44 protein-coding genes are annotated in these 47,683 nt (G+C 67.8%); 13 read left to right on the top strand and 31 right to left on the bottom strand.

All coding sequences use genetic code 11. From position 1 onward, the window contains the following. Positions 1–3,694 (bottom strand): hypothetical protein (locus MT490_RS06735; protein ID WP_297385438.1); only part of this gene is annotated, 3,694 nt, incomplete at its 3' end. Between the two features lie 212 nt (positions 3,695–3,906). On the opposite strand from MT490_RS06735, the gene fliQ reads away from it, so the two are divergent. The 5 genes from fliQ to MT490_RS06710 are packed head-to-tail and all read left to right on the top strand — an operon-like array spanning position 3,907 to position 9,196. Continuing rightward, positions 3,907–4,176 carry a flagellar biosynthesis protein FliQ gene (fliQ, locus tag MT490_RS06730; RefSeq protein ID WP_297385437.1) on the top strand — a complete coding sequence of 90 codons (270 nt, stop codon included), beginning with the start codon at positions 3,907–3,909 and terminating at the stop codon, positions 4,174–4,176. A gap of 7 nt (positions 4,177–4,183) precedes the next feature. Then, a complete protein-coding gene (locus MT490_RS06725; protein ID WP_297385436.1) occupies positions 4,184–4,936 on the top strand; it encodes a flagellar biosynthetic protein FliR in 753 nt (250 codons plus the stop codon). 3 nt (positions 4,937–4,939) lie between these two features. After that, the gene (locus MT490_RS06720) at positions 4,940–6,022 is read left to right on the top strand and encodes an EscU/YscU/HrcU family type III secretion system export apparatus switch protein (RefSeq protein ID WP_297385435.1); all 1,083 of its coding nucleotides are present in this window, start codon (positions 4,940–4,942) and stop codon (positions 6,020–6,022) included. A 4-nt stretch (positions 6,023–6,026) separates the two neighbouring features. Further along, a complete protein-coding gene (locus tag MT490_RS06715) occupies positions 6,027–8,051 on the top strand; it encodes a flagellar biosynthesis protein FlhA (protein WP_297385433.1) in 2,025 nt (674 codons plus the stop codon). Positions 8,052–8,059: 8 nt separating this feature from the next. Further along, on the top strand, positions 8,060–9,196 hold the full coding sequence (locus MT490_RS06710) for a tetratricopeptide repeat protein (RefSeq protein WP_297385432.1): 1,137 nt from the start codon (positions 8,060–8,062) through the stop codon (positions 9,194–9,196). A 16-nt stretch (positions 9,197–9,212) separates the two neighbouring features. Here the strand turns inward: MT490_RS06710 and MT490_RS06705 are convergent, their stop codons facing one another. The 24 genes from MT490_RS06705 to MT490_RS06590 all read right to left on the bottom strand — a co-directional run bounded on the left by MT490_RS06705 (position 9,213) and on the right by MT490_RS06590 (position 25,169). Next, positions 9,213–9,560 (bottom strand): hypothetical protein, encoded by a 348-nt coding sequence (locus tag MT490_RS06705; protein ID WP_297385430.1) that lies wholly within the window; start codon positions 9,558–9,560, stop codon positions 9,213–9,215. After that, complete coding sequence (locus tag MT490_RS06700) at positions 9,557–10,111, bottom strand: hypothetical protein (protein WP_297385428.1); 555 nt, start codon at positions 10,109–10,111, stop codon at positions 9,557–9,559. The genes MT490_RS06705 and MT490_RS06700 overlap by 4 nt, the downstream gene beginning before the upstream one ends. 12 nt (positions 10,112–10,123) lie before the next feature. Continuing rightward, complete coding sequence (locus MT490_RS06695) at positions 10,124–10,864, bottom strand: sigma-70 family RNA polymerase sigma factor (RefSeq protein WP_297385426.1); 741 nt, start codon at positions 10,862–10,864, stop codon at positions 10,124–10,126. Continuing rightward, positions 10,861–11,583: a flagellar type III secretion system pore protein FliP gene (fliP, locus tag MT490_RS06690; RefSeq protein WP_297385424.1), complete on the bottom strand. Its 723-nt coding sequence runs from the start codon at positions 11,581–11,583 to the stop codon at positions 10,861–10,863. Before fliP ends, MT490_RS06695 begins: the two co-directional genes overlap by 4 nt. Continuing rightward, complete coding sequence (locus MT490_RS06685; RefSeq protein ID WP_297385422.1) at positions 11,580–11,903, bottom strand: flagellar biosynthetic protein FliO; 324 nt, start codon at positions 11,901–11,903, stop codon at positions 11,580–11,582. The genes fliP and MT490_RS06685 overlap by 4 nt, the downstream gene beginning before the upstream one ends. Positions 11,904–11,998: 95 nt before the next feature. Beyond that, positions 11,999–12,310 (bottom strand): FliM/FliN family flagellar motor switch protein, encoded by a 312-nt coding sequence (locus MT490_RS06680; protein ID WP_297385420.1) that lies wholly within the window; start codon positions 12,308–12,310, stop codon positions 11,999–12,001. Next, a complete protein-coding gene (locus MT490_RS06675; protein ID WP_297385418.1) occupies positions 12,307–13,089 on the bottom strand; it encodes a FliM/FliN family flagellar motor C-terminal domain-containing protein in 783 nt (260 codons plus the stop codon). Before MT490_RS06675 ends, MT490_RS06680 begins: the two co-directional genes overlap by 4 nt. Then, positions 13,086–14,270, bottom strand: a complete 1,185-nt coding sequence (locus MT490_RS06670; RefSeq protein WP_297385416.1) for a flagellar hook-basal body complex protein — start codon at positions 14,268–14,270, stop codon at positions 13,086–13,088. Before MT490_RS06670 ends, MT490_RS06675 begins: the two co-directional genes overlap by 4 nt. Positions 14,271–14,281: 11 nt before the next feature. After that, positions 14,282–14,716 (bottom strand): flagellar hook capping FlgD N-terminal domain-containing protein, encoded by a 435-nt coding sequence (locus MT490_RS06665; RefSeq protein WP_297385414.1) that lies wholly within the window; start codon positions 14,714–14,716, stop codon positions 14,282–14,284. Positions 14,717–14,726: 10 nt separating this feature from the next. After that, positions 14,727–15,509 carry a hypothetical protein gene (locus MT490_RS06660; protein WP_297385412.1) on the bottom strand — a complete coding sequence of 261 codons (783 nt, stop codon included), beginning with the start codon at positions 15,507–15,509 and terminating at the stop codon, positions 14,727–14,729. After that, entirely contained in the window at positions 15,506–15,955 is a 450-nt protein-coding gene (locus MT490_RS06655; RefSeq protein WP_297385411.1) for a hypothetical protein, read from the bottom strand. The genes MT490_RS06660 and MT490_RS06655 overlap by 4 nt, the downstream gene beginning before the upstream one ends. Beyond that, positions 15,952–17,274 (bottom strand): FliI/YscN family ATPase, encoded by a 1,323-nt coding sequence (locus MT490_RS06650; RefSeq protein WP_297385410.1) that lies wholly within the window; start codon positions 17,272–17,274, stop codon positions 15,952–15,954. The genes MT490_RS06655 and MT490_RS06650 overlap by 4 nt, the downstream gene beginning before the upstream one ends. Next, a complete protein-coding gene (locus MT490_RS06645; protein ID WP_297385408.1) occupies positions 17,271–17,945 on the bottom strand; it encodes a hypothetical protein in 675 nt (224 codons plus the stop codon). Before MT490_RS06645 ends, MT490_RS06650 begins: the two co-directional genes overlap by 4 nt. Before the next feature lie 2 nt (positions 17,946–17,947). Beyond that, complete coding sequence (locus MT490_RS06640) at positions 17,948–18,298, bottom strand: hypothetical protein (RefSeq protein WP_297385407.1); 351 nt, start codon at positions 18,296–18,298, stop codon at positions 17,948–17,950. Beyond that, the gene (gene fliF, locus MT490_RS06635) at positions 18,285–19,553 is read right to left on the bottom strand and encodes a flagellar basal-body MS-ring/collar protein FliF (RefSeq protein WP_297385405.1); all 1,269 of its coding nucleotides are present in this window, start codon (positions 19,551–19,553) and stop codon (positions 18,285–18,287) included. The genes MT490_RS06640 and fliF overlap by 14 nt, the downstream gene beginning before the upstream one ends. Further along, on the bottom strand, positions 19,550–19,867 hold the full coding sequence (locus MT490_RS06630; protein WP_297385403.1) for a flagellar hook-basal body complex protein FliE: 318 nt from the start codon (positions 19,865–19,867) through the stop codon (positions 19,550–19,552). The genes fliF and MT490_RS06630 overlap by 4 nt, the downstream gene beginning before the upstream one ends. Continuing rightward, the gene (gene flgC / locus MT490_RS06625) at positions 19,864–20,289 is read right to left on the bottom strand and encodes a flagellar basal body rod protein FlgC (protein ID WP_297385401.1); all 426 of its coding nucleotides are present in this window, start codon (positions 20,287–20,289) and stop codon (positions 19,864–19,866) included. Before flgC ends, MT490_RS06630 begins: the two co-directional genes overlap by 4 nt. A 1-nt stretch (position 20,290) precedes the next feature. Further along, positions 20,291–20,632 (bottom strand): hypothetical protein, encoded by a 342-nt coding sequence (locus MT490_RS06620; RefSeq protein ID WP_297385399.1) that lies wholly within the window; start codon positions 20,630–20,632, stop codon positions 20,291–20,293. Positions 20,633–20,640: 8 nt separating this feature from the next. Then, on the bottom strand, positions 20,641–21,762 hold the full coding sequence (locus MT490_RS06615; RefSeq protein ID WP_297385397.1) for a flagellar basal body P-ring protein FlgI: 1,122 nt from the start codon (positions 21,760–21,762) through the stop codon (positions 20,641–20,643). After that, a complete protein-coding gene (locus tag MT490_RS06610) occupies positions 21,762–22,298 on the bottom strand; it encodes a flagellar basal body L-ring protein FlgH (protein WP_297385395.1) in 537 nt (178 codons plus the stop codon). Before MT490_RS06610 ends, MT490_RS06615 begins: the two co-directional genes overlap by 1 nt. Before the next feature lie 32 nt (positions 22,299–22,330). Further along, positions 22,331–22,735: a flagella basal body P-ring formation protein FlgA gene (locus MT490_RS06605; RefSeq protein WP_297385393.1), complete on the bottom strand. Its 405-nt coding sequence runs from the start codon at positions 22,733–22,735 to the stop codon at positions 22,331–22,333. A 2-nt stretch (positions 22,736–22,737) separates the two neighbouring features. Beyond that, positions 22,738–23,508, bottom strand: a complete 771-nt coding sequence (locus tag MT490_RS06600) for a flagellar hook-basal body protein (protein WP_297385391.1) — start codon at positions 23,506–23,508, stop codon at positions 22,738–22,740. Next, entirely contained in the window at positions 23,505–24,206 is a 702-nt protein-coding gene (locus MT490_RS06595) for a flagellar hook basal-body protein (RefSeq protein ID WP_297385389.1), read from the bottom strand. The genes MT490_RS06600 and MT490_RS06595 overlap by 4 nt, the downstream gene beginning before the upstream one ends. 351 nt (positions 24,207–24,557) lie before the next feature. Further along, complete coding sequence (locus tag MT490_RS06590) at positions 24,558–25,169, bottom strand: TetR/AcrR family transcriptional regulator (protein WP_297385387.1); 612 nt, start codon at positions 25,167–25,169, stop codon at positions 24,558–24,560. Between the two features lie 152 nt (positions 25,170–25,321). On the opposite strand from MT490_RS06590, the gene MT490_RS06585 reads away from it, so the two are divergent. The 6 genes from MT490_RS06585 (at position 25,322) to MT490_RS06560 (ending at position 32,570) form a co-directional block, all read left to right on the top strand. After that, positions 25,322–25,942: a CerR family C-terminal domain-containing protein gene (locus MT490_RS06585; protein ID WP_297385386.1), complete on the top strand. Its 621-nt coding sequence runs from the start codon at positions 25,322–25,324 to the stop codon at positions 25,940–25,942. Further along, positions 25,939–26,946, top strand: a complete 1,008-nt coding sequence (gene hlyD, locus MT490_RS06580) for a secretion protein HlyD (protein ID WP_297385384.1) — start codon at positions 25,939–25,941, stop codon at positions 26,944–26,946. The genes MT490_RS06585 and hlyD overlap by 4 nt, the downstream gene beginning before the upstream one ends. Before the next feature lie 123 nt (positions 26,947–27,069). After that, positions 27,070–28,815 (top strand): ATP-binding cassette domain-containing protein, encoded by a 1,746-nt coding sequence (locus tag MT490_RS06575; RefSeq protein WP_363321731.1) that lies wholly within the window; start codon positions 27,070–27,072, stop codon positions 28,813–28,815. A gap of 121 nt (positions 28,816–28,936) precedes the next feature. Further along, the gene (locus MT490_RS06570) at positions 28,937–30,064 is read left to right on the top strand and encodes an ABC transporter permease (RefSeq protein WP_297385380.1); all 1,128 of its coding nucleotides are present in this window, start codon (positions 28,937–28,939) and stop codon (positions 30,062–30,064) included. Further along, positions 30,064–31,167, top strand: coding sequence for an ABC transporter permease (locus MT490_RS06565; RefSeq protein ID WP_297385379.1), 1,104 nt, complete (start codon positions 30,064–30,066; stop codon positions 31,165–31,167). Before MT490_RS06570 ends, MT490_RS06565 begins: the two co-directional genes overlap by 1 nt. 5 nt (positions 31,168–31,172) lie before the next feature. Next, positions 31,173–32,570 (top strand): efflux transporter outer membrane subunit, encoded by a 1,398-nt coding sequence (locus MT490_RS06560; protein ID WP_297385377.1) that lies wholly within the window; start codon positions 31,173–31,175, stop codon positions 32,568–32,570. A gap of 88 nt (positions 32,571–32,658) precedes the next feature. Here MT490_RS06560 and MT490_RS06555 read toward each other — a convergent pair whose 3' ends face one another. Further along, positions 32,659–33,357 (bottom strand): FadR/GntR family transcriptional regulator, encoded by a 699-nt coding sequence (locus MT490_RS06555; RefSeq protein ID WP_297385375.1) that lies wholly within the window; start codon positions 33,355–33,357, stop codon positions 32,659–32,661. Between the two features lie 211 nt (positions 33,358–33,568). Between MT490_RS06555 and MT490_RS06550 the strand changes: the two genes are divergently transcribed. Next, positions 33,569–33,826, top strand: a complete 258-nt coding sequence (locus MT490_RS06550; RefSeq protein WP_297385374.1) for a hypothetical protein — start codon at positions 33,569–33,571, stop codon at positions 33,824–33,826. On the opposite strand, the gene nagE is transcribed toward MT490_RS06550, so the two are convergent. From nagE to MT490_RS06535, 3 genes are all read right to left on the bottom strand, one after another. Continuing rightward, on the bottom strand, positions 33,819–35,525 hold the full coding sequence (gene nagE, locus MT490_RS06545) for an N-acetylglucosamine-specific PTS transporter subunit IIBC (protein ID WP_297385372.1): 1,707 nt from the start codon (positions 35,523–35,525) through the stop codon (positions 33,819–33,821). The two genes, MT490_RS06550 and nagE, sit on opposite strands and share 8 nt — an antisense overlap. Next, positions 35,522–37,996: a phosphoenolpyruvate--protein phosphotransferase gene (ptsP, locus tag MT490_RS06540; RefSeq protein WP_297385371.1), complete on the bottom strand. Its 2,475-nt coding sequence runs from the start codon at positions 37,994–37,996 to the stop codon at positions 35,522–35,524. The genes nagE and ptsP overlap by 4 nt, the downstream gene beginning before the upstream one ends. Positions 37,997–38,171: 175 nt before the next feature. Then, a complete protein-coding gene (locus tag MT490_RS06535; RefSeq protein WP_297385369.1) occupies positions 38,172–40,856 on the bottom strand; it encodes a TonB-dependent receptor in 2,685 nt (894 codons plus the stop codon). 301 nt (positions 40,857–41,157) lie between these two features. On the opposite strand from MT490_RS06535, the gene nagA reads away from it, so the two are divergent. Beyond that, a complete protein-coding gene (gene nagA / locus MT490_RS06530; RefSeq protein ID WP_297385367.1) occupies positions 41,158–42,339 on the top strand; it encodes an N-acetylglucosamine-6-phosphate deacetylase in 1,182 nt (393 codons plus the stop codon). Here the strand turns inward: nagA and MT490_RS06525 are convergent. Both MT490_RS06525 and MT490_RS06520 read right to left on the bottom strand, forming a co-directional pair. Then, positions 42,322–44,331, bottom strand: coding sequence for a response regulator (locus MT490_RS06525; protein ID WP_297385365.1), 2,010 nt, complete (start codon positions 44,329–44,331; stop codon positions 42,322–42,324). The two genes, nagA and MT490_RS06525, sit on opposite strands and share 18 nt — an antisense overlap. A 61-nt stretch (positions 44,332–44,392) precedes the next feature. Continuing rightward, positions 44,393–47,683: response regulator (locus tag MT490_RS06520; RefSeq protein ID WP_297385363.1), on the bottom strand; the 3,291-nt coding region annotated here is incomplete at its 5' end.

Below are 47,683 nucleotides of genomic sequence, written 5' to 3'. Positions count from 1 at the left end.
CCGGCAGCGTGCTCGCGCTCGCGGCATTGATCGCCTTGTTCGCGCGCCGCGTGACCGAGGCCAGCTCGCCGAAGGCGGTGTAGCCGCTCTCGGTGACGTAATCCTCCGCGTCGCGGGTCGCCACGACGCGGCCCAGCTTGTCGTAATAGCTCCAGCTCGAGTTGCCCCGCGCGTCGATGGTGCGGACCACCTCGTCGAACGCATCATACTCGTAGGTCGTGACCCCGCCGGCCGAATTGGTCTCGCTGAGCTTGCGGCCGAGCTTGTCGTAGGTCCAACTGGTGAGGTGGCTGTTCGCGTCGATCGTGCTGACGAGATTGCCCAGCCCGTCGTAGATATATTGCGTAATCGCCTGATCGGACGTGGTATAGGCGTCGTAACGCGCGGCGAGACGCCCCGCCTGGTCATAGGTGAACATCGTCCGGCTCTGGTCCGGCTGCCCTTCCGCGATGAAGTCGTGGGCAAGCTTGCCGTTGCCGTAATAATGATAATGGCGCACGGTGCCTTCGGGATCGGTGATCGTGGCGAGCCTGCCGGCGTCGTCATAGGTCCAGGAAGTCGCCGCATAGATCCCCGTCACCGAGGCGGAGACGCTGGAAAGGGTCGAGCTGTCGGTTGCCGTGACGGGCAGGTTCCAGCGCGCCGAATAGGCCACCCGCCCTTCGGCGTCATAGTCGGTGCTCGTGACATAGCCTTCGGCGTCGACGGTGAAGCGCAGCTCGCCGCGGGCGTTGTAATAATAGCGCGTCACGCGATCGGATGCCGTCGGCGTGCCCGCCCAGCTGTCCATCACTGCCTTGGTCGGCAGGCTCGAGGTCGCCCGAAGCGACGCATATTCGACCTTCCGGGTCACCTGGCCGCTATTGTCGTAGCTGTAGCCGACCACCGCCCCGGTTGCGTCGATCGAATAGGCCTGTCGGCCCGCGACGTCGTACACCGCCCAGCTCGTGCGATTGGCGGGATCGCTCGCCAGCGCCGCCACCGCGCCCTTCACGCTCGCATAGGTATAGCTCGAGAGCGCGCCGAGGGCCCCGGCATATTGGATCGTCTGGCGGACGAGGCCGAACGCGCCGGTGGTGCCGCCATAGCCGAACTCGGTGACGCGGTTCAGCCCATCGATCGTGAAGCGCAGCAAGCCCTGGCCGTCATAGACGTAGCGCGTCGAGCGGTCCGCCGCGCTGGTCCCCGCGCTGTCGATCAGGTTCTGGAGAGTGCCCGAAGCGCGATAGGCGGGGTTGGTGGCGGTCGCATAGGCGATCTCCTGCACCTTGCGCCCGGCCTTGTCGTAGATCGTGCGGGTCAGATAGCCTTCGCCATCGAGCGCGCCGATCGCGTAGCCGTCCTTGTCATAGAAGACGCGCGCGATGCCGTCCTTGGCATGCGCGGCCGGCAACACCATGCTGGCCGGCGCCGTGGTCTTGAACGTCGCGATTTGCGCCGCCGTCAGCCTGTTGACGAAGCCCTTCGTCTCGACCAGCCGCCCTGCGGCGTCATAGGCGTAGGTGGTAACGGAGCCGTCGCCCTCGATCGCCTCTACGACCCTGCCTTCCTTGTCGTAGACGTTCCAGGTCCAGAGGTCATAGGGGTGCGTGACGGGCCGCAGCGCGTCGATCGTCGCAGTGGAATTGGGATCCTGCAGCAGCGGCACCTGCGCGCCGGAATTGCCGAGCCCGTAGCGGACGGTCGCGACCACCCGATTGTTCGCATCGTAGCGATATTCGGTGAAGGTCCCGCTGCCATGGGCCTCCGCGACCTTCCGTCCCGCCTTGTCGTAGACATAATAGGTCTTCAGCCCGCTCGCGTCGGTCATCACCCGCAGCCGGCCGAGACTGTCATATTGATAGGTGGCCGTGCCGCCGGTCACGCCGGACCCGGATTCGGTGAAGCTGACCAATTCCCCGGCCTTGTTGTAGGTCGAGGTCTGGACGAAACCACTGGCCAGCGTGACGACGGTCTGCAGCGCCGCGTCGCTGAAGACGAAGCTCGTCGTCCCGCCGTTCAGGTCGGTGCTGGCGGTTACCCGGCCCAGCCCGTCATAGACGAAGCTCTCGGTGTTCTGGCCCACGACATACCGGCTGAGCAACTGACCGGCGGAGTCATAGATAAAGCGCTCATCGGTATGGCCGCCAGCGAGATTGAGCCACGCATAGCCATCATTCTGGCTGCCGCGCAGCTGCCGCGTCACATTGCCGCAGAGATCGTAGGTGATTTCGGTGACCTGCGAGCTCGCAGACTCGGGCAGGCTCGTGCACCAGGCATTGAGCTGCGCCTGGGTGGGGCTTTGATCATCGGCCAGGCCGCTCAGGTCGTAAAGATAGTCCGGGAAATCCGAGACAAAATAGAGCTGACCGAAGGAGTTGTACCAGTTACGCGTCACCCGCCCCTCGGGCGTGACGACATAGACCAACCGGTCTAGGCTGTCGTAGACATAGCGGGTGGTGCCCGCTCCCGGGCGCGTCTCGGTGAGCACCTTGTGCGCGGCGTTGAACGTCCGCTCCGTGTAATTTTCAAGCCGATCGGTCTGGGCGACCACCCTGCCCCAGCTGTCGCGACTATAGTTCGTGGTCTGTCCCAGCGCATCGGTGACGCTGCTGAAATCGCCTTCCTCATTGTAGCCGAACGTCACGATCTGCTGCGCCGCGCCGACATAGGCCGGCGGGGCGGTTATCTGGGTGAGGGCGCCGGTCCAGTCATAGTGGAGCGTCGTCACCTGTCCGGCCGGATCGGTGATGCTGGTATAGCCTTCGCCATAGACGAGGCTGGTCGTGCGGGTGACGCCCGACGACACGGTCTGGGTCAGGCTGGTGACGCGATTGTCGCCGTCATAGGCGATCGAGACATAGGCGATCGTGTCAGAAGAGCCGGCGGTCTCGCTGATCGTCGCGACCAGCTTCGAGGTGCCGTGATAGGTGTAGCTGGTGACGTAGGTCTTGCCATCGGCGACGCTGTTGTCGCCCGGACTGAGGTCGACAGTGACCGACGCCAGCCGATTGTAGCCGTCATAGGCGTAGCGCGTCCGCGTGAGCGTCTTGGCAGTGCTCGTGACGAGGTCGGTATAGCCGGTAACGACGGCGGTGATGTTGTTGCCCGACCATTGATACTGGATCGTGCTGCCGTCGGCGGTCGCGATCTGGGTCAGCTTGTCGCCGGTATAGTTATAGGTGACCGTGTTGCCGCTGGTGTCGGCGACGGTCTTCAGCCGCCGCCATTCGGTCACGCCATCATTCTCATAGGTCTCGACGATGCCGGTGTCGCCGTCGGTCCAGCGGAGCACGGATCCGTCGACGACGATCTTGTCGTGGACGCCCGCCCCGCCGCTGATGACATAAGCCGAGCCGCCCCAGTAATAATTCACCTCGGTGCCGTCACCCATCCGATGGGTGACCGAGCTGCCCCAGCTGTTCGCCGTACCGTTGAGCCTGAGCGCGCGCTGCGTGCTCTGGCGCCAATTGTCGCCATTGTCGTCGGTGCCGCTGCCCAGGCTGTTGTAGGTGCGCGCAACGCCGGCGTCGGGTCCGCGTCCGACCAGGAACTCGTCCTGGCGATTGATCACCAGATTGCCGTTCGCCGCGTTCAGGAAGACCTGGGAGCCGCTTCGCCCGAAACCCGCGGAGCCCAGCAGCCCCGAGCCGCCCAGCACATTGCCAGAGCCGCGCTCCAGCCCCGTCCCCGAACCCGTGAAGATCGCAACCATCGTCCCACCCATCCGAAACGAAGGGGCGGCGGCCCCTTTTCGCAGGTCTGATCGGGGGAAATCGGGATTTGTTTAGGCCTTGATCGATTTCGCTAAGAAATTCTCGCGGAACCGTTTTTCACATTGCTGGTGCCGGCCCTGCGTTTATGTTCGTACGGGCCGGACCGGGGGATTCGGGGCGCCGGCCATATTGCTACCAGGGGGCTGTTCGGGTGGAAGCAGATCGCGCACTCGGCTTGATGAACGACATGCTGTGGAACTGCATCATCGTCGCGGGCCCCGTGCTCGCGACGACGTTGATCGTCGGGCTGCTCATCAGCGTTCTCCAGGTCGCGACGCAGCTCCAGGAAATGACCCTGAGCTACGTCCCCAAGCTGCTGATCGCGGCAGCGGTGCTGATCATCCTGGGTCCCTGGATGATCGCGCGCATCACCGATTTCGCCCGCGGGCTCTTCCTCGCCATCCCGAGCCTGGCCGCCTGAGACCCGGATGGACGAATTCAGCCGGCAGATGGTGGCGACATTGCTCCTCAGCCTGAGGATTGCGCCGCTGCTTGCCTTCTCCCAGCCTTTCACGCTGATGCGCGTGCCCGCAATGGTGCGCCTGATCCTCAGCATCAGCCTGGCGGGATGGCTCGTCGCAGCCAATCCGCAGGCCACCTGGCATCATGTTGCGGATGCAAGCCTGCCGATCCTCGCGGCCAGCGAATTGATGCTGGGCATCGCGCTGGCGCTCCCGCTCCAGCTCGCCTTCGCCGCATTGCTCACCGCCGGCCGCGCGATCGACATCCAGGCGGGTTACGGGCTTGCCGTCCTCGTCGACCCCACCACCCGGACCCAGATGCCGCTTGTCGGCACGCTCTTCGCCTATGTCGGCGCGGCACTTTTCTTCGCGATCGGCGGCGGAGGCGACCTGCTGGGTGCCTGGGCCGCATCGGTCGAGCAGACGCCGCTCGGCGGCGCGGCGATCGGGCGCGATCCGGGCGTGCTGATCGATTTCATGGGGGCCGCCTTCCTGCTGGCGATCGGGCTCGCCGGAATCGTGCTGCTCGTCCTCTTCCTGCTCGATCTCGCCGTCGCTTTCCTGTCGCGCACGCTCCCGCAGATGAACGTGCTGCTGCTCGGCTTCCAGGTGAAGGCGCTGGCGACGCTGATGCTGCTGCCCGTCGCCTTCGCGGTATCGGGCGCGATCTTCGTGCGGCTGTTGCGAACCGCGCTCGAAACCATGGCCCGGCTGGGCTGAGACATGGCGGAACAGCAGGAACAGAACCGGAGCGAGGCCGCGACGCCGTTCAAGCTCAGGCGCGCGCGCGAGAAGGGCATGGTCGCGCGCAGTATCGAGCTCGGCTTCCTGGGTGGTCTGCTCGGGCTCGCGGCCTTTCTCGGGATCGCGGGAGAGAGCTTCGCGCACAAGCTCGGCGAACTGACGCGCGAGACGCTCGTGGCCGGGATCGACGCCGCCGGCGAGCCGGAGCAAGCCGCGGGGCTTCCCGGCCGCATCTACTGGGCGGTGCTCGAGCCGCTGATGCTGCTCGGCGGGACCATATTGGCGATCGTGGTGCTGCTCGAGATCCTGCAGCTTCGCGGCTTCATCTTCACCGCCCACCCGCTCAAGCCCGATTTCGGGCGCTTGAACCCCGCCAAGGGCCTGAAACGGCTCTTCTCCGCGCGCCTGCTCAAGGAAACGCTGAAGACGGTGTTCAAGACCGCCGTGTACGCAGTCGCGACCTGGCTGCTGATCCGCGACGCGCTGTCGCGCTACGCCGTGACCGCGGGCGAGGCCGAGCGGCTGCCCGCGCTGATCGGCGAGGCGGTGATGCGCTTGATCTTCGTCTACATCCTCATCGCCTTCGCCTTCGTCGTGCTCGACCAGATCCTCGTGCGCGGCGAGTTCGCGAAGCAGATGCGGATGAGCCGCCGCGAGATCACCCGCGAGTCGAAGGATCGCGAGGGCGATCCCCGCATCCGTTCGAAACGCAAGAAGCTTCACCAGGAATTCGTGACGGCGAGCCAGAGCGTGGGCCAGCTCGCCGGTTCCGACATGCTGGTAGTCAACCCGCAGCATTTCGCCGTCGCCCTGCGCTACGATCCGACCCGGATGGACGCCCCAACGGTGACCACGAAGGGACGCAACCGCTTCGCCCTCGCGCTCAAGGAAGAGGCGTACCGGCGCGGCATTCCCGTGCTCGCCAAGCCCGCGCTCGCGCGTGCGCTCTATCGCGCCTGCGGTACCGGCAGCGAGATCCCGGCGGCGAACTTCGAAGCGGTCGCCGACCTCTATATCCAGCTGCGCCGCCGCGCGGCCACCCTCCAGCCCGGCCAGGCCTGAACCGATGCTCCAGAACCTCTATCGCAACAACAAGGACCTGGTGCTGGTAAGCGCGACGATCGCCATCCTGGTGATCCTGTTCGTGCCGATCCCGCCGGCGCTGCTCGATCTCGCGATCATCCTCAATTTCGGCTTCGGCCTGGCGATCATGTTGCTGACCTTCTATGTCGGCAAGCCCGTCGAATTCTCGACCTTTCCGTCGCTGCTGCTGGTCGCGACGCTCTATCGCCTTTCGCTGAACGTGGCCGCCACGCGCCTGATCCTGACCGGCGGCGACGCCGGCGAGGTGATCGGGTCGATCGGCGCGTTCGCGGTGCAGGGCAATTTCATCGTCGGCCTGGTCATCTTCGCGATCCTGATCGTGGTCCAATATGTCGTCGTCACCAGCGGCGCGCAGCGCGTTTCCGAAGTGGCCGCGCGCTTCACGCTGGATTCGATGCCAGGCCAGCAGATGAGCATCGACGCCGACCTGAACATGGGCCTGATCGACCAAAAGGAGGCGATCCGCCGGCGCGAGGAGCTCGAGAAGGAAGCCAGCTTCTACGGCGCGATGGACGGCGCGTCGAAGTTCGTGAAGGGCGACGCAATCGCGGGGATCATCATCCTGCTGATCAACATCATCGCCGGCTGGATCGTCGGCGTGACCCAGATGGGAATGGAATGGGGCGAGGCGCTCCACCGCTTCACGTTGCTCACCATCGGCGACGGCATCGCGACCCAGCTGCCTGCGCTGATCATCTCGATCGCCACCGGGATCATCGTCACCCGCTCGGCCGCCGACCGGCAGCTCAGCACCGAGGTGTTTCGCCAGCTCGCCTCCGAACCGCGCATCCCGCTGATCGTGGCCGCGGTGCTCTTCGCGCTGCTGCTGATGCCAGGCATGCCCAAATGGCCGATCGCGCTGATCGGGATATTCGCGCTCGGCGCATGGTGGCGCATTCGCCGCATCCGTGCCTCCACCGGCCGCGAACTCGCCGACGATGCCGCCGATGTGGCAGCGGGCACCGCTCCGGTTCCCGCGCTGGAGATCCGCCTCGGTGCCGCACTGGGGCAAAGCTGGCGCAGCGAGGAGGCGATCATCCTCGAGCGGATCGCCGGCCTGCGGCGAGCGCACGAGCAGGAATTCGGCATCGCCTTCCCGGCGGTCAAGCTGGTCGACGGCGACCATCTGGGCAGCGACGAATATGAGATCCGCCTCTTCGGCGCACGTTACGGCGCGGCGCGGATCGATGCCGCGGGAGTCCTCGCCATCGCCTCGCAGGGAGAGAAGACCCCGCTGGGAGGCGTTCAGACCAGCGACCCGGCATTCGGGTTGCCGGCATATTGGATCGACCCGGAGCAGAGCGCCACGGCGCGGGAACGCGGCTATACCATCATCGATCCCGTGACGGTGATGATCACGCATTTCGGCGAGATCGTCCGCGGCGAGGCCAGCACCCTGCTCACTCGCGCCTCGGTCGCCGCTTTGCTCGACGACGTACGATCACGCCAGCCCGGCCTGATCGAGGAGCTGGTCCCGAACACGCTCACCCTGTCGGACGTGCAGCGGGTGCTCCAGAACCTGCTCGGCGAAGGCGTGTCGATCGCCAATCTCGATCTCATCGTCGAGCATCTCGTCGATCTGGCGCGCAACCAAAAGGATCCGGCGGAGCTGACCGAGCTGGTCCGGCAGCGGATCAGCTACACGATCTGCCAGCAGCTGCGCGGGCGCCACGACGATCTCGCCGTGCTCAGCCTCGACCCCCGCGTCGAGAACCAGATCGTGGCGAGCATCAGCACCAACGCCGGCAGCGGCCCGATGGTGGTCGAGCCGCGCCTTGCCGAGCAGGTCATCCGCAGGCTCTCGCCGCTCGCCGACGAAATGTTCAAGCAGGGTCGCGCTCCGGTGCTGTTGTGCGGTGGGGAAATCCGCCGCCACCTCCGCATCCTGACCCGGCGGAGCATCCCGAGACTCTCGATCCTGTCGGTCAGCGAGATCCCGATGCGGATCAGCCTGAAATCGTTCGACGTGGTACGCCTGGAAGGATAGCCCCAAGCATGTCCCAAGCCCCTGCCCCATCGGAAACGGCCGGCCGCTATGCGCGCCTCGCAGCCCTGCTCGAACAGGATCCCGACAATGTGCGGCTGATCGCCGACGCCGCCGAGGCGGCTTTCGCGGAAGACCGGTTCAAGGATGCCGAGGCATTGCTCGATCGGCATGCGCGGATCGCTGCCCTGCCCCCGCAGGCACTCCACCTGGCGGGCCTCTCCGCCATGCGGCGGCAGGACTGGCAGGTCGCCGCGGACCGCCTGGCGCAGTTGATGGCGCAAGGCGAGGACGCGCCGGCTATCCGCTTCAACCGCGCCTGGTCGCTGGCGATGGCGAAGCAGTTCGACGCCGCGCTGGCGCTGCTGGACGATGCGACCGTGGAAACGCTCCCGCAGGCTGCGCAACTGCTCGTCCAGTTGCTGCATGACAAAGGCGACTTCGACGCGGCGGCGGCGCAGGCACGCCGGCTGTTCGCGCTCCATCCCGACCATCGCGGACTAGGCGCGGCCGTGTCGACGCTCGCGATCGACGTCGAGGACATCGATCTCGCGCGCCGTGCGGCCGAAGCGGCCGGCGACCATCCCGATGCACTGGCGACTCTCGGCACGCTCGCGCTCGGCGACGACGACCCGGTCGAGGCCGAGCGGTTCTTCGACGCGGCCCTCGCCCGCGCCCCGGCATCGCCGCGCGCCTGGATCGGGCACGGCCTGGTCACGCTGCTGGGCGACGACAAGCGCCGCGCCGCATCCGAGATCGACAAGGGCGCCGAATTGTTCGGCACGCATCTCGGCTCATGGATCGCCGCAGGCTGGGCGCATGTCCTCGCGGGTGATCCGGCCACCGGCAAGCAGCGCTTCGAGACCTGCCTGGCACTCGACGACAGCTTCGCCGAGGCCCACGGTTCGCTCGCCGTGACGGATATGCTCGAAGGAAAGCTCGACCAGGCCCGCCAGCGGTGCGAAGTCGCGCTTCGCCTCGATCGTCAATGCTTCTCGGGGGCTCTGGCCGCGACGCTCCTGTCCGCCGGCGCAGGGGATGCCGATACGGCCAAGCGGATATTCGAAAAGGCGCTTCACACCCCCGTCGATGCGAGCGGCCGCACGGTGGCGCAGGCCTTGGCGCGCATGGGAACCCGGCTCGGCTGAATCGCGTGCGGAGGGATCACCCTTCGCGGAGCTGCGCGACCGCGCGGTCGAGCAGCTCGGGACCGCCGGGCATGTCTCCGATGATGCGGAACACGTCGTCGATCACTGCCTGAAACGCCGGATCGCTGCCAACCCCTTCGCCGAACTCATCGACGAGCAGTCCGCGAACCACTGCGCGACGCACTTCGGCCTCGGACAAGCCATCGAGCGCTGCCAGCGCGCGGGTGCGTTCGAGGGGCTTCGCCACGTCCGCGGTCGCCTGCGCCGTCCCGTCGCGGCGCTCGGCCCCTCGGCGGCGGCCCGTGCGCTCCAACTGCTCGCGCAGGAGCAGCAAGACCTGGTCGACATTGCCGATGCGCGTCAATGCGTCGTTCCCCGCGCGCCGAGCTGGTCGAGCAGGAAGGAAGTGGCCGAGGTCTCCGTTTCGCGCGCGGGCCCGCTGGGGACGAGGCCGCGGCACTCGTCGATGATCAGCTGCATGTCGCGATTGAGCGGCAGATTCTCCTCGTTGACGGCGATGCCCGCCTCGAGCGCCGCGATCGCATCGGCGAAACGGTCCTGCACCAGATGCCGCAATCCGCTGACGAAAAGCGCGAGATAATGGTCGGCCGGGAGGTCCTGCAGCGGCTCCCAGGTTGCGAGCGCCCGGACCGCCTCGCCCGAAGTCAGCTCGAAGAATCCGAGTTGGAAGCGCGCCAGGGCGAAATCGGGTGCGAGTTCCACGGCGCGGGTCAACGCGGCATGCGCCTCGATCGGCCGGCTGCGCCCCGCGAGTATCGAGCCGCGCAGGAAGTGCAGCCTGGCATCCTCGGGATAGGCCTCGATCAGCCGCTCCGCCAAAGCGAGTTCGTCGGGCGCATTCGACCCCATCGCGGAGAGCAACTGCCCGATTTCCTCATCACTGCACAGAGTCATGACCGTCCGATCCTATCGTCTTTGGCCCAGACGCTTCCGCAATGTCGCGAGCGCCTTGGCGTGAAGTTGCGAAACCCGGCCCTTGGACAAGCCGAGCAGCTCGGCGATGCGGGTGAAGCTAACACCATTCTCGTAATGCTGGCGAATGATCGCTGCCTCGCGGTCGGGCAGGTGCGCGATATCCGCGGCCAGCCGCGCCTGGAACTCGCGCCAGGCGAGCGTCTCATAGGCGCCGGGGCGATGGTCGCGCCCATCCTCGGTAGCGACGAGATGCGTCTCGGCAAGGACGAGCCCGAGCGCCAGCCCGCTCGCCAGCGCCGCAAGCGCGCGCAGCGGATCGTCGCCCTGCTCCGCGGCCGCCGCGAGCGAGCGGGCGCGTTCCGCTTCCAGCCGGCGGCGATAGCTATATTGCGCGTCGACCTCGTTCATCTTCGATGCGCCGTCGAAGATGCTCCCCAGGATGCGCCGCCGCGCGAAGGCGGGAAACGGAATGCCGCGCAGCGGATCGAACCGATCGATCGCGACGAGCAGGCCGGCATAGGCGAATTGTTCGATGTCGGGCAGCTCGACGCCGTTGCGCGGGCGCGCACGCAGTTGCCGCGCCGCGATCGCGCGCGCGAGATTCTGGTAGCGCGTGAAGATCTGCTCGCGGCAGCGAAGCTCCTGCTCGTAGCGCAGGCGGCGCCACAGCGACGCCTCGACGCGCGGCGGCACCAGGACGAGATCCAGGCCTGTCCGAGCCGGACGCCTCATCGAAAGCTGCCGAGCACGCCCTGCAGGATCAGCCCCCAGCCGTCGATCAGCACGAACATCAGTATCTTGATCGGAAGCGAGATCGTGGCGGGCGGCACCATCATCATGCCGAGCGCCAGCAGAATGCTCGCGACGACCAGGTCGATCAGCAGGAACGGCAGCAGGATGACGAAGCCAATCGTGAAGGCCACGCGCAGCTCGTTCAGGATGAACGCCGGGGCGAGCTTCAATATCTCGACCTGCTCGGGGCGATCGGGAACGGGCGTCTTCGCGATCGCGTAGATCGCCTCAATGTCCGAATCGCGCGTCTGCGCCAGCATGAAATCGCGCAGCGGGCCGCTGCCGCGCGCCATCGCCTGCTCGACCGGGATCTTGCCCGCCATCAGCGGCTGGAGCGCGTTCGCGTTCATGGCGGAAAAGGTCGGCGACATCGTGAACGCGGTCAGGAACAATGCGAGGCTCACCAGCACCGGATTGGGCGGCGTCTCGGGCATTCCGAAGGCATGGCGCACCATCGAGAGCACCACCACGATCCGGATGAAGCTGGTCATGCTGATGAGGATCGCCGGCACCACCGCGAGCATGGTGAGGATCAACATGGTACGCACCGCGTCGGTGCCGATCCCGGGCGTGGCCATTCCGGGCACTGCGGCCTGCGCAGCGGCGGGCGAACAGAGCATGGCGACCATGCCGAGACGCAGGAACAGGTGCGGCCTCATGCCCTCGCGTCCTCGCCGGGGGCGCCTTCGCTCGGCGCGTCGGCTGGCACGCCCGTGCGCAGGATCTGCTGCTGCTGCGCCGAGGAGAGGATCAGATACTCCTCCCCGTCGCACCGGACGAGGCAGAGATCGGCGTGCTGGCTGACGCGGCGGCTCTCGATCACGTGGATCCGACGTTCCGTAGGAAGGGCGACGAACAAGCGGCGCACCACGGCCATGTCGAACCGCCCACCACCGCGCTTTATGGCCAAGGCGGCGAGCACGGCGAGCATCGTGCCGAGGACCAGCGCCATGACGATGCGCGTCAGTGAAACGTCCACGGCGCCACCTCCTCCAAGGCGGCCGGGACTGGCGAGCGCGGGAGTCGCGAGCTGCAGGAAGCAGATGGCCGGAAGGGCCAGTCGCAGTCGCATCGTCACTCAGGCCATTGGACGATTTCGGAGATGCGGACGCCGAACTTGTCGCCTACCGCGACCAGCTCGCCGCGCGCGACAGGCAGCTGATTGAGGCGCAGTTCGACCGACTGATTCAAGGGCGTATCCAGCGTAACCACGCTATCCGCCCCGAGCGCGGTCAGTTCGGCGACGGTCATACGCACATTGCCAACAAAGGCCTCGAGTTGCACGGGCACGTTCTTGATGAGCCGGGTGCTGACGCGTGGCCCGCCCTCGGCGGGTTCGGTTACGGTACCTTTACTCTTACTCTGATCGGTCACGGGATCGTTCATCCACTTAGGGCTTGCGTAAGCTGAAATGCGAGGCGGTCGTCCGTCTGGGCGATGGTGCAGGCGCTCCCTCGCACCGGCAGACATTCGATCGCGAGCGGCAGGGCCTGGTCGACATGACGGTCGAGCACGAGCACGTCCCCGGGCGCCAGCGCCTCGATCTCGGCCAGCGTCACGTCACAGGTTCCCAGCATGGCGGACAGACCCAGCTCAGTGCCGGCAAGTGCCGCCTCGGGCGATGCGAGCGCCGCATGCGCAGGGGGTGCGGGAAGATGCGATTTGATCAGCCGCGCGAGCCGGCAGGGCGTCACTCCGATCGCAATCGGAACGGGGTCGCCCTGCCCCGGCAGCTGGATGTGGTACACCATGTCCTCGGGAGCCGGGACTTGCAGGCTTTCCGACCATCGGGTGCCGCTGGCAAGGCCGAGCGGCTCCTGTACCCGCTGACGCAGGTCCTGGAGGCACGCTTCGCCGAGTTGCCGCAGCAACTGGAGATCGCCGGACGTGCGGTCGCCGATCCCGGACGCGACGCCCATCGCCTTCGCACCGAGCGCGATCGCCCCGCCGGCACCCACGCCGACCGCCGCGCCGGCGTCGCACCGGTGCCAGGCGATGGTCCGCAGCTCGCGGCCAGCCTCTCGCATATGGACGAGCCTGCCGGCGCCCGCATCCTTGCTTCCAACAAACCAATGGCCGGACCAGCGCGCCAACAGGCTCGCGAGCGCGGCCTCGGCACCGCCCGTGTCCGCGCCCGGCGGCAGCCAGGTTCGAGCCTCGGTCATCCCTGGCCGCGGATGCCGAAGAGTTGCTGGATCATGTCGTTGGAGACGCTGACGATCTGCGACGCCGCCTGGAAGCCGCGCTGGATCAGGATCAGGTCGCCGAACTGCTGCGACAGGTCGACATTCGAGGCCTCGAGCCGCTTCGACAGGACCTGCCCGACCCGCGGATCCTCGCTGTTGAGGAACTCGCGGCTGCCGAGGCCGGTCTGGGCGAAAATTCCGCCGGTCCGCTGCTCGAGCGACTGCGGATCGCGGAAGTCGGCGATGGCGATCGCGCCGAGCTCGTGCTTCTGCGAATTGGAATAGCCGATCTCCAGCCGCCCCTTGCTGTTGACCGTGACCGTGGTGATCGTCCCCACCGCCTGGCCGTCGATGGACGCAGAGCGCAGCGTCGAGATCTCGCCCGACGAATAGGAAGTCACGCCGCCGGAGAAATCGAGCGAAACGGTGAAGCCCGCGGTCGCGTCGGTGAAGTCGAGCTTGTTCGTGGCGGGATCGACGGTGCTGCCGACGAACTTGAGCGACTTGGTACCGATAGTGACGCCCTTGTCGTCGGTGACCGTCACCTTCCACGCCCCGGCGCCCGCATCGGCATCCTTGGCGAAGCTGACCTTCCAGACATGCGCGCCGCCGCTGCCGTCATAAACGGTGAGATCGCTGATCGCGAAGGCGTTGGTCGCGGTCGAGGAGAGGTTGTCCGCGAACTTGATCGTCGTCGTGGCCTTGGGCGGATTGGTGCGTGCGCCGTCCACCGAGAGCGCCACCGGGTGGTTGGACGAATCGAGCGCCGCGAGGTGGTAGTCGGTGCCCGAGAGGACGATGTAGCCGTCCTTGTCGACCTCGAAGCTGCCTGTGCGCGCGTAGAGGGTTTCCGTCCCGTCCAGCAGGACGAGGAAGCCGGTGCCGTCGATGGCCAGGTCGAGGTCGCGGTCACTCTGCCGCAATTCGCCCTGCTGGAAGCTGAGCTTCGAGTCCGCGATCCCCACGCCGTTCCCGCCGCTCTGGTCGTTCGGCGTGTAGGACAGGCCGCCGCTGTCCTTCGCGCCGTAATAGTTCTGGAACGAGACCGTCGAGCTCTTGAACCCCGAGGTGTTGAGGTTGGTGACGTTGTTGCTCACCTGCTGAAGGCCCTTCGAATAGGCGTTCAGGCCGCTGAGACCGATATAGATGGCGCCGAACATGCCTGTTCTCCCTACCTGACCTGGCTGATGCTGCTGATCGCGATATTGCTGATCGTGCGCTGATCGTCCGTCTGGATCGTCACGCTCGGCGCCCCGTTCTGGAACGAGATCGCGACGACCTTGCCCGAGACCGTGGCGCTGCCCGCGGGCACGTCGACTCGATTGCCGAGCAGCCCCGTCGCCTGGGTCGTCGCCTGGGCGGACACGAGCTGCTCGAGCCGGTCGTTCATCGTCTGCCCCTGCTGGATCTGCGAGAATTGCGCGAGCTGCGAGACGAACTCGAAATTGTCCATCGGCTTCAGCGGGTCCTGGTAGGTCAGCTGCGTCAGGATGATCTTGAGCAGCGACTCGAAGCTGAGCCCGAAGGCGGCGCTCGCCTGATCGGCCGTGCTGGCGGTCTGCTGCGCGGTCTGCCCGTCGACGGCCGAAACGGCTGCGGTCTGCACGATGATTCTCCTAGGCCGAGGCGGGCGGCACGCGCCGCGCGGCGATATGGATACGGTCCGGCCGCAGGCCGTGGCGCGAGAGCAACGCGGCGATTTCATCGCGCAGCCTGCTTCGCTCGTCCTCCGGAAGCGCTTGCGCGAAGGCGGCGACGTGGAGGCCGCGCCCGGTCTCGCTCACGGCGACCCGGGTCGCCGACTGCGCCGCCCGCTCGGCTGCCGCGCCCAGCAGGCGTCGGCCAGAGGCCGTGGCGCGCACGCCTTCGGTCTCCTCGGCTCCCTCCGCGGGTGCGGAAACCGGCTGGCCGGTCGCAGCCTGCGGGGCGGTACCGGAGGTTCCGCTCAGATGCGCCGGCGGAAGCGATCGGGAGCCTCCCGCCTCCACTTTCGCGAACGCCCCATGGCGCGAGGCGGCAGCGCGAGTGTCGACGGGCGCAAGGCCAGCCTCCTGCGCCGCCTGAGCCGCGACCGCAGCCGGTTCGCTTGCGGTCGCAACTCTCGCGGCGGCGCGCGCAAGAGCGGAAACCGCCTTCCCGAAAAAGCCGTGCTCGTTGAATCGCTCGGCGACGGCTTTCGCATCGAGCGGCGTAGCCTCGGGATCCGATCCGTCCGACGGCATCGCCAGGGCTGCATTCGGCGACGCCGCGATCATTTGCGCGGCCACCGGAACCTCGACCGCTGGTCCCGGATCACCGAGCATGTCGGCGAAGCTGGCTTCGGATGCCGCCTCGTTCGGCCCGGCGGGTGGGTCGAGGCGCGGCAGCACGCCCGATGGCGCTGCGAAAGGCTGGATCATCGACGCCTCCAGACCAGGGTGACGCGGTCCGCGGCGGCTTCGATGGCCCTTTCGTCTCGCGCCCACGCCTCGCGCCGCCGGCTCGCGGCGAGCAGCGACGCAGCCTGCCGGCAATGCGCGTCGCGCTGGTGCCAGATCGCGTCGCATTCGCGGCGCTCGGCCGCGGCACGATCGGCGACCCCGTCCGCCGCGACGGCGTTTTCGTCGCTGCGGTTGAACGCCGCCGCGAGCCCGGTGCTCATCTCGGGCGAGAAGCGGGGACTGGAAAGCTGCTCATGCCATTGCGCGAGCGCCTCGTCCCGCACCGCGTTCGCCCGGTCCAGCGCCGCGCGCGCGTCCCGCTCTCCCGCCGCCGCCTCGGCCGCGGCGGCCTGCGCCGCGGCGCGCTGCATCCGGCGCAGAGCCTCGATCTGCGCAAGGCTCGAGCTGGCATGATGTCTTGTCATGCCGCCATCGCCCCCGATGTCGCCGAGCGAAGCGCAGCGACGCTGGTTTCGACCGCGGGATTCTCGTCCTGCCGCTGCCGGAGGAACCCGTTCAGCCTGTCGCGCATCTCGATCGCGCGATCGATCTCAGGGCTCGCCCCTTTCTTGTACATGCCGCTTTCGATCAGCAGCCGCGCTTCCTCATAGGTCCCGAGCATCGCGATGGCCTCGCGCGCCGCGGCGGCGTGGGGCGGCGCCATCAATCGGGGTGCCTGGCGGCTGATGCTGCGCGGCACGTCGATCGCCGGGAAATGGCCCCGTTCGGCAAGCTTGCGCGACAACACGATATGCCCGTCGAGCAGCGACTTCATCACTTCGACGATCGGATCGTCGACATCGTCGGTCTCGCTGAGCACGGTCATCACCGCAGTGATCGCACCGCCCGAGCGGACCGCGCCGCAACGCTCGACGAGCCGCGGCAGCGCGGCGAAGACGTTCGGCGTATAGGCGCGGACCGTGGGCGGCTCGCCCGAGGCGAGGCCGATCTCGCGCAACGCCATGGCGAGCCGCGTCACTGAATCGATGACCAGCACGACATGCTCGCCCCGGTCGCGCCAATATTCGGCGAGGCTGAGCGCGGCATTGGCGCTGCGGACCCGGAGCGCCGCGCTCTCGTCCGATGTGGCGGCCACCAAGGTGAACCGATCCGCATCCTTGCGCTGCGATAGTTGGCGCCAGATCCCCTCCACCTCGCGCCCGCGCTCGCCGACCAGGCACAATACGCAGCGATCGCATTCGATCTGGCTGGCAAGTTGTTCGAGCAGGCTGGTTTTGCCGACCCCGCTGGCTGCGAAGATGCCGATGCGCTGCCCCACCGCCAGTGGCAGCAGCCCGTCGATCGCGCGGATCCCGGTCGCGACGGCGCGGGCCGGTGCCGTCCGATCGAGGGGGCGCGGAACCGTGCCGTTGATCGGCGCGCGTGCCGTCGCCGCGATCGCTCCGCCACCGTCGATAGGCCGCCCCAATGCGTCGATCGCGCGGCCCGCAAAGCCGGGCCCGACCGCAAATGCGTCGCCGAGCGGGAGCCCGTAGACGCGCGCACGCGGGCGTACCGGCCGGTCCTGCTCGAGCGGAACCAGGATCAACCCCGCCTCGTCGGCCGAAGCGACTTCGGCCAATATCGACGCGGCCTCCCCGTCGCTTTCGATCGCGCAGATGTCGCCGACGGTGCACATTGGCCCGGAGGCCTCGAAATAGCCGTTCGCGACCTTGCGGACGCGGCCATAGGGCCTCGCCAGCGGAACCGCTTCGATCCGCTCGACGAAGGGGTGCACGCTCACGAGCCGCCGCCTTCGGTGGCGATCTCGTCCAGCAACTGGGCCAGCGCCGACCATTGCGCCCGCACGTCGAGATCGATCTGCTCGAGCCTGCACGTGACGCGACAGGTCCCGGCCACGAGTTCCGGATCCACTTCGATCATGACCGGCGTTTCCGCCGAAACGAGCCGACGGCCGAGCGCCGCCAGGGCATCGTCGTCGGCGAAGTCGGACCGGCTGACGTGGATCGCGACGAGGCTCGTCCGCCGGATCTCGCGAAGCTGACGTGCCAGCATGCGCGTGACCAGCTCATGCAGGTCCGCGAACGGCTCGAAGAGCCTGGCCAGCGCAGTGCCGACGAGCATCGCCGCAAGGCCATCCAATGACTCGAGCCGCGTCCGCCAATCGGTGACCGCCGCGTCGATCCCGTCGCGGAGCGCCGACAGCCGCTCCGCCTCGCCCGCTTCCGCATCCGCAAGGCCCCGCCGATACGCCTCTTCGCCTGCCGCATGCACGGCATCGACCTTCGCCGCTTCGGCTTCGGCCAGCCTGTCGCGAAGCGCCGCGAGCTGGGCGCGCAGCTCCGCGCATTCCAGGTCCCGCGGATCGGGTCCCACGTCGACAGCGACTCTGGCGGCAACGGAGGCGAGCGGACGAACCGTTCCTCCCATGCCCGGCTTCAGGAGCGCGCTCATGGCTATCCTCGCCCCCGCCGGAGCATGCCGCCCAGCGAATCCATCAGCGACGCCCCGGATTGCGGCTTGCGAACGGACCCGGCCGAAGCCGGGGCGATGTCGAGCAACCGGCGCAATGCCTCGGCCGCGGCCTGCGTCACCGGGCCCTCGCCCCCGGTCCGCAGCGCTTCGATACGCGCGGCGATATCGGCCGAATGCACCGGTTTCGCGGGTGCGCCGGACTCATTCGCGAACTGGGTAAGCCGCTCGCGCTCACCGGCCGAAAGCCTGGCCAAGATCGCGCGGCGGTCGCGAGGCGGCATGCGCTCCAGCTCTTCGAGCAGCAGGGGCAACCCGTTCTCAGCGAGCAGCATCGGACGCATCCTCGGTAAGATTGAGTTGGCGGCGCAGCTTCGCGGCAAAGGCTTCGTGCTCGCTCGCGCCCAGGACGGCTGCGCCGCGTCGACGCAGCAGCAAAGCAAGCCCGAGCATCGCGAGCGCCAGCCCGGCAGCCAGGGCCAGCCAGCCATAGCCGCCCTCCGGCGCGCGCGCGGGCACGACCGGCGACGACGCTTCGCTTTGTACGGGAAGCGGCGTCGCGATCGCGGGCGGCGGCGGAGACGTGCCGGCCAGCTCGACGGGGCCGACCTCGAACCCCAGATCGTCGCCACGGACCGGATCGAGCGCAACCGCGCGCGCGATCGCCTCGCGGGCTATCGCCTGGTCTTCGGCGCCGAGCGCGACGGCCGTCACGAGCAGGATGCGAAGCCGGAAATTCCGTGACTCCCCTTCCCCGCCGGGGACCCAGTCCGCGGGAGGAGCAGCCGCCTGCGCGCTGTCGCCGATCGGCAGCAGCAGCACGCGCAGCGCGAACTTCTGACCCGGCATCCGCTGCTCGACCACGGCACGCGCGCGCGCCGCGAAATAGGCCCGGATCGCCTGCTGCTCGTCGGTAGCGGCATCGACCGACTGGCTCGCGGGCGGCGCAGCGCTGATCACCCGGCCCTGCGCGTCGAGCACTACCACCTTGGCCTCGGGCAGATCGGGAACCGCGGCCGCGACGAGCCGCTGGATGCCGGCGACCCGCGCGGGGTCCGCCGTCAGCCCCGGGCGCAGTGCGAGCGTGACCGCCGCGCTGGGCTCGGTGCGATCGCCGCGGAACAGCGCCCGCTCGGGCAGGCCGAGATGCACGCGCGCGCTCTCGACGCCCTCCATCTGCATGATGGTGCGCACGAGCTCGCCTTGCAGAGCGCGCTGATAGTTGATCTTCTGGGCGAAGTTGGTGAGGCCCATGTCGGACTTGTTGAACAGCTCGAAGCCGATCTGGCCGCGCGCGGCCGCGTCCGACCCCGAGATCGCCAGACGCGTGGCATCCGCGCGATCGGAAGGCACCAGGATCGTGGTCCCGCCGTCCTTGAGCTTGTAGTCGGCGCCGCCCTTCTCGAGCTCGGCCACGATGACGCTGGCATCGGCAGGACGCAGATCCTGGGCGAGCACGACATAATCGGGACGCAGGAACAGGAAATAGCCGAGGCCGAGTACCGCGACCACGGCCGCGAACAGCCCGCCGAACACGAGCAGCTGACGGTTGATGCCGGACCCGGTTTCCGCGGGAGCAGCCTCGCTCATAGCGGCATGTTCATCAGCTCACGGTAGCCCTCGACGAGGCGCGCGCGGACCTGCATCGCCAGTTCGACGGACAGCCGCGCCTCTTCGAGCGCCATCGTCACCTGGTGCACGGGCACCGAATCGTCGACCGCGAACTGCTGGACGAGCTTGTCGGCGGTCGCGATCTTTTCATCGACCCCGCGCAGCCCCGCCATGAGGATATCGCCGAAGCCGGTGTTCGCGGACGGCGCGAACTGCGCCGGCGGAACGGAGACGCGGAGCGCGAGCGGCGCCTCGGCGCTACCGACCGCTGCGATTGCCTCCAGCCCGTTCATGCCTGCTTCCCGAAGTCGAGCGCGCGCGAGTACATCTGCTGCGCGAAGGACATGGCGGTGAGATTGGCTTCGTAGGCACGCGACGTCTTGATCAGCAAAGTCATCTCGGCCGCGTGATCGATATCCGGATAGGTGACGAAGCCCTGTGCGTCCGCATCGGGATGGCCCGGTTCGTGAACCCGGCGCACCCCGCCGGCGACCTGCTCGAGACCAAGGACCGCGACGCCCTGCGGCCGGGCAGGCGCCTCGCCCTCCACGAGCCGAGAAAAGCGCACCTTCGGACCCGACAGCAATCGAACGGCGCGATAGGGCTCGCCGGAGGCGGTCCGGCTGGTGTTCATGTTGGCGAGGTTCTGCGCGATCACCTCGAGCCGCTGCCACTCGACATCGAGGCCCGTGCGGCTGATCTCGATTGCATCCATCTCAGTTCCCCCCTCGAACGACCGCTCTGCTGATCGCCATCTCGCGCCCTAGAATGTCGAGAAGCGCGGCGTAGCGCATCGCGGTTTGCGACGCGGTCGCAACCTCGAGATCGAGCCGCATCGCGCCGGTGATACCGGCCGGCGCCAGTTCCGTGCGCGGCGCGACGGCGGCAATCGCGTCGGTGCCCTGAAGCGCGGCCGCCTTCAGACGCGCCTCGAACGTGACGTTGATCGGCCGGTACGAAGGCGTGTTCGCATTGGCGATATTCTCGGCGGTCGCCTGATAGCGGGCGTGAAGCCCGTCGAGTGCCTTCGCGATCAGAAGCGGGGAAACTGCGTCCATGGGCCTGCCTATTGAACCACGATCTCGGCATGCAGTGCGCCTGCAGCCTTGATCGCCTGGAGAATGCTGATCGTCCGCCGCGTATCGACACGCGCCCGGCTAAGCGCCTGGACGAGATCCGCGACCGAAGTGTTGGGGAACCGGAACGTCGCGTCGGACTCGCCTTGCGAGACTTCGAGCTTGGTGTTGGTGACGATGAGGCTGCGCACATCGCTGGCGAACCCGGAGATGAAACTCGGCTGTGAGGCGGTGTTCTCGGCGGTCACCGTCACCTTGATGTCGCCCTGCGCGATCACGACGCTCGAGATCATCACGTCGCGTCCCGCGACCACGGTGCCGGTACGCTCGTTGATGACGATACGCGGCTGAACATCGGGCTCGACCAGGATATTCTCGAGCGTGGCGATGAAGGGCGCGACGTCATCCGATCCGCCCGCGAAGCGGATCCGCACCTCGTCGGCGTTGCGCGCCTTGGCGGCGTTCGGGCCCAGCCTGCCGTTGATCTGGTCGGCGATGCGCTGTGCGGTCGAGAAGCTCGGGTTGGTGAGCAGGAACGAGAGCTCGCCACCCCCCGGCGCCACGCGCGATTCGACGGGCGCCTCGATCGTCGCCCCGCCCGGGAGCACCGCAGTCGTGGGATAGTTGCGCTGCTGCTGGTTGAGCTCGCTGTCGAACCGATAGCCGCCGACCACGAGCTGTCCCTGCGCCAGCGCATAGGTCCGCTGATCGGGGCCTAGCAAAGGCGTCATGATCAGGGTGCCGCCGGCGAGGCTGCGCGCATCCCCGACCGAGGATACCGTGACGTCGATATGGTCCCCCACGTTCGCGGACGGGGGCAGCACCGCGGTCACCATCACCACCGCGACGTTGCGGCTGCTGATCTGGTCGTCGGTTACGTTGGTCCCCAGCCGGCTGAGGATGTTGCGCATCGCCTGGCGGGTCACGCCGCTCCGGCGCGTGTCGCCCGAGCCGGAGAGGCCAGTGACGAGACCGTAGCCGATGAGCGCATTGTCCCGCCACCCGCCGAAGCGCCCGAGCCCCTTGAGAGGCACCTGCTGCGCCAGCGCCTCCGGGGCCATGGCGAGCAGTCCGAGCGCCAGCGCGCAGACACGCAATCCACGAATACGCATCACAGCAGCCCCAGCAGGTTGAACAGCCGCGTGATCAGCCCGGGCTTCGCACCGCGCGAGACGAAGCCCTTCCCGTCATAATCGATCTGGGCATCGGCGATGCGGCTCGACAATATGCTGTTGTCGCTGGCGATGTCCGAGGGGCGGATGCGCCCGCGCACCCCGATGACCGTGTTCTCGCCGTTGACGCGGAGCTGCTGGCGCCCGACGATCCGATAGTCGCCATTGGGCAGCACCTCCTCGATCGTCACGCTCAGCTGCGCCACCAGCCTTTCGCTGCGCCGCATCTCGCCGCGCCCGGTGAAGCCACCCCCGAAATTCAGCTGGCCGCTCTCGTCCACGCCTCCGGCGCGCAGCCCCCCGCCGAGATCGGTCGAGCGGCGAGTCGACGACTGGGTCGTGTTGGACGCCTCGGCGCTCTGCAGGATCACCACCGTGATCGCGTCGCCGACCGCAACGGCCCGGCGATCCGACGCCATCGCCGACCAATTGCCGCCCTGATAGAGATCCTGGGCGGCGGCAGGCAGCGCTGTCATCGATGCGACAGCATAGAGGATCGAGGCGAACCTCATTGGGCGGCGCCCGGCGAGAGAAGCAGCGCCGCGGCGAACACCGCACCGTTCGCGTCCTGCACGAAGATCCGCTCCCCCGAGCGGCCGGACTGCAGCGCAGTCACTTCGCGCTCGATCACGACAGGGCCGGCCGAGGAGCGCAGCGTCAGGCGCTCGCCCTTGACCACGGCCCCCGAGGGCAGCACCGAGATGCGACCTAGATATCCGCCCGTGGGAACCGCCGCCACTGGAAGTGCGGCGCGCGCGCTTCGATCGTACCGGACGGCGACGGCGTCGCGTTTGCCGTCGCAGGCCACCGCCATGACGTCCTCGGCCCTGATCGGCGCCCCCGCGGAAAGCGTCCGCACGGCTTCGAAGCAGTCCCCGGTATCGGCGGCGAATAACACGAGAAGCGGGAACATGATCAGCGACGCAGGCCGTTGGCGATGCCCATCAGCTGGTCGGCCGCCTGCACGATCTGGGCATTGGCCGCATAGGCCCGCTGCACCATCATCAGACGAACCATCTCGTCGGTGAGCGCCACGTTGGAACGCTCGATCGACCCTTGCACGAGCACGCCGGCGCCATCCTCTCCCGGCTGCGCCTCGATGAGCTGCGCATCGTCGCCGGCGCGATACAATCCGCCGTCCAGCCGCGCGACCGAGGCGGGATCGTTCACCCGCACCAACTGGATCTGCCCAAGCTCCACCGGCTCCAGCGCGTCGGGGACGGTGGCGCGGACAATGCCGTCCGCGCCGATCTCGATCGCCGTGGCATCCTGCGGAACCGAGATCGCGGCGCGCAGCGCCAGCCCCTTGTCGGTCGCGAGCAGCCCGTCGTCGTTGACCTTGAGCCCGCCGCCGCGCCACAACAGGGTCTGGCCGGCCGGGCCCATCAGCTCGAAGAACCCGGCGCCCTGGATCGCGAGATCCATGCTCCGGCCGGTACGCTCCAGTTCTCCCTGCTCGTTGAGCATGAGCTGCGAATCGAGCATCACGCCGGCCACCGTCCGCGGATCGGCGGCCGATGCGGAAGCGGCGTCGGCCTCGGCGCGGCGAACGACCACGTCCGCGTACCGGACCTCCGACCGCTTGAAGCCGGGGGTGTTCACATTGGCGATGTTGTTGGCGAGCGCCTCGAGCGCCTGTTGCTGCGTCTGAAGGCCCACCGCGCCCACATGGAAAGCGTCGCTCACCGTCCACCTCCCAACGTGGTGAGCGCGCGGCCCATCAGCTCGTCATAGACCTGCACGAGCCGGGCGCCGCCCTCCGCCTGGCGCATCGCCGCCATCGTCGTCACCATCTCGTCGCCCATCGAGACGTTCGAGCTCTCGAGCATTCCTTGACGGATCGACGGTTCGGCGACCTCCTCCATCGCGCCGCCGGCAGCGAAGTGGGATTCGCCCACCGCATCCAGCGCCGCGCCCCCGGCCGGTACGCTCAGACCGATCCGCGCGACCGGCCGGCCATCCTCCAGAACAGCCCCGTCGTCGAGGATCGTGACCGCGGCATCTTCGAGCACGAGGTCGCCTCCGCCCGCCTGCTGCAGCACATGGCCCTGTGCCGACACGATCGTGCCGTTCTCCGCGCGCCGGAACTGGCCCTGGCGCGTATAGAGCAGCTGTTCGCCCGCGCGGACCTGGAAGAAACCATCGCCATTGATCGCCAGATCGAATGGATTCCCGCTGGAGATCAGCTTGCCCTGAATGAAATCGCGACGCTCGGCGATGTCGGGGACAGTATTCGACTCCTGCATCGACGCAAGAATCCGCGAGAATCCCACGCTCCGCTTGTAGCCTGGCGTAGATACGTTCGCGACATTGTGCGCAGCAATTTCAAGTCGTCTTTCGGACGCACTCAAAATCGCTGCCGCCGACTCGATGAGCCCCGACATCATTTCCCCCACCCCGTGTTTCGCGATGAAACAGATTCCAGCGGGGACCGTCAAGCGCTTAAATTATATGCGGAATGGATCTTTTTTGTTGCGGATGGCGAACATTCGCGGAAAGGCTCAGGCTGGAGGGACGTAGATTTAACGCGCGACACTCGCTTACGCCTGACAACGTCAGGAGCCCCTCTCTAGCGCGCGTGGTTTATAGGGTTTCGCAGGCCCAATTTTACGTCTTTCACGTAGATTCGCTTTTGAAGTTGCACGATAGAGCAATATTCTTACGCGGACATCGAGACGGCCGCGACGGATTCAAAATGCGGATCGCGGCGGAGGGAGCCTCCTAAGCCAGGAACCTCATTTGGTCGGCCAGACCGCCAGACTGGTCTCGACCAAGCGTTCGAGCTCCTCGTGGCTGGCGCCCGCCCCGGCCTGGAGCGACAGCCCCTGGAGCAGCGCGCCGAGATAACCGGCGAGGCTTTCTGCATCCATGTGGTCGGGCAGTTCGCCGGCGGCCTGAGCCTGCTCGAAGCGCTTGATCAGCGCCTCCATCGAGGATTTGCGGCGGGCGATGACTTCCTCGCGGATCGATTCAGCCTCGACTCCGCACGCGACCGAGCTGATCACGCGCAGGCAGCCGCGCGGCTCGCAGTCGCTCATCTGCATCTCGAGCGCGCCGCGCAGCAGCCGTTCGGCGACGCCCCGCGCAGTAGGGGCGTCGAGCGCCTGGGCCATGTAGCAGAGCTTCTCGCGCTCGTAGAGATCGAGCGCCTTGCGGAACAAGGCTTCCTTGTTGCCGAACGCGGCGTAGAGGCTGGGACGCGTGATCCCCATCGCGTCGGTCAGATCGGTGAGCGACGCGCCTTCATAGCCCTTGCTCCAGAATACGCGGAGCGCCTGGGCGAGCGCCTCATCGACGCAGAATTCGCGCGGACGCCCTTTGGGGGCATTGCAGATGGCAAGTTTCATAATGATCGGTACATAATCGCAAAGTGTGGAAAAAACACTAGTATTAACGCGTAGCCGGTCAAACAGGTGCAAGCCACTGACGCACAAAGGCCTTGCGTCGCCCGAGATGCAAGCATATGCACTGTTCGTTCGAACGAACGGACGCGAGGGCGATGGTTTCTGCAACTCTCCTCGATACGGCGATCGACCAGTTCGGCAAGCTCGGCTTCGAAGGCGCAAGCACGCGCGACATCGCGCGCGCCTCGGGCACCGCCATGTCCTCGATCACTTATCATTTCGGCGGCAAGCAGGGCCTGTACCTCGCCGCCGCCGAACATATCGCCGCATCGATCCGCAACCTCCAGGGAGAGGCGGTCGCACGCGCGGTGGCGACTGGACAGGAATCGCCCGCGGCGGCGATCGAGGCGCTCGCGACGGTGCTCGACGGCCTCGCCCAGATGATGCTGCGGCCCGAGACCGAGGCATGGTCGCGCTTCATCATCCGCGAGCAGCAATTCCCGACCGAGGCATTCGACCGGCTGTTCACCCGGGCGATGCAGCCTATCCTCGACGCGTTCGTTCAGCTGATCGGACGCGCCCGGCCCGACCTGGCGGATCGCGAGATCGTGGCGATGGCGATTCTGCTGTTCGGCCAGGCGATGGTGCTGCGCGCAGGCCGCGCGGCGGTGTGCCGCGCGCTCAAGGTGGATCGGATCGACGAGGAGGCCGCCGCGCTGCTGCGCGCGCGGCTGCGCGCCAACCTGCTCTGCATCCTTTCGGAGAAGCCGCGATGAACCGACGCCACCTGATCGTGCTCGCCCTGGTGGTGGTGCTCGCCGTGGCGGCCTTCGCCACGCGCGGCTTCGGGCTGATGCCCGGCCGGCCCGAAACCGAGCTCACGCTCTATGGCAATGTCGACATCCGCGAAGTCGACATGGGCTTCCGGGTCGGCGGGCGGATCGCGGCGATCGGCGTCGACGAAGGCGCGAAGGTGACCCAGGGCCAGCTGCTCGCGACGCTCGACACCGCGACGCTCGACAGCCGCATCGCCGAGGCGGACGCGCGCGTCGCCCAGGCGCAGGCGAGCTACGACAAGGCGCGCAACGGCGCGCGGGCGCAGGATATCGGCCAGGCGCGCGCCCGCGTCGTCGCCGCGCAGGCGGTGTACGACAATGCCCAGCGCGATTTTGCGCGGCGCCAGCCGCTGGTCGCCCCAGGCGCGATCAGCCGCGACATCTGGGAGCAGACCCGCGCCGACCGTGACCGCGCCGCCGCGCAGCTTGCCGAGGCGAAGCAGGGGCTGTCGCTGCTCCAGGCGGGCAGCCGGCCCGAGGAGATCGCCGGGGCGGCCGCCGAACTGCGATCGGCACAGGCCGCTCGGGCGAGCGTCGCCACCGACCGGTCGGACGCGCGCCTCGTCGCGGCCAGCGCAGGGACCATCGTCACGCGTGCCCGTGAGCCCGGCGCGATCGTCCAGCCCGGCGAGACCGTGCTGACGCTGTCGATCGACCGGCCGATGCGCGTGCGCGCTTATGTCGCCGAGACCGATCTCAGCCGGATCAGCCCGGGGATGAAGGTGCAGGTGACCGCCGACGGCAACCCCAGGACCTATCGCGGGACGATCGGCTATATCGCGCCGCGTGCGGAGTTCACGCCCAAGTCGGTCGAGACCGAGAATCTGCGCACCGACCTCGTCTATCAGGTCCGCCTGATCGTCGACGATCCCGACGACGCGCTGCGCCAGGGCCAGCCGGTGACGGTGCGCGTGATCGGCGCGCGGGCGCGGCATGGGGGTTGAGATGTACAACCGTCACCCCCGCGAAAGCGGGGGCCCATCTCCCAGCCTCTCCCGGCAAGACAACAGCTGTTGTATTCGCTGCACGTGCAGGAGATGGGCCCCCGCTTTCGCGGGGGTGACGGAATGGGGTCGGAGCCACGAGCTGTGACCGGCCCCGTCGCCCGCACCTCGAACCTCATCAAGCGCTTCGACGCGCTCACGGCTCTCGACGGTGTCTCCATGGTGATCGCGCCCGGCAAGGTCACCGGGCTCGTCGGCCCCGACGGGGCGGGCAAGACCACGTTGATCCGCATCCTCGCCGGGCTGATGGCGCCGACCGGCGGCGAGGTCGAGGTGCTGGGCGCGGCGCCGGGGCGGAAGCTCGACGACCTCGGCTACATGCCCCAGCGCTTCGGGCTCTACGAGGACCTGACCGTCATCGAGAACCTCACCCTCTATGCCGAAGTGCGCGGGCTGCCCAAAGCCGAGCGCAAGGAGAGCTTCGACCGGCTGCTCGACTTCACCGACCTCGCGCGCTTCCAGGACCGGCTGGCGGGCAAACTCTCGGGCGGCATGAAGCAGAAGCTCGGGCTCGCCTGCGCGCTGGTGAAGACGCCCAGGGTGCTGCTGCTCGACGAACCCGGCGTGGGCGTCGACCCGATCTCGCGGCGCGAGCTCTGGGCGATGGTCGGCGAGCTCACCGATCAAGGGATCGGCGTGCTCTGGTCGACCGCCTATCTCGACGAGGCCGAGAAGTGCGATTCCGTCTATCTGCTCAACGAGGGGCAATTGCTGTTCGACGGGCCGCCCGCCGATCTCACCGGCAAGGTCGAGAGCCGCGTGTTCCGCGTCACCGGCTTCAAGGACCGCCGCCGCCATTTCCTCACTCGCACGCTCGACCGCGACGAAGTGATCGACGGGACGATCCAGGGGCGATCGGTGCGGCTGCTGATGGCCGAGAACGCGCCCGCCCCCACCCCGGGATCGCTGGCAGCCGAGGGCGGTACGATCGAGCCCGCCCCGCCCCGCTTCGAGGACGGCTTCATCGAACGGCTGGGCGGCGGGCCCAAGGGCACCAGCGCGCTCGCGGCACGCTATCGGGCGATCCCCGAGAGCGACGCGTGCGCGATCGAGGCCAAGGGGCTGACCAAGCGTTTCGGCGACTTCACCGCGGCGAGCGAGATGCATTTCGAGATTCCGCGCGGGCAAATCTTCGGACTGCTCGGGCCGAACGGCGCGGGCAAGTCCACGACGTTCAAGATGCTGTGCGGGCTGCTCACGCCGACCAGCGGCAGCGGGGCGGTGGCGGGGCACGACCTGCGGCGCTCGCGCGCCGATGCGCGGGCGTCGCTGGGCTACATGGCGCAGAAATTCTCGCTCTACGGCGATCTCAGCGTCCGCCAGAATCTCGATTTCTTCGCCGGCGCCTATGATCTCGACCGCGAGACCGCGAAGCGCGCGATCGAGGCGATGATCGAGATCTTCGAGCTGAAGGGAAAGCTCGACGTCAATGCGGGGACGCTGCCGCTCGGCTTCAAGCAGCGCCTCGCGCTCGCCTGCGCGGTGATGCACGAGCCGCCCGTCCTCTTCCTCGACGAGCCGACCTCGGGTGTCGATCCGGTCACGCGGCGCGAGTTCTGGACACATATCAACGGACTGGTCGAAAAGGGCGTGACCGTGCTGGTCACCACGCACTTCATGGACGAGGCCGAATATTGCGACCGCGTCACGCTGATCTACCGCGCCGAGCAGATCGCGACCGGCACGCCGGATGAGCTGAAGGCGCAGGCGGGCGAGCTTGCCGGGCTCGACGATCCGACGATGGAGGACGCCTTCATCGCGCTGATCGAGGAATTCGACCGGCGACGCGAAGGGAGGGAGGCGGCGTGAGCGGGGTTTCCCTCTTAAAGCCCCTCCCCTTCAGGGGAGGGGTTGGGGATAGGGCCTGTCCGCGAGCCCTGTCGCTTGAGGCACTGCCCCACCCCAACCCCTCCCCTGAAGGGCAGGGGTTATGAGTAGCTTCTCCACTCGCCGCCTCGCCGCGCTCGTCCGCAAGGAAGGCGCGCAGATCCTGCGTGATCCGTCGACCTTCCTGATCGCCTTCGTGCTGCCGATGATCCTGCTCTTCCTGTTCGGCTATGCGGTGTCGCTCGACAGCAGCCGGACGCGGATCGGGGTGGTGCTGCAGGATTCGAGCGCGCCCGCGCTCAGGCTCGCCCAGGCCTATCAGACCTCGCGCTATTTCGACGTGACGATGGCGCGGACGATCCAGCCGGTGCGCGAGAGGATGGTCTCCGGGGACCTGCGCGCGATCATCGTCATCCCACCGGATTTCGGCGAGGGCGTGAAGCGCGGCCGCGCGCCCGCGATCCAGATCATCACCGACGGATCGCAGCCCAACACCGCCAACTTCGCCGCGGCCTATGGCGAGGGCGTGCGCGCGCAATGGGCGGCCGCCGAGGGGCTGGAGCGCAATCCCGGAGCGGCCGGGCCGCCGGTCAGCCTCTCGTCGCGCTTCTGGTACAATCCCGAGCTCAAGAGCCGCTACTTCCTCGTCCCCGGATCGATCGCCAACGTGATGACGATGATCGGCACGCTCCTGACGGCGCTCGTCGTCGCGCGCGAATGGGAGCGCGGCACGATGGAGGCGATGATGGCCACGCCGATCTCGATGGCCGAGTTCATCGCCAGCAAGGTGATCCCCTATTATCTCCTCGCCCTCGCCTCGATGACGCTGTGCACCGTGATCGGCGTGTTCATCTTCGGCGTACCCTTCCGCGGATCGGTGTTCGCGCTGTTCGTGGTCGGATCGGCGTTCCTGATGCCCGCCCTCGGGCTCGGGCTGTTCATCTCCTCCGCCACGAAGAACCAGTTCGTCGCGAGCCAGATCGCCTTGCTCTCGGCCTTCCTGCCGACCTTCCTGCTCTCGGGCTTCATCTACGAGATCAGCTCGATGCCCTGGCCGATCCAGGCGCTGACCTATCTGGTGCCGGCACGCTACCTGATCCCGGCGCTCGAATCGGTGTTCCTCGCCGGCGACCAATGGCCCCTGCTGCTCCCGAACATCGGCATCATGCTCGGCTTCGGGCTGTTCTTCTTCCTGCTGTCGTTCCGGGTCACGCGAAGGAGCCTCGACTGATGCGCAGGTTGCTGGCCATGATCGTCAAGGAGATGTGGGCGGTGCTGCGCGATCCCAAGTCGCGCATCGTGTTGTTCGTGCCGCCGCTGATGCAGCTGTTCATCTTCACCTTCGCGACCACGCTCGACGTCAAGAATGTCGACGTCGCGATCCTCGATCGCAGCTCCGGCGCGCATTCGGCGGAGATCGTGTCGAGGATCACGGGCAGCCCCAATTTCCGCAAGATCGTGCAGCTGCGCAGCCCGCACGAACTACGCGACGCGATCGACAACCAGAAGGTGATCGCCGCCCTGGTGATCGACGAGGATTTCGACCGCCGCGTCGCCGCGGGCAAGCCGGCGACGGTGGGCGTGGTGCTCGACGGACGGCGCTCGAACGCGGCGCAGATCGTCAACGGCTACCTCACCCAGATCGTCGCCGGGGTCGGCGCGGACACGGTGGCGCGGCCGGGCCCCGCACAGCCGCCGGGGAGCGTGGTCACCAACTGGTACAACCCGGCGCTCGATTACATCTGGTTCACTCTGCCCTCGCTGGTGGCGATCATCACCTCGGTCGCGGGGCTCGCCATCACCTCGCAATCGGTGGCGCGCGAGCGCGAGCTGGGAACGTTCGACCAGCTGATGGTCTCGCCCTTGCGCGTGCACGAGATCCTGATCGGCAAGATGGTGCCACCCTTCATCATCGGGATGATCAACGGCAGCGTGTATCTGATCGTCGCGCCACTGATATTCGGCGTGCCCTTCACCGGATCGCTGCTGCTCTTCTATTTGAGCCTCGCCATGTACATGCTCGCGCTGATCGGGCTGGGCATGCTGGTCTCGTCGCTCGCGAAGACGCAGCAACAGGCGTTCCTCGGCGTGTTCCTGATCACCACGCCACTGATCCTGCTCTCGGGCTATGCCAGCCCGATCGACAACATGCCCGACTGGCTCCAGGTCGTGACCTATCTCGACCCCGCCCGCTATTTCCTCGTCATCGTCCAGGGACTCTTCCTCAAGGCGATGCCCGCCGCCGCCGTGTTCCACCAGCTCTGGCCGCTCGCGCTGATCGCCTGCGCAACGCTCTCCGCGTCGGCCTGGCTGTTCCGTGCGCGCATGGAGTGACTCCGATGCCTCGCCTGCCCCTGCTCGTTCTGCCCCTGCTCCTCGCCGGCTGCACCGTCGGCCCCGATTACCAGCGGCCCGCGCCGACCGCGGCGACGCAGGCGCCCTGGCTCGAGCCCGGCGCGCCGGGCGCGGTCGATCTCGCCTGGTGGGACAGCTTCGGCGACGCCCGGCTCTCCGCACTGGTCGCGCGGGCGATCGCGAGCGCGCCGGACCTCAAGGAAGCCGAAGCACGGCTCGCCGAGGCACGCGCGAACCGCGACGCCGCCGCGGGCGGGCGACTGCCGAGCGTGCAGGCGACCGGCTCGGCTACCGAGAACCGGCTGAGCGAGAACGGCCAGCTGCCGATCGGCAACATCCCCGGCGTCGACCGCGAGTTCCGCCTGTTCGACCTCGGCTTCGACGCGAGTTGGGAGCTCGATTTCTGGGGCCGGCGCACGCGCCAGGTCGAAGCGGCGAATGCGCGTGCCGACGCGGCATTGTTCGGCCAGCGCGACGTGATGCTGACCTTGATCGGCGAAGTCGCGCGGAGCTATTTCGACTTGCGCGCGGCGCAGGCGGACGCCGCCAGCGTCGGGGCGGTCGCCGCATCGGATGCCGAGCTGGCGCGGCTGACCCAGCTGCGTTTCACCGCCGGGGAAGCGTCTCGGCTCGAGCTGGAGCGCGCCGAGGGCGCGGCACGGACCAGCGCGGCCGCCGTCCCCGATGCCGAGGCACGGGCGGCCGCGGCAGCGTATCGGATCGCGGCTCTGGTCGGCGCGGCGCCGGAGGACGTGGCTCCCGAATTGCGCAAGCCCGCGCCGCTTCCCGCCAGCCCCGACCGGATCCTCGTCGGGGTGCGTTCGGAGTTGCTCGAACGCCGGCCGGACATCCGCCGCGCCGAACGCGAGCTTGCCGCTGCTACCGCGGATATCGGCGTAGCGACCGCGGACCTGTTCCCGCGCTTCAGCCTGTTCGGCAGCATCGGCCAGCAGGCGCGCACGCCGGGCGATCTCTTCTCGGGCGAGAGCACGCGGCTGCAGATCGGGCCGAGCTTCTCCTGGCCGATCTTCTCGGGCGGGACGATCCGCGCGCAGATCCGCGCCGCCGATGCCCGCGCCCAGGGCGCGGCGGCACGCTACGAGAAAGCGGTGCTCGGCGCGCTTTCGGACAGCGAGGCGGCGATCAACCGCTTCCTCAATGCGCGCACCGCCGAGACCGAGGCGAGCGCCGCCCTGGAGCGCGAGCGCGCCGCCTATGCGTTGGCGGAGAAGCGGCAGGCGCGCGGCGAGGACGATCGGCTGACCTTGCTCCGTGCGCGCGAGGTATTGCTGGGCGCCGAGAGCCGCGCCGATCAAGCACGTGCTGCGAAGGGGCAAGCGGCGGTGGCGCTGTACAAGGCACTGGGCGGCGGCTGGCGCTAAGCCAACCGTCATCCCGGCGAAAGCCGGGATCTCATGCGGCTAGCGAACGACCGACGGCACGCGATCCCGGCTTTCGCCGGGATGACGATCAGGGCATCAGCCGCTTCCGCCCCTGCGACAGATGCCAGCGCATCGCCAGCGCGGCGCCGTCGGCGTCCTGGGCGCGGATCGCCTCGACCACCATCTCGTGCTCGGTGATCATCGCGCCGATCGCTTCAACCGACCGCGCACGCGAGATGTCCACGCCGGCGCGCAGGATCCGGTAGATCCCTTCCTCGAGATGATCGAACGTCGCCAGGAAGGCGGGGTTCGCCGTCGCCTCGAAGATCGTGCGATGGAGCGCCCAATCCTCCTCATGCGCGGGACCGTTGGATAGCAAGGCGGCGCGCAACGCCTCCATCGCCTCCTGGATCGCCTCCATCTGCTCAGGCGAGCGGCGCATCGCCGCCAGCCGGCAGGCCTCAGCCTCAAGGACGAAGCGCACCTCATAGGTGCCGAGCGTCGCCGAAAGCTCGGCCATCGGCATGTGCGCGCCGAGCCGCTCGGAGGGCCGTCGCATGACGTAGGAACCGGCGCCGCGCCGCGCCTCGGTGATGCCGTCGGCGGCGAGCCGCACCAGCGCCTCGCGTACCACCGTGCGCGACATGCCGAACATCTCGGCGAGCCGCGGTTCGGACGGCAGCCGATCGCCGATCTGGAGATCGTCGCCGTTGATGATCTCGACGATCCGCATATAGGCCCGGTCGGCCAGCCGCCCCTCGCCCGTTTGCGCAATGCCCTGTGCCAAAGGCGCTCCTCCCCGGGCCGTAGCTAGCCGCAACGCGCCCGCCTTGCCAAGCCCGGCGGAACGGATTGGTTGGACAGGTTATACCAAATACGCGCCGACTTGGCCGTTGACGTGCCGAAATGGTGCGTCATACTCGCAACTTGTCCAACCGATTCAAGACTCGGCCAAAGAAGCCGGGATCGGAGGAGAAAAACGGGACCTGGGAGGGGTTATGGACACGATGTACGGCGCTACCGCCGTGAATCTGCCGCCGATGAGCGCCTTTGCCGAAGTCTATGTGAACCGGCCCACCGCACGCGGCGGCCCCGTCGCCGCATTGTTCGGGCCGTTCGGCGACTGCGCCTTCGTGCTGGTGCGCCAGGGCGGCTATGGCGACGCCGAATGCTGGATCGAAAGCGCGACCGGACGGGTATCCTATGCCGATGTGGTCGAGGCCGACCGCGCCGGACTGATCCAGCGCGCTACCTGACCGGCTGAAGCGCTTCCGCCAGTTGCGCCGTCGCGCCACCCGCGATGAGGTGGACCGGCCGGCCGGCATCACTCGGAATCACCGCGGCCAGGATGCCGCCGCGGCGGAGCGCGAGCTCGTCCAGCTTCGACAGGTCACTCAACTCGACCAGCAGACGCGTACCTCGGGCATGCACCGCGCGGACGTTGCCAGTTCCCAGCGCGCGGACGATCGCCGCGGGATCGAGCCGCGGCGCGGCCGGAGCGGCCGGAGCAGCGGCGGGTCCCGCCGCCAGCGCCCCGCGCACCTCTCCGGCGATCTGGTCGGCCATCGGGCCGAACACGACCTGGAGCGCGCCATTGTCGAGCTTGAGCACGCCGCGGGCGCCGAGCGCGCGCAGGGCGGCTTCGTCGACCGGCACGAAATCCGCCACCACCAGCCGCAGCCGGGTGGTGCAGGCATCGACGCTGCGGACATTGGCGCCGCCGCCCAGCGCCGCGAGGATCGCCGGCCCCCGCTCGCCCGTTACGGCTTGCGGTCCGACAACGGGCGCGTCGGTCTCGCGGCCGGGCGTCTTGAGGTCCCAGCGCCGGATGCTCCAGCTGAACGCGACGTAGTAGATCCAGAAATAGACGGCACCGACCGGCAACAGCAGTAGCGGCTTGGTCGCGAGGCCGAAATTGAGCACATAGTCGAACAGCCCCGCCGAGAAGCCGAAGCCGAGCTTCACGCCGAGCGCATCCATGACCACCATCGAGATGCCGGTGAGCACCGCATGGATGGCGTAGAGCACGGGGGCGAGGAAGATGAAGGTGAACTCGATCGGCTCGGTCACGCCGGTGAGGAACGAAGTGAGCGCGAGGCTGAGCAGCAGGCCGCCCACCGCCTTGCGGCGCTCGGGCAGCGCGTTGCGGTACATGGCGAGGCAGGCCGCGGGCAGTCCGAACATCATCACCGGGAAGAAGCCCGACATGAACGCGCCCGCGCTCGGATCGCCGGCGAAGAAGCGTTTGATGTCGCCGGTCGCGCCGTTGTACTCGCCGAGCAGGAACCAGGGGATGTTGTTGAGGATGTGATGCAGCCCGGTGATCAGCAGCAGCCGGTTGAGCAGCCCGTAGAGGAATAGTCCCACCGGCCCCGCGCCGAGCACCCAGCGGCTGAGCGTATCGACGCCCGCCTCGAACCAGGGGAAGCCGAGCCCGAACAGCACCGCGCCGACAAGGCCCGCGAGCCCCGCGACGATCGGCACGAAGCGACGTCCGGCGAAAAAGGCGAGATAATCGGGCAGCTTGATGTTCGAGAAGCGGTTGTAGAGCACGCCCGCGACGATGCCCGCCAGGATGCCGGCGGCGACGCTCAGCTTGGCGATTTCCTTCGCGCGCCAGGCGGCCTGTTCGATCGCCGGCGCGGTGGCGATCTCGTGGGGCAGGTGCAGCAGCACCTTGGCGCCCTCGACTGCGACCAGATAGGCCACGACGCCCGCGAGCGAGGCCGCGCCATGGTTCTCGCGCGCGAGCCCCACCGCGACGCCCGCGGCGAAGAGCAGGCCGAGATTGGAGAAGATCGCCTCGCCCGCCGCGGCGACGAATGGGATGCCGAGCATGTCGGCCTGCCCGAGCCGGAGCAGCAAGGCAGCGATCGGGAGCACCGCGATCGGCAGCATCAGAGCGCGGCCGAGCGGCTGGGCCTTGGCGAGCAGGGCGGTGGGTCGGAAGCTCATTGCAGCGCCTCACGGGCAAGAGCGCGGACCTCGGCGGGAGACGCGGCGTCGCACGCTCTCTCCGCCAATGCCGTGCACAGGTTCATGTCGAGCCCGCGGACGACCGCCTTGAGCCCCGGAATGGCCGCCGGCGTCGCCGAAAGCTCGGTGATGCCGAGCCCGATCAGGATCGGCGCGGCGAGCGGATCGGAGGCGAGGCCGCCGCAGACGCCCGCCCAGCGTCCCGCGGCACGGGCGCCCTTCCCCACTTCGCGGATCAGGCGGAGCACCGCCGGGTGGAGCGCGTCGATCCGCTGCGATACCGCTGCGTTCCCGCGGTCGGCGGCGAGCGTGTATTGGGTCAGGTCGTTGGTCCCGATCGAGAGAAAGTCGGCCTCGCGCGCGATCTGGCCGGCGAGCATCGCCGCGGCGGGCGTCTCGATCATCACCCCGAGCGGCACGCGCTCGGCGATACCGAGCTCGGCGCGGACCTCGTCGAGCAACGCCGCGACCGGGCGATAATCGCCGAGATCGGCGACCATCGGCAGCATGATCCGGCACTGGCCGGCGGGCACGCCGCGCAGGATCGCGCGGAGCTGGAGCCGCATCAGATCGGGCCGCGCGAGGCTGAGGCGGACGCCGCGCAGGCCGAGCGCCGGATTCTCCTCGGCGCCCATCGGCAGATAGGGCACGGGCTTGTCGCCCCCGATGTCGAGCGTGCGGACGATCAGCGGGCGCCCGCCGAGCGTCGCGGCGATCCGCGAGCAGGTCTCGCGTTGCTCCTCCTCGTCGGGCGCGGTGTCGCGATCGAGGAACAGGAACTCGGTGCGGAGCAGCCCGCAGCCCTCGGCCCCGGCGGCGACCGCGGCCGCGGCATCGGCGACCGAGCCGAGATTGGCGAAGATCTCGATCCGCGTGCCGTCGGCCATGTGGCAGGGCGCATGCGCCTCGGCGGCCTCGCGCGCGCGGCGTTCGCGCGTCTCGAACAGCCGCTCGCTGGCTTCGGAAAGCGCATCGGGGCTCGGATCGACGGTGATCGCGGCGGCATCGGCGTCGAGGATCACGGGGATCCCCTCGGCGATCGACAGCACGCCCTCGCCCGCCGCGACCAGCATCGGAATGCCGGCGGACGCAGCGAGGATCGCGACGTGCGAGGTCGGGCCGCCCGCCGCGGTGCAGATGCCGGCGAGGTTCGCGGTGTCGAGCGCGAGGAATTGCGAGGGCAGCAGATCCTCGCCGATCAGGATCGTGCCCGGGCGCAATGCCGGGACGCTCGCGCCGACGCTGCCGAGCAGCGCGGCGACCACCTGGCGCTCTAGATCGACCAGGTCGGCGACGCGCTCCATCAGCAGCGCATCGCCGGTCGCGCGGATCGCGTCGGACGCCTGCGCAGTGGCGGCGCGCCAGGCGAAGGCGGCGCTGCGTCCGGCGGCGATCCGATCGTTCGCGACGCGGAGGAGCTCGGGATCGGCGAGCAATGCGCGGTGCGCCTCGGCGATCTCTGCGGCCGCGCCGCGCGTGCCGGCAAGGCGGCCGGCGACTTCGGCGAGCGCGCTGTCGAGCGCGGCGCGCTCCGCGGCGGCGCCCGCGCCGTCCTCCGGCACTTCCTGATCGACTGCCTTCAGCTGCAGCGCCTGGCCGATCGCCAGGCCCGGCGATGCGCAGACGGGGCCCGAGGTTCGGACGACGGGAGCTGCCGGTGCTGCCGTCGCAGCCTCGTCCTCGCCGAGCCCCGAGAGGATCAGATCGGCCACGGCGTCGACCGCAGCGCGCGCATCGGTGCCGGCGGCGGCGATCCGCACGATGCTTCCCGAAGTCACGCCGAGCCCGAGCAGCGCCACCGTGCTGCGCGCGTTCGCCCGGTCGTCGCCCGCGACGAGCTCCACTTCGGCGACGAACGGCCGCAGCGCCGCCGCGATCCGGGCCGCCGGACGCGCATGGATCCCGTGCGCGGCGGCGACGGTCACTTCGCGCTCGAAACGCTCTTCCGCCGCGGCGGCGCGGTCCGCCTCACGCGGCTGCGCACGTGCGATCCGTGCAACGCTCGCGCCCGCCTCGACCAAGCGGCCGGTGGCTTCGAGCGTCAGGAGATAGCCTTCGCTGGCGAGCACGACGGGCGTGATCAGCGCCCGCGCGTTCTGCGCGACCGCGTCGAGATCGAAGGCGATCAGCGGGTCGCCGGGGTTGACCCGTTGCCCCGCCGCAACCTTGGCCGTGAAACCCTTGCCGCCGAGCGCGACGGTCTCGAGCCCGATGTGCAGCAGCAGCTCCGCGCCATTGTCGAGGCGGAGCGTCACGGCGTGCGCGGTGGCGGGGACCGACAATATCTCGCCGGCCGCGGGGGCGCGCAGCACGCTCTCGACCGGATCGATCGCGAAGCCGTCGCCCATCATCCGTTCGGCGAACACGGCGTCGGGCACGGCCTCGATCGGCGCCAGCCAACCGGCGAAGGGGGCGACGAGGGTAACCGCGTCGGCGATCATGCCGCTCACGCGAACAGCAATCGGGAAAGGGAAATCAAGCGTGGCTCCCGGTCATGATAAGCAATGAACTTAGGCCGTTTCGCGCCACGCTCAATCCGCTGCCTGCGGCTCGGGCCCGACAGAAAACAGGGCGGCGGAGAAACGCTGGTTCGAAACTCCGCCGCCCGGTCATCGGCTCCCCGCCTCAGAAGTTGACGTTGACCGACGCAAGGAGCTTGCGCCCCGTACGGTACACCCCGCGCGGCAGGCGCGGCGTGTTGGCATAGGCATAATATTCGCTGTCGGTGAGGTTCATCCCCGACACCGTCAGGCCGATATTCTCGGTGACGTTGTAGGTCGCCGAGAGATCGACGTTCGCGGTGTCGCGGACATACATGTTGTCGCCGCGATCGATCCCGGTGAAGTACTTCGACCGCCAGGTATAGGTCCCGCGGATCGAGACCGGACCGCTCTCGAAGAACGGGCTGAAGCTCACCTGATGGCGCGAGTTGAACGGCAGGTCCGCGCCGTCCTGCCCCTCGCCGTCCGAATAGGTGTAGTTGGCGAGCACGCCGAACCCCCAGGGCAGGTTCTGCTGATAGGCGAGCGCGAAGCCCTTCACCTTGGCCGAACCCGCATTGAACGGGCGGCTGATATTGTAGGTGGTGATGCGGCCCTGCGAGGTGTTGAAATGATCCTCGGGCGCGGTCTGCTGGAGGATGTAGTTGGTGATGCTCTTGTAGAAGACCTCACCCGCGAGGATCGCGCGCGGTGCGAAATACCATTCGAGCGACGCGTTGAAATTGTCGGACTCGTACGGATCGAGATCGGGGTTGCCGCCGGCGCCGGTGAGGATCTGGTCCGACAGCCAGAAGGAGTTGGTCATGTCGGCATAGTTCGGCCGCGCGATCACCTGCGTCGCCGCAAAGCGGAAAATCAGGTCCTTCTTGAGATCGATCGCGATGTTGATGCTCGGCAGGACCTTTTCGTACTTCTTGTTCGTGGTCTGCCAGGTCCAGTCCGATGCCGCGGTGCAAGCCGACCCGGGGGTGCAGACATAGCCCGCGCTCTCGCTGCTGGTGTTGACGTAGCGCGCACCGATATTGCCGCGCAGCGCGCCCTGCTCGAAATTGATCTGCGCATAGGCGGCATGGATGTCCTCGGTCACGTCCCAATTGCCTGCGGCGAACTCGATCGCGGCGAACTGCGAAGGCGTCGGAACCGCTCCGCCTCCCGGCACCCAGCTGCCGCCTTCGACATAATCGACCATCGAATTGCCGTCGATGACGAAACGGCCGGTCATCTGGTCGTTCACGCCGTTGAAGCCACGCAGGTAATTGTCGCTGACCTGGCTCGTATTGAACTGCGAGGCCGGCACGTTGACGCCCGCGACGGTGACGCCGGCATAGCGCTGGCCAGTCTCGTGGCGGCGATATTTGTAGCCGATCTGCACGCTCTTGACGCTGCCGTCGAACTTGAACTTGAGATCCGCCTGGCCGTAGCGCTCCTTGTCGGTGGTCGGCTTCTCGACGAGGTTGCCGCTCCAGCCTGGATCGGTCCGGAACGCCGCGGGATTGCCGAGCACGTCGGTGGTGTAGCTGATCGTGCCGGGGCTACCCGGCGCGCCGCTGATGTCGACGGTGTAGTTGGCCCAGTTGAGGAATTCGAGAAACACCTGCTTCTTGGTGCCGCCGTCGGCGTCGGACATACCGCCTTCGACGTTGAGGTCCCAGTTCACGCCTTCCCAGCCGACCTGGCCGTGCCAGGTCTCGGAGTGCATCTCGGCGGTGCGATATTGCGCGTCGAGCACCGACAGCGCGTTGGTGAACGAGGCCTGGGTGACGATCCCGTCCTGCACCTGCAATGAATTGAGCGCGCCGGCGCTGTTCCAGGTGTTGCCCGGGAAGGCGTACATCGACTGGTTGAGATTGTCGTAGGTCGCGTCGATGCGCAGATAGTCCACGCCGATCGTGAGCTCGGGCACCGGTTTCCACTGCGCCGCGGCCGAATAGGTCAGGCGCTCGCGGCCCTGCTCGAAATAGGACGTGCCGAACGCATTGGGGAACACCGCGTCGGGATTGGCGGTGAGCGTGGTCGCGCAGGTGCCCGTGCAGTTGCCCGTGGTGATCGAGCTCGTCCCCGCGTCGTTCTGGCCGTTCCAGAAGTCCGCGGTGATCGTGCCATAGGCTTCGAGGCCGTCGCGGCGGAGCCGATCCTTGGCGCGCTGGAACGAGGCGAGGAAGCCGATCGTGCCGGCTTCGTTGCGCCAGCTGACCAGCGCCGAGCCCTGGACGTCGCCCTTTTCGGAGCGATCATTGTAGAGATAGCCGAGCGTGCCGGCGACGGTGAACGGTTCGAGGTCGAGCGGCCTGCGCGTGACGACGTTGACCGTGCCGCCGATCGAACCCTCGTCGATCCGCGCCTCGGGCGACTTGTGCACGTCTACCCGGCTGACCAGCTGCGGCGCGAGCAACGCATAGTTGAAGGTGCGGCCGGGCGAATCGAGGATGAACCAGTCGGCCGACGCGACGGTCTGGCCGTTGAGCAAGGTCCGGTTGAGCGCGGGATCGGTGCCGAGGATCGAGACCTTCTCGCCCTGGCCGAACTGGCGATCGACGGTGACGCCGGGCACCAAGGTCAGCGCTTCGGCGACATTGGTATTGGGAAACTTGCCGACATCCTCGGCCGAGACCGAATCGACGATCGCATCGGCGTTGCGCTTGGTCTCGATCGCCGCGGCGAGCGACGCGCGATACCCGGTGACGACGATTTCCCCGTCTTCCTGTGCCTCGGCCGCGACGGGCGCATCGTCCGAAGTCTGTGCGTGTGCGGCACCTGACAGCAGCGCGATCGCGCTGGCGGTGCCGACGAGAATAGCTCGAATCCGCATGATTTGTACCCCTCCATGTCCAAATGGCATGCGGGCTTTATACCACTTGCATACCATTTCCCGGACCATCCGTCAGACCAATGAGACCGTCAAGAGGGATTCTTTCACTAGCGTGACAATGAGATGCATTTTCTGGGTAGCATGAGGTCCTGTATTGGTATTAGTATTGCGCATAAAGCACAGCATGCGTGGGAGCGGGGATGCCGTTGCAGGCCGAAAAGACAGAACGCCTGAGCGCGATCGGCGGCGAGCCGCATGCGGCGCGGCCATGCGGCAGTGCCAAGGTCATCGAAACAATCTGATGGTCGCTGCCCTGGTCAATGGCCGCGTGCTGCGCGCAGGCGCCCTTCGCGACGGCGAGGCCGTGCTTCTCGAAGGCGATCGCATCGCCGCCGTGGTTCCCGCGGGTCAGGTTCCCGCCGATGCGGAGCGCCACGACCTCGCGGGCGCGATGCTGCTCCCCGGCTTCATCGACACCCAGGTCAATGGCGGCGGCGGGGTGCTGTTCAACGAATTCCCCACCGTCGATGGCATCGCCGCGATCGGTGCCGCGCACCGGCGCTTCGGCACCACCGGCTTCCTGCCGACGCTGATCAGCGACGATCTCGACGTGATCCGGCGCGCGGTCGCAGCGGTCGATATGGCGATCGAGCAGGGCGCTCCGGGAGTGCTCGGCATCCATATCGAAGGGCCATTCCTCAACGTCGAGCGGCGCGGGATCCATCGCTCCGACAAGATCCGCACGCTCGACGACGAAGGCCTCGCCGTGCTCACCTCGCTCAAACGCGGTCGGACATTGGTGACGCTGGCGCCCGAGCGGACCACGCCCGCGACGATCCGCCGTCTCGTGGACGCCGGGGTGATCGTCGCCGCGGGCCACAGCAACGCGACCCATGCGCAGGCGATCGCGGCGGTCGAGGCCGGCATCACCGGGATCACGCATCTGTTCAACGCGATGTCCCCGCTCACCGCGCGCGCGCCAGGGCTCACCGGCGCAGCGCTCGAACGCCCTGAGCTCGTCTGCGGCATCATCGTCGACGGACACCATGTCAGCCCGACGACACTCAAGGTCGCATTGTGCTGCAAGCCGCCCGAACAACTGATGCTGGTGACCGACGCGATGCCGTCGGTCGGCAGTCCTTCGGATACGTTCATGCTGCAGGGAAGCCGGATTCAGGTCCGCGACGGGGTCTGCAAGAATGCCGACGGCACCATCGCCGGCTCGCATCTCGACATGGCCTCGGCCTTCGCCAATGCCGTGAGGATGCTGGGCGCGCCGATCGCGGCGGCTTCGTGCATGGCGTCGCACGCCCCAGCGGCATTCCTGGGCTTGGGCGAACGCGGCGCGATCGCCCCCGGCTATCATGCCGATCTCGTCGCGCTCGACGACGCGTTCCAGGTCACCGGCACCTGGATCGACGGGGTCTCCGACAGGCTCCAAGCCCCGCTGCGTCGGGAAACCGAGTCAACGTCGCTCGCGTAGCGCCGCCTTGAGCTGCTCGGGCGTGAAGGGCTTGTCGAGGACGCGGACGTCGATGTCCTCCGAGGCGCCCATATCGGCCACGGCATAGCCCGTGATGATCAGCGCCGGGAAATCCGCGCGCTCGCCGCGGATCTGGCGCACGAGCTCGGCGCCCGACATGCGCGGCATCGCATAATCGGTGATCAGCAGGTCGAACGCCGCCGGATCCCTGCGGAACAGGTCGAGCGCATGCGCGCCCTCGGTCACGTGCGACACTTCGTGGCCGAGATCCTCGAGCAAGGCGGCGGTAGTGGCGCGGACGCCGTCATGATCGTCGACCAGCAGGATCCGCATCGCGACCGTGGTGCCGTTGAGCGCTTCGCCGGCTTCGGCCTCGGCTTCCGCCTGCGCGTCGGTGTCGGGCGCACGCGGCAGCCAGATCTCGACGCACGTGCCCCGGCCCAACTCGCTGTCGACGCGCACCTCGCCGCCCGATTGCTGCACGAAGCCATAGACCATGCTGAGCCCGAGCCCCGTCCCCTTGCCCACCGGCTTGGTGGTGAAGAAGGGTTCGAGCACCTGCTCGATCATCTCCGGCGCGATCCCGCAGCCGGTGTCGCGGACGCCGATCACGACATAGTGACCAGGCGCGAGGCCGGTTCGGCCAACCTGCTCGACGATCTCGCGATCTTCGGCCGTCACGGTGACCACACCGCCATCGGGCATCGCGTCGCGCGCGTTGATGATCAGGTTCATCAAGGCGAGCTCGAGCTGCGCCGCGTCGGCATAGACGGGCGACAGATGATCCGAGAGCTTCCATTCGAGCTCGACCATCCCGCCCAGCGTGTGTGCCAGCAAGTTGGTGACCGACTGGGCGAGGCGCGGGATCCGGATCGAGGCGGGCTCGAGCTTCTGGCGCCGCGCGAAGGCGAGCAGGTGCTTGACCAATTCGGCGCCCTGCTCGGCCGCGTGCCTGGTCATGCCGACGATCCGGGCCTGATCGTCGTCCAGCGACACGCGCCGCTCGATCATGCCGAGCCCGCCCAGCACGGCGGCGAGAAGGTTGTTGAAATCGTGCGCGATGCCGCCGGTCAGCTGCCCGATCGCGTCCATCTTGCGCGCCTGGGTGAGCTGGCTTTCGAGATCCTTGCGATCGGTGACGTCGAGCAGGGTGCCCGCGAACTCGAGCGGGTTGCCGAACGCGTCGCGCAGCAGCACCGCCTGATCGAGGAAATGCTTGTACTGTCCGTCGGCGCACTGCCAGCGATACTCGATCGAGAGCGACTGGCCCGCGCTGCGCCCGGCCATCGCCTCGACGACGCGCGGGCGATCCTCGGCATGCAGCCGATCCACCCACAAGGTCGGCGATTTCCGGATGTCCTCGAAGGCAAAGCCGGTGAGCGCCGCGAAATTGCCGCTGACGAACTTGGGGATGCGCGGGTTCGCGTCGATCTCCTCGAGATAGAGGATGATCGGCAGCGACTGGATGATCGCCGCCTGGCGCTGCTCGGCGAGGCGGAGCTCCTGCTCGATGCGCAGCCGCTCGGCATTGGCGCGCAGATTGGCGTCGAGCAGCGCCTGCTCCGCCCTTGCCTTGCGCTGGATCTCCTTGGTCATCGTGAACAAGTCGACGAACACCGCGACCTTGGACTGGAGCACCACCGGATCGACCGGCTTGAACACATAGTCCACCGCGCCCATCGAATAGCCGCGCAGCAGATGCTGGCTCTCCTTGTTCACCGCGGAGAGGAAGACGATCGGCACGCGCTTGGTCTGTTCGCGCGAACGGATGATCTGCGCGGTCTCGTAGCCGTCGATGCCGGGCATGTAGACATCGAGCAGGATCACCGCGAACTCGCCCCTGAGGAGCTGGCGTAGCGCCTCCTCGCCCGAATTGGCGACGACGACGTCGGCCACGTCCTCGAGCACGGTCCGGATCGCGAGCAGGTTGCGTTCGTCGTCGTCGACGACGAGAACCTTGGCGCGATCCTCGATGGCTTCGGGGTCTTTCACAAGCGGGGCCTCGGCGATCGTCGCATCTCGGGTCGGTGGGAGCTTGGAGCCCATCTGCACCTCAGCTCGGCTCCGCCACGACGGTATCGGCCGCCTTCGACGCATCGCGCGAGCGTGCGATCCAGACGCGCAGCAGCGCCAGCAGCAGGTCGATGTCGACCGGCTTGGCGATATAGTCCGATGCGCCCGCATCGAGGCACTTCTGCCGATCGCCCTTCATCGCCTTGGCCGTGACCGCGATCAGCGGCAGGTCCGCGAGCTCGGCCCGCTCGCGGATCTGCTGCATCGTCTCGTAGCCGTCCATCTCGGGCATCATGATGTCGATCAGCGCGATATCGATCCCCGGGGTCTGTTCGAGGATCACGATGCCGTCCCTGCCGCCCTCGGCGTGGAGCACCTCGACGCCGTAGCTCTCGAGTACGCTGGTCAGCGAGTAGATGTTGCGGATGTCGTCGTCGACGATGAGGATCTTGGCGTCGGCGAGCTCGGGCACCCCGCGCGCGGCCTGGACGACCTGCTCGGTCTGCTCGGGAACCAGCTCGACCACCTCGGGGCCCTCGCCGATGCGATCGGCGAGATCGCGGAACACGCCGACCAGCGCCTCCTTGTCGGCCGGCTTCTCGGTCACGCCGAACGCGCCGAGGTCGATCGCCTTGTCCACCTTGTCAGCGCCCGAGATGACGTGGATCGGCACGTGGCGCGTCTGCGGATCGTGCTTGAGCAGATCGAGCAGCACGAACCCGTCGATGTCGGACAGGCCGAGATCGAGCGTGATCGCGTGCGGCTGGAGCTTCCGCACCATCGCGAGCGTCCCCGCCCCCGCGCCCGAGACGACGCCCTTGAGGCCGGCGCCGCGCGCGATGTCGAGCAGGATCGAGGCGAAGGTGGGATCGTCCTCGACGATCAGCACGAACGGATCGCCGCCCAATTGGTCGCGATCGTCGCTGAGGTCGAACGCGCCGGCGCTGGGAAGTGCGCTCGGCACCATCGCGCCGCTATTGTCGTAGCGCGCGGGCGTGCCCGGCTGGCCGATCTGCACGGGCGCGGTCGCCTGGAGCGGCACGAACAGCGTGAAGGTCGAGCCCTCGCCCGGCTTCGAACGGACCTGGAGCTCGCCGCCGAGCAGCCGCGCGATCTCGCGGCTGATCGAAAGGCCGAGGCCGGTGCCGCCGTACTTGCGGCTGGTGGTGCCGTCGGCCTGCTGGAAGGCCTCGAAGATCAGCTTCTGCTTGTCGTCGGGAATGCCGATGCCGGTATCGGTAACGGCGATCTCGATCGCGGTATCGACCCCGCGCAGCACCGGATGGTTGGTGCTCCACCCCTTGGTCGCCGGCCGCACCGCGAGCGTGACGCTGCCATGCGAGGTGAACTTGAACGCGTTCGAGAGCAGGTTGAGCACGATCTGCTGGAGCCTCTTCTCGTCGGTGCGGATCGTCGCCGGCAGCCCGGCGTCGAACTCGACGTTGAAGTCGAGGCTCTTGTCGGCGGCAAGCTGGCGGAAGGTGCGGTCCATGTGCTGGCGCAGCGTCTGCATCGGCATCTCGCCGACCTCGATCGAGACGGTGCCCGATTCGATCTTCGACAGATCGAGGATGTCGTTGATCAGGTTGAGCAGGTCCGAGCCCGCCGAGTTGATCGTCCGCGCGAATTCGACCTGCTTCTCGTTGAGGTTGCCCTGCGGATTGTCCGACAGGAGCTTCGACAGGATCAGCAGCGAGTTGAGCGGCGTGCGCAGCTCGTGGCTCATATTGGCGAGGAATTCGGACTTGTACTTGGAGGTCAGCGCGAGCTGCTCGGCCTTCTCCTCGAGCGCGCGGCGCGCCATCTCGATCTCGAGATTCTTGGCCTCGACCTGCTTCTTCTCGTTCTCGAGCAGCTGCGCCTTCTCCTGCAGCTCCTCGTTGGTGTTGTGCAGCTCCTCCTGCTTGGTGGTGAGCTCGGTCTGGCGCGCCTGAAGCTCCTGGGTCAGCAGCTGCGACTGCTTGAGCAGGCCCTCGGTGCGCATCGTCGCCGCGATCGTGTTGAGCACGATGCCCACCGATTCCATCAACTGATCGAGGAAGCTCTGGTGGGTCTCGTTGAACTCGCTGAACGAGGCGAGCTCGATTACCGCCTTGACCTCGTCCTCGAACAAGGCGGGCAGGATCGTCACGTTGGCGGGCGCGGCGTGGCCGAGCCCCGAACCGATCCGCAGGAAGTCCCCGGGCACGTTCTCGAGCAGGATCGGGCGCTTGTCCGCCGCGGCCTGGCCCACCAGCCCCTCGCGCAGCGCGAACTTGGACTTGAGCTCCTCGCGGCTCTCGGCGCCGTAGCTCGCCGCGAGCTCGAGCACCGTGTCGTCCGCCTCGCGCGTGGTGACATAGAACACGCCGTACTGCGCGTTCACCAGCGGCGCGAGCTCGGACATGATCAGGTTCGAGACGGTGCTCAGGTCGCGCTCGCCCTGCAGCATGCGGCTGAAGCGCGCGAGGTTGGTCTTGAGCCAGTCCTGCTCCGCATTCTTCAAGGTCTGGTCCTTGAGGTTGCGGATCATCTCGTTGATGTTGTCTTTGAGCGCGGCCATCTCGCCCGAGGCCTCCACCGCGATCGAGCGCGTAAGGTCGCCCTTGGTCACCGCGGTCGCCACGTCGGCGATCGAGCGCACCTGGTTGGTGAGGTTCGCCGCGAGCTGGTTCACGTTGTCGGTGAGGTCGCGCCACAGGCCTGCGGCGCCCGGCACGCGCGCCTGCCCGCCCAGCCGGCCCTCGATGCCCACTTCGCGGGCCATGTTGGTCACCTGGTCGCCGAAGGTGGAGAGCGTGTCGATCATGAAGTTGATCGTCTCGGCGAGCGCCGCGATCTCGCCCTTGGCGTCCACGGTCAGCTTGCGCTTCAAATTGCCCTGCGCCACCGCGGTGACCACGTCGGCGATGCCGCGCACCTGGTTGGTCAGGTTGGTCGCCATCAGATTGACGTTGTCGGTCAAGTCCTTCCACGTGCCGCCGACGCCCGGCACCTGCGCCTGGCCGCCGAGCTTGCCCTCGGTGCCCACTTCGCGCGCCACGCGAGTCACTTCAGAGGCGAAGCCGTTGAGCTGGTCCACCATCGTGTTGATGGTGTCCTTCAGCTCGAGGATCTCGCCCTTCACGTCGACGGTGATCTTCTTCGACAAGTCGCCGCGCGCCACGGCGGTGGTCACGTCGGCGATGTTGCGCACCTGACCCGTCAGGTTCGCCGCCATCAGGTTCACATTGTCGGTCAAATCGGCCCAGGTACCCGCGACGCCCCGCACCTGCGCCTGGCCGCCCAATTTGCCTTCGGTGCCGACCTCGCGTGCCACGCGGGTCACTTCCGAGGCGAAGCCGTTGAGCTG

Origin of the sequence: Sphingomonas sp. (assembly GCF_026460985.1) — a bacterium.
Taxonomy (GTDB): Bacteria; Pseudomonadota; Alphaproteobacteria; order Sphingomonadales; family Sphingomonadaceae; genus Sphingomonas.
Note: the sequence above shows the minus strand (reverse complement) of the source record. Positions and strands in the feature narration are given on the sequence as shown.

Excerpts from the sequence above, each read along its gene's own strand:
- nagE (WP_297385372.1), bottom strand. The coding sequence starts at position 35,525 with ATGAGCTTCCGACCCACCGCCCTGCTCGCCAAGGCCCAGCCGCTCGGC.
- MT490_RS06585 (WP_297385386.1), top strand. The coding sequence starts at position 25,322 with ATGGTTTCTGCAACTCTCCTCGATACGGCGATCGACCAGTTCGGCAAG.
- MT490_RS06670 (WP_297385416.1), bottom strand. The coding sequence starts at position 14,270 with ATGTTCGGCGCCATCTATATCGGTCTCAGCGGCCTGAACGCCTATTCG.
- MT490_RS06620 (WP_297385399.1), bottom strand. The coding sequence starts at position 20,632 with ATGGACGCAGTTTCCCCGCTTCTGATCGCGAAGGCACTCGACGGGCTT.
- MT490_RS06645 (WP_297385408.1), bottom strand. The coding sequence starts at position 17,945 with ATGAGCGCGCTCCTGAAGCCGGGCATGGGAGGAACGGTTCGTCCGCTC.
- MT490_RS06560 (WP_297385377.1), top strand. The coding sequence starts at position 31,173 with ATGCCTCGCCTGCCCCTGCTCGTTCTGCCCCTGCTCCTCGCCGGCTGC.
- MT490_RS06720 (WP_297385435.1), top strand. The coding sequence starts at position 4,940 with ATGGCGGAACAGCAGGAACAGAACCGGAGCGAGGCCGCGACGCCGTTC.
- MT490_RS06535 (WP_297385369.1), bottom strand. The coding sequence starts at position 40,856 with ATGCGGATTCGAGCTATTCTCGTCGGCACCGCCAGCGCGATCGCGCTG.
- MT490_RS06575 (WP_363321731.1), top strand. The coding sequence starts at position 27,070 with ATGGGGTCGGAGCCACGAGCTGTGACCGGCCCCGTCGCCCGCACCTCG.
- MT490_RS06695 (WP_297385426.1), bottom strand. The coding sequence starts at position 10,864 with ATGAGGCGTCCGGCTCGGACAGGCCTGGATCTCGTCCTGGTGCCGCCG.
- MT490_RS06565 (WP_297385379.1), top strand. The coding sequence starts at position 30,064 with ATGCGCAGGTTGCTGGCCATGATCGTCAAGGAGATGTGGGCGGTGCTG.
- MT490_RS06595 (WP_297385389.1), bottom strand. The coding sequence starts at position 24,206 with ATGTCGGGGCTCATCGAGTCGGCGGCAGCGATTTTGAGTGCGTCCGAA.
- MT490_RS06630 (WP_297385403.1), bottom strand. The coding sequence starts at position 19,867 with ATGAACGGGCTGGAGGCAATCGCAGCGGTCGGTAGCGCCGAGGCGCCG.
- hlyD (WP_297385384.1), top strand. The coding sequence starts at position 25,939 with ATGAACCGACGCCACCTGATCGTGCTCGCCCTGGTGGTGGTGCTCGCC.
- MT490_RS06640 (WP_297385407.1), bottom strand. The coding sequence starts at position 18,298 with ATGCTGCTCGCTGAGAACGGGTTGCCCCTGCTGCTCGAAGAGCTGGAG.
- MT490_RS06590 (WP_297385387.1), bottom strand. The coding sequence starts at position 25,169 with ATGAAACTTGCCATCTGCAATGCCCCCAAAGGGCGTCCGCGCGAATTC.
- fliP (WP_297385424.1), bottom strand. The coding sequence starts at position 11,583 with ATGAGGCCGCACCTGTTCCTGCGTCTCGGCATGGTCGCCATGCTCTGT.
- flgC (WP_297385401.1), bottom strand. The coding sequence starts at position 20,289 with ATGGATGCAATCGAGATCAGCCGCACGGGCCTCGATGTCGAGTGGCAG.
- MT490_RS06610 (WP_297385395.1), bottom strand. The coding sequence starts at position 22,298 with ATGACAGCGCTGCCTGCCGCCGCCCAGGATCTCTATCAGGGCGGCAAT.
- MT490_RS06675 (WP_297385418.1), bottom strand. The coding sequence starts at position 13,089 with ATGACCGAGGCTCGAACCTGGCTGCCGCCGGGCGCGGACACGGGCGGT.
- MT490_RS06725 (WP_297385436.1), top strand. The coding sequence starts at position 4,184 with ATGGACGAATTCAGCCGGCAGATGGTGGCGACATTGCTCCTCAGCCTG.
- MT490_RS06550 (WP_297385374.1), top strand. The coding sequence starts at position 33,569 with ATGGACACGATGTACGGCGCTACCGCCGTGAATCTGCCGCCGATGAGC.
- nagA (WP_297385367.1), top strand. The coding sequence starts at position 41,158 with ATGGTCGCTGCCCTGGTCAATGGCCGCGTGCTGCGCGCAGGCGCCCTT.
- MT490_RS06570 (WP_297385380.1), top strand. The coding sequence starts at position 28,937 with ATGAGTAGCTTCTCCACTCGCCGCCTCGCCGCGCTCGTCCGCAAGGAA.
- MT490_RS06605 (WP_297385393.1), bottom strand. The coding sequence starts at position 22,735 with ATGTTCCCGCTTCTCGTGTTATTCGCCGCCGATACCGGGGACTGCTTC.
- MT490_RS06680 (WP_297385420.1), bottom strand. The coding sequence starts at position 12,310 with ATGAACGATCCCGTGACCGATCAGAGTAAGAGTAAAGGTACCGTAACC.
- MT490_RS06660 (WP_297385412.1), bottom strand. The coding sequence starts at position 15,509 with ATGATCCAGCCTTTCGCAGCGCCATCGGGCGTGCTGCCGCGCCTCGAC.
- MT490_RS06715 (WP_297385433.1), top strand. The coding sequence starts at position 6,027 with ATGCTCCAGAACCTCTATCGCAACAACAAGGACCTGGTGCTGGTAAGC.
- MT490_RS06615 (WP_297385397.1), bottom strand. The coding sequence starts at position 21,762 with ATGCGTATTCGTGGATTGCGTGTCTGCGCGCTGGCGCTCGGACTGCTC.
- fliF (WP_297385405.1), bottom strand. The coding sequence starts at position 19,553 with ATGAGCGAGGCTGCTCCCGCGGAAACCGGGTCCGGCATCAACCGTCAG.
- MT490_RS06700 (WP_297385428.1), bottom strand. The coding sequence starts at position 10,111 with ATGACTCTGTGCAGTGATGAGGAAATCGGGCAGTTGCTCTCCGCGATG.
- MT490_RS06655 (WP_297385411.1), bottom strand. The coding sequence starts at position 15,955 with ATGACAAGACATCATGCCAGCTCGAGCCTTGCGCAGATCGAGGCTCTG.
- MT490_RS06710 (WP_297385432.1), top strand. The coding sequence starts at position 8,060 with ATGTCCCAAGCCCCTGCCCCATCGGAAACGGCCGGCCGCTATGCGCGC.